Below are 57671 nucleotides of genomic sequence, written 5' to 3'. Positions count from 1 at the left end.
CCGAGGAGAAGTCCGCGATGCGCCGCGTGGAGGCCCTCGCCTCCTGGACCGAGTCGCTGCGCGACACCATCGCGGGCGCGGTAGGCCTGGAGCAGGCCATCCCCGCCTCCGCACGCGCCGCGGCACCGGTCCTGCGTCCGCACCTCGACGCCCTCGTCGACCGCCTCCGCTCCCGTACGCCGCTGCCGGAAGCCCTCCAGCAGCTCGCCGACGAGATCGACGACGCGTCCGCCGACATCATCGTGGCCGCCCTGATCCTCAACGCGCGGCTGCGGGGCCCGGGTCTGCGGCAGGTCCTGGGCGCGCTGGCCAAGTCGGCGCGCGAAGAGGTCGACATGCGGCAGAGGGTCATGGCACAGCGGGCCTCGACCCGTCGCTCCGTACAGATCGTCGTCGCGGTGTCGGTCGCCTTCGTCCTCGGCCTGTCGATCTTCAACCGCGAATTCGTCGAGCCGTACGGCACGGCGGTCGGCCAGCTCGTACTCGCCTGTGTCTGCGGCCTGTTCGCGATGGGCTTCCTGTGGCTGCGCAAGCTGTCGACCATCGAGACGCCCGAACGCTTCCTGGTACGGGACGAGTCGGCGGTCCAGTTCGTACGCCCCCGTACGCCGCAGCCGTCGTCGCCGTCCCAGACACAGGCCCCGTCGCAGACGCTGCCGGAGGAGGGGGTACGCCGATGAACTCGACCCTGACCATGCCCGTCGTGGTCGGTGCCGTGCTGGGCCTGGGCATCTACGCCCTCGTACGCGCCCTGATGCCGTCCAAGCGCAGCGCGGTCTCGCAGGTCGCGCGCATCGACGCGATGCGCGCGCGGGGAGCGGCGTACGAGTCCTCGCACCGCACCAGTTCCGACACCGGGCGGCTCGGCAGCGTACGGACCGGAGTCGGCGCCCGTGTCTCCGAGTTCTATATGCAGCAGGGCTGGGAGCTGCGGTCGCTGCGGGCCGATCTGGCGGTGCTGGACCGGAGTTGGGAGAACTTCCTCGCGACGAAGGTGCTGCTGGGGGCGGCCGGGCTGTTCTTCGGCCCGTTCATGTTCGCCGTGGTCTGGACGCTCGGGGTCGGCCGCAGCCCGGTCATCCCGATCTGGCTCGCGCTGATGTTCGCGACCCTCTTCTTCTTCCTGCCGGACCTGGAAGTACGCAGGGACGCGGCGGAGAAGCGGCGTGACCTGCGGCGCGTGATCGGCGCGTATCTGGACCTCGTGTCCATGAGCCTCGCGGGCGGCCGGGGTCTCCCGGAGGCCCTGATGGCCGCCGCCGAGGTCTCCGACGGCTGGGCCACGCAGCGCATCCGTAATGCGCTCGCGGACGCCCGGATCACCGGCATCAGCCAGTGGCAGGCGCTCGGTTCGCTGGGCGAGGACCTGGGGGTGGAGGAGCTGAAGGACCTGTCGGCCTCGCTGGCGCTGGTCGCGGACGACGGCGCGAAGGTGCGCGAGTCGCTCGCCTCCCGGGCCGAGACGATGCGGCACCGCGAACTCGCCGAGATCGAGGGCAGCGCGGGCGAGAAGTCGCAGTCGATGCTCGTCGCGCAGCTGCTGCTCTGCGCGGGCTTCCTCGTCTTCCTGATCTTCCCGGCGGCGATGCGTGTGTTCCAGGTCTGACTCCGGCACCGACAACCGGCACCGACAACTGCATCCCCGAACTGCTCTGAAATGACTCGAGAACTGTCTTGAGAGGACAACTCACCATGAACGGACGGAACTTCAGCACCGGGATCCCGGGGGTGGACTTCCTGATCACCTTCCTCCAGGGCCGGGTGCAGCGCGCCCGCTCCGGCGAGCTCGACCGTGGTGCGTCCGCGGTGGAGTGGGTGATCATCTCGGCGGTCGTCGTGGCGATCGTCGGCGTGGTCGCCGCGATCATCAACGCCGCGCTGAGCGACGGCGCCAACAAGGTCGGCGACTGCATCAAGGGCGCGGACGCGGGCAGCACCTGCTGATTCCGCACTCCGACTCTCGTCCCTTCTCCGACTCCCTTCTCTCTCTTCCCTCTCATATCTCTCATACGGGGTAACTGGTGAGCGTACGACGCTGGGTACGCCGCCGGGTGGAGGCCGCCTCCACCCGCGGCGACTCCGGCATGACCGCGATCGAGTTCGTGCTCCTCACGCCCGTGCTCTTCTTCATGATCTTCGCCACCGTGCAGTTCGCGCTGTACTTCTTCGCCGACCACGTCGCCCAGGCGGCCGCCCAGGCCGGCGCCCGCAAGGCCCGCGCGACGGCCGACGAACAGCCGGGCGCGTGGCGGGGCGAGGCACGGGACGTCGTCGACAGCTATATCGCGCAGCTGGGGCCGCAGTTGGTGCTCTCCCCGCAGGTGGAGATGCTCCAGCCGGAGCAGAACACGGTGGGCGTGGAGATCACGGCGAAGGTGCCGTCGGTGTTTCCGGGTCTGGACATGACGGTGCACGCGCAGTCCTCGGGACCGGTGGAGCGGTTCGTGCAGGAGGAGGGCAACTGATGGGGGCGCTTCCTGCCGGGCGTGGGCCGCGTTCGGCGGTACGGGACCTGGTACGGGACTCCGTACGCGGCTTTGTACGGCGGCGGGCTCGTGCCGTCGCCGCCGCGGGTGCCCGCGACCGGGGGCTGTCCACCATCGAAGTGGTCATCCTGGCCCCGGTGATGATCCTCTTCATCCTTGTCCTCGTGGCCTTCGGGCAGCTCGTGGACGGGCGCGGGGCGATCGACGGCGCCGCGCGGGACGCGGCCCGGGCCGGCTCGATCCAGAAGAACCACGCCATCGCCATGGCCGAGGCCCGCAAGGCGGCCGCCGCGGACCTCGACGACGTCTGCTCGGGTCCCGTGACCGTCAACCAGACGAGCGCGGGCTTCGAGCCCGACAGCATCTTCACGGTCGAGGTGAGCTGTGAGGTGCGGGGCCTGGCGATGCTCGGCCTCGACGTCCCCACGACGCTCACCGCGAGCTTCAGTTCGCCGATCGACCCCCTGCGGAGGGCCGCGTGAACATCCCGCCCGCCGTACGCGACTGGGTCCACGCCCGCCGCACGCGGCTCGACGACCGGGGCTCGGGCGCCGGAGCGGTCATCATCTTCGCCCTGGTGTTCCTGTCCCTCTCGGCCTTCGTCATCGACGGCGGCCTGTCGATCTCCAAGCGGGAACGCGCCGCCGACATCGCCGAACAGGCCGCCCGGTACGCGGCCCAGGACATCGACCGCGAGGCCCTGTACGAGAACGAGGGCGGCCCCGCCCCCATCCTCTTCGAGAACTGCGGCGCCCGGGTCAAGGCATTCGCCCAGGAGATGGGCATGACCGGCGCGGACATCGCCGCCACCCACTGCGTCGCCGCGAACGCCGACGAGGTCGAGGTGGAGGTCCAGCTCACGTACTCGCCGGTCTTCACGGGGATGTTCTACGGCGGCGATGTGACGGTCCGGGGGCGGGCGGTGGCGGAGAACGAGGTCGGCTGACAACGAGGTCGGCTGACAACGCCCCGGCGGGGCGGCCTACTTGCCGCCCTCGCCGCCTTTTCCGCCCTTGCCGTCGGACTTCACGCCCTCGGAGACCTGCTTGGCCAGGTCGTCGTCCAGCTTCTTGAACTCCCGGACGACCGCCTCGGACATCTGCGCCAGCGCGTCGAGCTGCTGGTTGATGTCCTCGCGCCCGTCCTCCCAGTTGGACTCGAAGTCCTCCAGCTTGTCGTAGACGCCACCGTCGCCGATGTCGTCCCTGTAGGACTCGAAGAGCTTCTTGGTGTGGTTCATCCGCGACTTGATGTCACGCAGCCGGGTGCCGTAGTCCTCCAGCTCACTGAGCGGCAGCGCGAGGTCGGGCTTGCCCATGTGCGTTCCCCCTGTGATGTCCGTGCCTCGTGATGTCTACCGGAACGACGGTACCCGTACCCGCGTCGAAGATGCCGTACGAGATCGGCGATGCCGTACGAGATCGGCTTCGGCGGCGGTGCGGGACGGCCGCCGCCGGTCCCTTCGACTACTTCGACTACTACGACTACTTCGAGTCCGTCATCCGGTATTCGTACGCGATCACCGAGGGCTTGCCCGACTTCGGCAGGGTGGCGAGTGTCATGCCCTGGAAGGTGTCGGTGACGAGGGCGCGTTTGGCCGGGTTGTAGACGGACTCCTCCTTGTTCGGGGTGATCTCGAAGCTGCCCATGTACTGCTGCTTGAGGAGCGTCTCCTGGGTGTGGGCGGTCGGGACGACCGCGAGAACGCCGCCGTCGGCCAGCCGCAGCGCGTAAGTCGTCCCGTACGCCGGGTCCTTGGCGAAGAACTTCTTGGTCGCCCACTTGGCCAGGTCGCCCTTGTCGCGCTCGTCGTAGAGCTTGAGGGCGCCCTTGGCCGGGTCCGTGGTGCGGGAGATCGCGGCGCCGGCCTTCTTCCCGCCGGTCTCGTAGAGGTCCTCGAACGCCGCGCTCACGTCGTCCGGGGCGAGGGCTCCGACACGGGTGGAGGGCGCCACGGCGGTGGCGAGACCGTGGTTGCTGGTATCGATCGCCGGGATCGGTGCCTCGCTGTAGACGGCTGACATCAACTTCCAGGTGCCGCCGTCCTTGTCGAAGACCAGGAGGGCGGGGATCTTCGATCCGCTGGCGGTGGCCTTCACGGCGAACCAGTCCTCACCGGCGGGGAGGTAGTACGTACGGTCCTGGTAGGAGAAGGGCTTCTCGTAGTCGCTCCGGTCGGCCTTCGTCCAGGTGCTGAAGGTCTTGTAGTCCGCCTTGCTCTGCTCGTGGACCTGGCCGCCTTCGACCGTCGCCAGCAGCTCGGCGTTCCGCGTGCTGTTCGCCTTGCCGTTGACAGTCGCGTAGTTGTCGACGATCTTCGCCGCCTGCTCGCGGGTCACGGCGCCCTTGGGGGCGGCGGAGGCGGACTCTTTCGTGCCGGCCTTTCCGTCGCCCTCATCCGTGGTGCCGCCGCACCCGGTGAGAGCGACGGTGGACGTCAGCCCGAGCATCAGCAGAGCGATACCGGTCGTGCGTGCGGCGCGTGCCGGGTGGGGGGATGCCATGGTGTGCGCGTCTCTTCTTCTGTTGTGGGGTGTCGGAGGCGTTGCGGGGGTTCGGAGAGGGGAACGACTGCCGCGAAGGCTGCTGCGAAGGAGTGGTCGCGCGTCAGCGGTTGATCGACTGGATCTCCTGGACATTCATGTCCTGCGTGGTCTCGAAGGTGCCGTCGGGCAGGTCACCGCCCGCACCGCCGGTGCCTTCCCAGGAGATCTGCCAGGTGACGGAGGCGCTGAGCTCGTACGGCTTGCCGCTGGAGGAACGCAGATACGTGATGCCGCACGGCGGGGTCTTGTCGGCCTCCCCCTTCACGTACGGGGTCCCGATCGAACCGTCCTCGTTGATCTCGCAGTCACCGCCCGCGGGGTAGGTCTCCGCGTCCTCCGTGCCCGGTTCCAGATGCAGAGCGACCGGCTTGGCCGTCGTCTCCGCCCAGAGGTTGGTGCCGGGCAACTCCGCGCGGACCTTGACCTCCTGGAAAGTCCCCTTGTCGAGCCACACCCAAGTGGGCAGGTTGACGGTGGACTTGACCGCGGGCTTCAACTCGATCTCGGTCTCGGGGACCTTGACCTTGTCGTACGCGTAGTCGGCGAGGGTCTCCGGAGTGGGGGCGTCCGGCACGTCGGGGATCTCGCCGGCGTTCTGCCAGAACATGAGTTGGCCGCACTTCGACGTGTCGTCGACGCTGTTGACGTCCGGCGCGACTCCGCGCCAGAAGTAGCCGTCCTTGCCGAGGTTGTAGTTCTTGTAGCCCTTTGCGGTCGCCGGCGTGCTGAAGTAGTTGCGGGCGTCCTTCTCGTCCTTGAAGTGCTCGGTCCACAGGCTCGGTCCGATCCAGCCCTGGCGAAGGCTGACATCACCCTTGCCGTCGTTCTCCGCGAAGTTCTTCAGCTGGGCGGGCGTGAAGACGGGCTCGTACCAGCAGGGCGGTGGCTTCCAGTTCACGTTCGTCGACGAGAGAGCGCCCTGCTTTCCGCCGCTGGGGCCGCTTATCTGGGTGATCTGGATCCGCGACTGGTTGGCCGCGGCGGAGATGTTCCGGTCCTTGTCGGCCGCCCCGTTGACTCCGCCGTCCCCGACGGCGTGTGCTGACGTTGATGCGAGAAGCACCGAAGTGAGTGACGCAGCTGCCAGGGACGACCATCCGCGAAGAGACGTCATCGCGAGCAAGCACCCCTCTCCGAGCGGGTCGACAGGTTCTGCCAGACGCCCTGCGCGTTCTTGGCGAGGCTGACGTTGTAGGAAATGCGGGGATCCGTGCCGGCCGGATTTCCCGCGACCTCACCGGTCTTGCGGTTCTTCGAGTACGCCTTGCTCTCATCGGTGCAGTAGGAGAGAGACGCTGCCTTTTTGCTGGCGGCGAAGGAGACCTTGGGGTCGAACGCGGGCAGCTTGCCGAACACCGTGAGGTTCTTGCCCGTGTAGGTCTTGATCCACTGCTGGTCCTGGGACAGACCAGGTTTGGTGTCGTAGAAGGCGAGGGCCTCGCCGCCGTCGGGCTCGTTCGCGATGATCGCTGCGTACCCCGCGCGGAGCTGTTCCTTGGCGTCGGTGAGGAGAGCCTGGGTCTCCGGGTCGCTGCTCGTCCAGTCCTCGAAGGTCAACTGGAAGTTCTTCGGGAGCGTGATCTTCGGGCGGTCCACATCGGCCGACACGGACGCGGACGCCGAAGCCGACGGACTGCTCGACCCCTTGTCCGCCCCCTTGATGTCGTCGGACGACTTGTCGTCGCTCCCGCCGCAGGCGGTGAGTACAAGGGCTGCTGTCGCGGCGAAAGCGACGGCGGTGGGCAGGGTGCGGCGGGCCACGGGTGTTCTCCCCCAGAATGCGGCGACTGTGTGCAACAGGAAACGAAGCTATCAGGAGCGGGTAGAGAGGAGCTGGGCGTCAATGGGGGATTGTGTGGTGGTCGTGAGATTTGTGACATGACGGTTGTGAACGTCGCCCTGCTTCGCAACCGGGATGAGCGACACCGTCAGGGATGATCGCGTGATGCTGCCGTTGCCCTCAATAGGATCTAATTGACGATGCTCTTCGGCTGGCGCCGGAGATTCCCGTCGGCGTGTATCAGGTCGCCGATCGGGTTTCACGCATCCGCCTTCGACTCGGGGCCGAGACTCGCACCTTTCCGGTGCTGCGCGTGCTGTTGATGACCGAGCCACCCGCCCGGCGGGCTCGGGCCTCGATCTCGACCGAGGCGTTGTGGTCGGCGTCGTCCTCGTGTCGGCAGTGGACGCAGACGAACAGTCGGCCGCACCCTCTGCGGGACGCGGGGTCGGCCTTGCCGCATGCGGCGCAGGTCTGGGACGTGTGGAACGCAGGAACGGCAATCAACTCAGAACCGTACAAGCGGCATTTGTACTCCAGTTGACGACGGCGTTCCGTAGGGCAGTTGTCCAGAATGGCACGGTTCAGCCCGGCCTTCTGGGAGACGCTGCGGCCGGGTCGGTCCGGCGTGCCTCTGGCGCTGGAGGTCATCCGGGTCACGCGAAGGTCCTCAATGCCGATGAAGCCGTGGTTTTGGGCGAGATCGGTGGTGAGTTTGTGCGTGAAGTCCCTGCGGCGGTTCGTTTCGCGTGCCTTCAGCCGGCCAATGGACGCGATCGTGGCGCGCAGCCGTCGGCTGTATCTGCCTCCTTGATGTTTCCTGGCGTAGGCGATCTGGCGGGCCTTGCGCTGCTCCAGGGCTTTCAGGCGCCGCCGTTCGTGTGCGGTCAGGCCTTCTGGTTTGATGCGGGGCGAGCTCTCGGTGGATACGTAGGCCGATGCCACCACCCCGAAGTCCACGCCGCATCCGGGCTTTTCGTTGGGCGCTTGCGGCCTGATGCCTGTTGCCACGCCGAAGGAGACGTGCCAGCCCCTTCTGTCCCGGCTCACGGTCGCGTTGCGGATGGTGCCGCCCAGCGCTCGCGACAGCCGGAAGCGCACCCAGCCCAGTTTGGGCAGACGTACTTCCGCCCAATGCCGGTTGAGTTTGCGTACCTCCACCGTCTGCCCAGGGAGGGAGACCGATACGCGGTGCGTACGCCTCTTGCGCTGGGGGAATCGTGCCGGATGGTCCGGATTGAAGAAGTTTTCGTACGCTCGGTCGAGATGTCGCAGAACCTGTTGAGCGGCCTGAGCGGGTAGTTCGGCCAGCCACGGCAGCTCCGCCCGAGCAAGGGTCAGTTGTTTGCACTGCTCGTTGGCTCGCAGGGTGAGCCGTCGTTGAGTCCACAAGTACGCCCGCTGCTCGAGCGCCATGTTCCAGAGGGCGCGGCATGTGTGGCCCCAACTGGTCAGGACTCTCTCCTGGTCCACGGTGGGGTACAGCCGGTAGCGGCGTCCCATGTCGGCCTTCACTCCACACACTTTACGGATTGTGATGAAGGTGTTGCAGGGTGTTTGTGTAGGTCGGGGTCTCCCGTTGTCGGTTCGGCCACGCTGAGGGTGCCGGGTGATCCACTTCATTGCCGCCCTGGTGAAGGGGGGCAGCGCGTCCTTTGGGAACCCCGGTAGGCTCGCCCCACCCCACAACTCTCCCTCCCTCCACACACGACACCAGGACACCCGCCATGGCGCGACGTACCACTTCCAACTCGACGGGAAGCTCGCCGGGTCCGAGGAATCGGACGCCGCAGCCCTTGCCTCGGCGGCGCCGTACGGTCGGGGACATATTGAAGGCGTTTCTCGCCTTCGTGGCCCTGCTCGTGCTCCTGATCGGGGTGCCCGGGGCGCTGGCCTCGCAGATCGGGTGGCCGCTGCCGAGCGGTTCGCCGAGTCTGGACTGGCTCCAGAAAGAGATCAGCGTCGATACGTTCGTCAATACGCTGACCGTCGTCGTCTGGTTCGCCTGGGCCCAGTTCACCGCGTGCGTGCTCGTCGAGGTGAAGGCCGCCCTGTCGGGTGTCGGGCTGCCGAACCGCGTGCCCGGCGCCGGCCCGAGCCAGCTGCTCGCGCGGCAGCTCGTCGCGGCCCTGCTGCTCGTCGGCGCGACCGCGGCGAGCTTCACGCCGGGGCTGTCGCAGCTCGGGCAGCAGCTGGACGGCAACCAGCGGCCGGCCGCCGCGGCCGCGCAGCAGACGCCGGGCGGGCTCCTCGGCCACCAGCAGGAGCAGGCCGCCTCGACGGCCGCCGCCCTCGCCGAGCAGGCCGCCAGTGCCGCCGCCCATGCCGAGAGCGGGACCGGCGCCCACGCCTCCGACGACGACACGAAGTTCTACCGGATCCAGCCCCCCGAGGGCCGTCACCACGACTCCCTCTGGGAGGTAGCCGAGCGCCACCTCGGCGACGGGCGGCGGTACAAGGAGATCTACCAGCTCAACAAGGACCGTACGCAGCCCGACGGTTCGAAGCTCTCCGAGGCCAGCCTCATCCGGCCCGGCTGGATCATGGAGATGCCCGGCGACGCCCGCGGCGGCGAGCTGGTGGAGATGCCCGACGAGGCCCCGAAGGTCTCCGAAGAGGTCCAGCAGCAGATTTCCGACTATGCCCGGACCGGCGGTGCCGAGGGTGCCGGCGGACAGCAGGGGAGTGGGCAGCAGGGCGGCGGGTCCGGGTCCCTCGACCGCGACACCGCCCACATCAGTCTTCCCGAGCAGCGGCCCGCCCCCGACCAGGGCCACCAGCAGGGTGGGGACGAGCGGCCGGGGCAGGAGCACGCCGCCCCCGCCGCCGGGGAAGACGGCGGGTTCGGGCTGCCGCAGGCGCTGCTCGGCGCGCCCCTCCTCGCCGCCGGTCTCCTGGGCGCCCTCGGCCGGCGCCGCCGTCAGGCGCTGTGGCAGTCCGCCCTCGGTGCCGTCGGCGGGCGGCGCGGTATGGAACCGCCGACGCCCACCGGCGCCGCCGCCGACGCGCAGGACGCGCTGCTGGTGGGGGCCGACCCCGAGGGCGTACGCCTTCTCGACCTCTCCCTGCGCGGGCTCGCCGCCTCGCTCGCGGGCGAGTCCCGGCCGCTGCCGACCGTCTACGCGGCCTGGATGAGCGGCAACGGCGACCTGCACCTCCAGCTCGCCCAGCCCGCCGGGAAGCCGCCGGCCCCCTGGCAGCTCGGGCAGGACCAGACGTTCTGGATGCTCGCGCGGGCCGACGCCGAGCGGTACGAGGACGTCGACACGGCAGCCCCCTACCCCGGCCTCGTCAGCCTCGGCACGATGGACGACTCGCGGTTGCTGCTCAACCTGGAGGCCGTGCCCGGCATCGTCTCGCTGAGCGGCCGTGAGCAGGACCGGGCGGGCGTGTTCGCCTCCGTGGCCGCCGAGTTGGCCACCAACGGCTGGTCCGACCGCATGACGATCACCCTCGTCGGCTTCGGGGAAGATCTCACGCCCCTTGCACCCAACCGGCTCCGCCACCTCGACGACATCGAGGCGCTCGTGGAGACCATGGAGGCGGAGACGCGGCAGCGGCGCGGTGCGCTGGGTGCGGCAGGGCACGACTCGGTGCTCACCGGGCGTACGGGCCCTGCCCAGCACACCCGTTGGGCCCCGCACCTCGTGCTGCTCGCCGCCGAGCCGTCCGCCGAGGACGCCGTCACGCTCGCCGAACTCGCCGCCGACGCGAGCCGGTTGGGCATCGGGTACCTCGTCGGTACGCAGTCGGGCGATCTGCCCGGTGCCGCCTGGGAGATGGAGATCACCAGCGAGGGCAAGCTCCTCGCGCCGCTCCTCGGCCTCGAACTCGACGCGCAGCTCCTGCCGGTCTCCCAGCAGCGGGCCGTCGTCGAGCTGTTCACCGACGCCGACCCCGAGCGCGACGACGACCGCCCCACCACCACGCCGCCGTTCCTCGTCGACATCAGCGAGCAGGGGCGTCCCGCGGTGTACGCGCGGCTCGTCGGCCCGTACGAGATCATCGGCCTCGAAACGCCGGACGGTGAGCGCAGCCCGCTGCTGCACGAGGCGTTGGCGCTGCTGCTTCTGCACCGCGAGGGTGTGCATCCGCGGGTGCTGTCCTCCGCCCTGTGGCCGCGCGGGGTCACCGACGACGTGCGGGACGCGCTCGTCGAGCGGCTGCGTGCCTGGCTCGGCAACGATCCGGACGGTACGCCGCGGCTCGGCACCGACTCGACCGGGCGGCTCAAGCTCGCCAAGTCCGTCGTGTCCGACCTGGATGTGCTGCGGTCGCTGTACCACGAGGCCACGCAGGGGCGCGGCGCCAACAGCCGTGCCGTGCGCGGGCGGCTGCTGACCGACGCGCTGGTGCTGGTGCGGGGGCCGTTGCTGGCCGAGCGGCCCGCGGGGCGGTACGGGTGGCTGACCCACGAGATCATCGACGCCCAACTGCCCCTGCTCGTCGCGGACATCGGGCTCGCCCTGTCCGCGTTCCATCTGGAGAAGGACCGGGCGGAGAAGGCGATCGAGGCGCTGAACGCGGCGCTCGGCTCCGCGCCGGGCGATGAGCGGTTGTGGAACGAGTTGCTTCGGGCCACTCATGCCACGGGTGACAGCGAGCGCCTCAAGAGGCTCGCCTCGGATCTGGTGTCTCGCTCCGGGGCACGCGGCCTGCCGCCCCGGACCGAGGCCCTGCTGGACGAGCTGCTTCCTGCTTGGCGGAGTGGTGTTGCTGCCGTCGGATGAGTGGGAGTGGCCTTACCGGGCACCCGGAACCGGTGGCTGTGCCCACCCGTTCCGCCCTGCGGAACGCCTGCCCACAGTGGTGGCGGTGGCGGTAGTGGCGGGGGGCCTGTCGTGGATCTCCTGCTGATTCTCGGCGCCGCCCTTTGGGGCGGCGCCATCGGCGTGTTCATCCCCCGCCCTGCCTACCGCTTCTCCGTCGCCCCCGACGAGCCGTGGCAGGTGCGGTGTCCCGAGGGGCATGTCATCGGTGGCTGGGTCGGACCGGCCCGTTGCCGGGAGTGCGGGGGGCGGACGTACGGGCCCAGTACTCCCCTTGTCGCCCTTGCCACCGCCCTCGTCTGCGGGTTGCTGGCCGTGGCGACCGGTACCCGGCCCGAGCTGGGCGTCTGGCTGTTGCTCGCACCGCTCGGCGTACTGCTCGCCGTCGTGGACTTCACCGTGCAGCGGCTGCCGGACGTGCTGACGCTGTCGCTCGCGGGAGCCGCGCTGGTCCTGCTCGCGGGGGCGGCGGCCGCGCCCGAGCACGACGGGAACTGGCTCACCGCGCTGTACGGAGCCCTCGCCCTCGGCGGCGGCTACTTCGTGCTCTTCCTCATCAACCCCAACGGCATGGGCTTCGGCGATGTGAAGCTGGCGCTGGGGCTCGGGGCCGTCCTCGGCTGGTACGGCTGGGGAGTCCTGATGCTCGGCACCTTCGCCGGGTTCCTGTTCGGCGGGCTGTACGGGCTGGGCCTCGTCGTCGTCCGCAGGGCCGGGCGCAAGACCTCCATGCCGTTCGGTCCCTTCCTGATCGCGGGCGCCTTCGTGGGCCTGCTCATCGGGGCGTACGCCGCCTGACGTCGGGTGATCACATCGCCTGGCGTACGCTGGATCAGTCCGCCCACCCGTCTCCCACCACCACCCTTGTTTCGAAGCGCTCCGCGCCCTTCCTGATTCCCCTATGAAAGGGACCGCTCCGGTGACCGAGAAGGCCGACCTTCAGTCCGTCCTCGACCGTGCCGCCGAGGGTGGGCGGATCACCCCGGAAGAGGCGCTCGACCTCTACCGCGACGCCCCGCTGCACGCGCTCGGCGCGGCCGCCGACGCCGTACGCCGCCGTCGGTACGCCGGTACGGAGCACATCGCGACGTACATCATCGAGCGCAACATCAACTACACGAACGTCTGCGTCACGGCGTGCAAGTTCTGCGCCTTCTACGCGCCGCCCAAGGACACTGCCAAGGGCTGGACGCGCGATCTCGAAGACATCCTGCGCCGGTGCGCGGAGACCGTCGAGCTCGGCGGGACGCAGATCATGTTCCAGGGCGGGCACCACCCGGACTTCGGCGTCGAGTACTACGAGAAGCACTTCGCCGCGATCAAGGCCGCCTACCCGCAGCTCGTCATCCACAGCCTGGGGGCGAGCGAGGTCGAGCACATGGCCCGTATCTCCAAGGTGAGCGCCGAGGAGGCGATCCAGCGTATTCACGCCGCCGGGCTCGACTCCTTCGCCGGCGCCGGTGCCGAGCTGCTGCCCGCCCGGCCCCGCAAGGCCATCGCCCCGCTGAAGGAGAGCGGCGAGCGCTGGCTGGAGATCATGGAGGCCGCGCACAACCTGGGCGTGGAGTCCACGTCCACCATGCTCATGGGCACCGGCGAGACCAACGCCGAGCGCATCGAGCACCTGCGGATGATCCGTGACGTACAGGACCGGACGGGTGGCTTCCGGGCCTTCATCCCGTACACGTACCAGCCTGAGAACAACCACCTCAAGGGCCGCACGCAGGCCACGCTCTTCGAGTACCTGCGGATGATCGCCATCGCGCGGCTCTTCATGGACAACATCGCCCACATCCAGGGCAGTTGGCTGACGACCGGCAAGGAGGTCGGTCAGCTGTCGCTTCACTACGGCGCGGACGACCTCGGCTCGATCATGCTGGAGGAGAACGTCGTCTCCTCCGCCGGCGCCAAGCACCGCTCCAACCGCATGGAGATCATCGACCTGATCCGCAAGGCCGGCCGCGTCCCGGCCCAGCGGGCCACGACGTACGAGCACCTCGTCGTCCACGACGACCCGGCGAACGACCCGGTCGACGAGCGGGTCCAGTCCCACATCTCCTCGACGGCGATCGAGGGCGGCACGGCCCACCCGGAGCTGAAGCTCCTCGCCTCCAACTGAGCCCTTACGAGGACCAGTTGGAGGACCAGTTGGAGACGATCCACGCTGCCGACGAGGTACGCGTCGTCTGGGACGGCGGAGAGCCGATCAAGGACGGCGCGGTCGTCGTGGGACGGGACCGGGTGGGGGCCGTAGGGACGTTCGCGGAGATCCGCGAGCGGTTTCCCGACGCACGGGTGCGGCGGTGGCCCGGAGTGCTCGGGCCCGCCCTGGTCCACGAGGGCCCGCTCCCGGACGCCCCGACCCCGCGCGAGCGGGTGCACTCCGTGTTGAAGCGGGGGGCGGTGGCGGTTCTGGAGGAGTACGCCGACACGGCCGAGTTGAGGGCGGCGGCCGGGCGCAACGACGTGGTCGTGCTGTCCCGGGTCCGTCCCGCGGGGATCGTGGCCGGGGAGCGGGCCGACCTCGCGGTCTTCGACGAGGACGGGGCGTGCGTGGCGACCGTTTGCGCGGGGCGCCTTGTGCATCGGCGTCGTTGAGCTTTTCTGTTGGTTGAGCTTTCTGTTGTTTTGAGGGTGCGGGTTCGTTGTGGCTGGTCGCGCAGTTCCCCGCGCCCCTAAAGAACCAGGCGTGCCGCTTTTAGGGGCGCGGGGAACTGCGCGAGCAACCCCCACCCACCCGCAGTCGAAATGTGACCGCAATCACCCGGTGAACGCCTCGGCGAAATCCCCGGCCTCCTGGTCAACGCCACTGCAATTCGTCGCCGCGTCATCCGAAGACGCATCGTCGCCTTCACACGGCTGGTCCCGGAACGTAGACCACATCGACACCCACGCCACCCCCTTCTCCTCCGCGAACGAGCGAACCTGCGCCGCGTCGGACAGGGAGAACGTCTCGTTGTCCACGTCGTTGACGCCGATCATCGAGGTGAGGGCGAGCCCCTTCCAGGCCCCTTCGTCCGACAGCCCGAAGACGTCCTCCAGCTGATCGTGGGCGGCCTGGGCCGACGTCTCGGCGTAGTCGCCCATGTCCTCGTCGTACGAACTGCCGTAGTTCATGGTCATGATGTTGACCGTGGAGACCTGGACGCCGTTGTCGTTGGCGGACTCCAGCAGCGCCAGGCTGTCGTTGTCGAGCCCGGACGGCATCACGGGCAGGGTGAAGGTGACCGCGAGGTCGGTGCGCTCCTTCTGGAGCAGGGCGATCGCCTCGGAGCGCAGCGCGACCGAGTCGGAGTCGGTCAACTGCTTGCCCTCGATGTCGAAGTCGGCCTCCGTCGCCCCGGCGGCGTCGAGCGCGGCCGCGTACGCCTCGGCCAGTTCGGAGGCGCTGTCGCAGGTCGAGGCGAGCTCCTTGCCGGAGGCGCCGCCGAAGGAGACGCGCACGGCGCCGCCGGACTCCGTGAGCGCCGATATACGGGACTTGACCGCCGAGTCGCCGATGGCCGTCGTGCCGTTCCACTTCGGCGTGCAGCTGCTGCCGCCCGCGATGACGAAGGCCAGGTTGTACGTGGCCGGGGAACCGGCCGAGTCGTTGCCGGAGGCGGTGGTGGCGCTGACGTACGGGGCGTACGTGGTGGCGGCCGCCCCCGCCGAGGCCGAGGCCGACGGCGACTGCGAGGCCGCCCCCGCCCCTGCCGCCGACGGCTGTGAGGACGACGATGACGACGACTCCGAGTCCGGTTCCGAGGAGCACCCGGCGCAGGCCAGGGCCGCCAGACAGACGAACCCGGCAGTCGGCTTGAGGAAACTCCGCATTGCGTATGCACCGCTCTCTGGTTCACGTCGTGGACTGAAAACGTCTCACAGGCGGCCGCGGTGCACGAAGCCGAGCCGAACTCTCTCAGGGAAACGACAGGATCAGGCATTTCTCATGGCGCACTCACAAGGAAACCAGAGTTTCGGACACATAAAGGCTGCCTAATATCCGGGGAATGCATTCCGAGCCTGCCATCGAATCCCGCGCCGCTGGGCGCGGCCGCCGCCGCAAACGCGGCAACGGGTCCAACGGGTCCGAAGACGGTCCCGTGTTCGTTGACAACTCCGGGCGCAGAGCCAAGCTGCTGCGCCGGATCGGTCTCCTCCTGGGCGTCGTCTGCATCGGGTACGCGGTCGTGCTCGGCATGGCGTTCATGGGCTGGGGCCCCTCACTCTCCCCGTCCTCGCTGCTGCCCTTCGGGGGCGGCGGCCCGGGCAACCAGAACTCCCGGCCCGGCGGCGGCGGTGCCCAGCCGCAGGGCGGCACCGGCGCCCCGCCCGCACAGCCCACCGGCGTCCCGCCCACGGGCGTGGCCACCGGCGCCCCGCCGGCCGGAGCCGCGCCCACCGCCGCCCCGTCGGCGTCCGCGGTCCCCGCCTCCGTCTCCGCTCCGTCCGCGTCCGCCTCGGCGGCCGCGGACGCCAACTGACCGGAACGCACTCACACTCATGGCTACCACGACGCCCTCGCGCGGCCGCCGGCGCGCCCCGTCCCGGATGACCCGGGCCGCGGGCAAGGCCGCGGCGCTGCAGAAACCGCGTGTCATCCTCGCCCTGCTGCTCCTTCTCGCACTCACCAGCGTGATGCTGCTCGACGGCTATCTGCGCGCCGAGGTCGGCGGCGACGAGCGCGTACGCAGCAACGCCAGCTCCAGCAAGGTCCCCGACAAGGTCCTCGACGGCGGGCCGATCCTGTCCTTCCGGGGCGGAGAGGCCCAGAGCCAGTCCGTCCCCGAGAAGACCATCGCGCTGACCTTCGACGACGGCCCCAACCCCACCTGGACTCCGCAGATCCTGAAGATCCTGGAGGCGAACGACGTCCCGGGCACCTTCTTCGTGGTCGGCTCGATGGTGTCGCGCTATCCGAGCATCGTGAAGGACCTGGTGGACCAGGGCAACGAGATCGGCATCCACACCTTCACGCACGTCGACCTCTCGTACCAGAGCGACGACCGGATCGCCCGCGAGATGGACCAGACGCAGCTCGCGCTGGCGGGCGCGGCCGGCATCACGACCACGCTGTTCCGTGCCCCGTACTCCTCCGAGGCGGACGCCATCGACAACTACAGCTGGCCCGTCTACAAGAAGCTCGGCGAGGAGGGATACACCAGCGTCTTCGTCGACACCGACAGCGACGACTGGAAGCGCCCGGGCGTCTCGAAGATCATCAAGTGGGCCACGCCGTCGAAGAACAAGGGCGCCTCGGTCCTCTTCCACGACGCGGGCGGCGAGCGTTCGCAGACGGTCAAGGCGCTCGGGACGTACATCAAGAAGATGAAGGCGAAGGGCTACACCTTCACCACCATCAGCGGCGCCATCCGGCAGGGGAACGGCCAGAACGCCGAGAGCGGCCAGGCCGCCGAGAACGGTCAGAGCGGCCAGGCCGCCCAGAACGGTCAGCAGCCCGGCAGCGAGCAGGGCGAGCAGAGTGAGCAGGCGGGCGGGGTGGCCCCCGGCGGCCAACAGGGCCAGCAAGGCCAGCAGCCCGGCCAGTCGGGGCAAGCGGGTCAGTCGGGGCAGGCAGGCCAGTCGGGCCAGGCGGGCCAGGCCGGGGGAGTGAACAGTCTCCAGGCCGCCCACCGCACCGCGACCGGCACCACCCTCTACGAAGGCAAGGCCCTCGTCGCGGCCGTCGCCGTCGCCGAGTGGACCGTACCGGGGCTGGCGACCGGGCTCGCCGTGGTCGGCGTCGCCGTCATGGGCCGCTTCGGGATGATGCTGATCCTCGCCCGCCGCCACTACCGGCAACGCAACCGGAAACGCGGCAAGGGTGGGAAGTTCAGCTGGGGACCGACGGTCACCCGGCCGGTGACGGTGATCGTGCCCGCGTACAACGAGAAGGAGTGCATCGCCAACACCCTTGAGTCGCTGGCGAAGAGCACCCATCCGATCGAGATCATCGTTGTCGACGACGGCTCGGACGACAACACGTCCCAGATCGCCCGGGACGCGGCCGTCTCCTTCGGCATGACGAACGTCCGGGTCATCCGCCAGGAGAACGCGGGCAAGCCGGCCGCCCTCAACAACGGTGTCCGCAGCGCCAGTTACGACATCGTCGTGATGATGGACGGCGACACCGTCTTCGAGCCGGACGCCGTGCACCAGCTCGTCCAGCCCTTCGCGGACCCGGACGTCGGCGCGGTCGCGGGCAACGCCAAGGTCGGCAACCGCAACACGATCATCGGCGCCTGGCAGCACATCGAGTACGTGATGGGCTTCAACCTCGACCGCCGCATGTACGACCTGCTGCGCTGCATGCCCACCATCCCGGGCGCGATCGGCGCGTTCCGCCGGGATGCCGTCCTGGAGGTCGGCGGCATGAGCGAGGACACGCTCGCCGAGGACACCGACATCACCATCGCGATGCACCGCGGCGGCTGGCGGGTCGTCTACCAGGAGCACGCCAGGGCCTGGACGGAGGCGCCCGCCTCGCTCAAGCAGCTCTGGTCGCAGCGCTACCGCTGGTCGTACGGGACAATGCAGGCGCTCTGGAAGCACCGCAAGTCCCTTACGGACAAGGGGCCTTCGGGCCGCTTCGGCCGGGTCGGCATGCCGCTGGTCGTCATCTTCCAGATCGTCACGCCGGTCTTCGCCCCGCTCATCGACGTGTTCACCCTCTACTCGATGATCTTCATCGACTTCAAGGCGGCCCTGCTCGCCTGGCTGGCCGTCCTCTGCGTCCAACTCGTCTGCGCGGGCTACGCGTTCCGGCTGGACCGGGAGAAGTACCGCTACCTGCTGATGCTGCCGCTGCAGCAGCTCGCGTACCGGCAGATGATGTACCTCGTCCTCATCCACTCCTGCATCACCGCCCTCACCGGCGGCCGCCTGCGCTGGCAGAAGCTGAAGCGCACGGGCGAGGTCGGCACACCGGCGGGGGTCGGCTGATGAGCTGGGGGACGGATCAGCCGGGCTACCCGCAGGAGCAGCCACAGGGCTACGGCTATGGCTACGGGTACGGGTCCGGCCAGCAGCAACAGCCGTACGGGCAGCCGCAGTACGACAGCAGCCCGTACCCCCAGCAGTACGTCGACCACGGTCAGCAGGGGTACGCGCCGCAGTACACGGCGTACCCCGTGCCGGAGCAGGCCCCGGAACAGGTGTCGGGCGACACGGCACAGCTGCCGCTGGTGGAACCGCCGCCGGTGGAAGGGGAGTTCGGAGCCGCCACCGAGGCCGGGGCCAAGCCCCGCGACCGGGATCCGGAGCCCGACGCGCCGCCGAAGCCCGCCGGCCGCGACCGCTACTTCGACACCCTGCGCGCGGTCGCCCTGGTCCGAGTCGTCACGTACCACACCTTCGGCTGGGCCTGGGCGGGCATGGTCTTCCCCTCCATGGGGATCATGTTCGCGCTGGCCGGCACCCTGATGGCGAAGTCGCTGGAGCGGCCCGCCCTCAAGGTGATCAGGAGCCGGATCCGCCGGCTCCTGCCGCCCTTCTGGTTCTGGGGCTTCTTCGTCGTGGCCGCGATGCTGATCCACGGCTGGATGCCCGGCTGGCAGATCGTCTACTGGATCGTGCCGCTCGGCGACCCGCCGGGCAACGCGTGGGGCGAGCAGGCCTGGGAGATCCTCTGGTACCTGCGGACGTACCTGTGGTTCGTGCTGCTCTCGCCCCTGCTCCTGAGAGTGTTCCGGCTGGCCCCGGTCGTGGTCCTCGTTCTCTCCCTCGCCCCGATCCTGGTCGTCCACTTCCTGTGGGAGCCGCCGGACAACCGCTTCGGGAGCGCGCTCACGGACCTGGCCACGTTCCTCTTCTGCTGGATCCTCGGCTTCGCGCACCGCGACGGCGTCCTGCAGCGGCTGAAGCCGTTCGCCGTCGTCGTCCTCTCGCTCGCCGCGATCGGCTACGCCGGCTGGTACGCCTTCACACACCAGGCCGAGACGGGCTCGTACGACCTCGACGACATCCCGCTGGCGCAGGCCTTCTGGTCGGCGGGGTTCGTGACGCTCCTGATGTACGCGAAGGCGCACTTCCGGATCGACTTCGCCGGGCTGGCCCGCTTCCGGCGCCTCGACCGGATCGTGACGATCTTCAACGCGCGTGCCGTGACCCTCTATCTCTGGCACGAGATCGCGCTGATCCTGGCCGTCCCGCTGATCGACCGGTTCTGGAACGTGCCGGCCTTCGAGACGTATCTGCCGCTGGAGAGCCAGTGGTTCATGTTCGGCATCGGCTGGCTCCTCATCGCCGTGTTCATCCTGCTGTGCGGCTGGGTGGAGGACGTGGCGGCGAAGAAGAAGCCGAGGCTGCTGCCCTGAGGGATCCGAGGGCCCCTGTGAGAGCCGCCCTCGCGGCGGCGTTCCCGACCGGCGTACGGGCCGGGTGCTGGAGAGTCACCCGGCCCGTACTGCCACAATGGGGGCGTGACCCGCGCATCCCTGAACAAGCAGCCGCACGAAGTCGCCTCGATGTTCGACGACGTGGCGGAACGCTACGACCTGACGAACGATGTCCTGTCGCTCGGCCAGGACCGGGTGTGGCGCAAGGAGGTCGCGAAGGCGGTCGACGCGCGGCCCGCGCAGAAGATCCTGGACCTGGCGGCGGGCACGGCCACGTCCTCGCTGCCGTTCGTACGCACGGGTGCGTACGTCGTCCCCTGCGACTTCTCCCTCGGGATGCTCAGGGTCGGCAAGAAGAACCACCCCTGGCTGCCGCTCACGGCCGGGGACGCCACGAAGCTGCCGTTCAAGGACGACACGTTCGACGCGGTGACGATCTCCTTCGGCCTGCGGAACGTACAGGACACGGACACCGCGCTGCGTGAGCTGTACCGGGTAACCAGGCCCGGCGGACGCGTCGTGATCTGCGAGTTCTCGCACCCGACCTGGGCGCCCTTCCGCACGGTCTACACCGAGTACCTGATGCGCGCCCTCCCGCCGGTGGCCCGCGCGGTCTCCTCCAACCCCGACGCGTACGTCTACCTCGCCGAATCCATCCGCGACTGGCCCAACCAGCCCGCCCTGGCCGACCGCCTCACCAAGGCGGGCTGGTCCAAGGTCGCCTGGCGCAACCTGACGGGCGGAGTAGTGGCCCTGCACAGGGGCTACAAGCAGACTCAGTAAGCCGCTTGGTAGGGGGGCGCGGGGAGTTCTCAGGGGCGCAGGGAGCTTTTAGGGGCGCGGGGAACTGCGCAATCTTTTGCCTTCGAGGGGCACGGGGAGTCTTCAGGGGCGCGGGGAACGGCGCAGTCTTTTGTCTTTTAGGGGCACGGGGAGTTCTCAGGGGCGCGGGGAACGGCGCAGTCTTTTAGGGGCGCGGGGAACTGCGCGACCAGCCCCCACCGGCCCGCACATACCCACAACCTGAAGTCCCCTGCCCTCCCGGCGGAGCCGAACCGCTACCGCAGCACGGCAAACGGATCCCCCGGCTCATCAAGCTCCCGGTACAACCCCCCGGCCGGCGGCCCACCCCGCCGAGGCTCCCGCACACCGGCCCCACCACCACCCTCACCCTCGCCGAAGTCGAACCACACCGTGACGACCGCACCCCGAGGCACCTCGGACCCCGGCAACGGATACTGCCGTACGACGTAATCGACAACGGCCAGATGAAAGTCGGGCCGATCCGGCGCGGCGAGCCGCACCCCTCGCGCCTCGGCCGTCTCGCGCGCGTCCACGGCCATCAGACCGACGAGCCGCGGTACGCGCACTTCGGGTGTCTTGCGTGGTATGCGCACAGACGTCACCCCCAGCGGTACCGGCAGAGTAAGCCCTGCCGAGCCGTGCCGGAAGGTGTCGGAAGCGCGGCCGGAAGCCCCCGTCAGAGAGCCAGCCGGTAGCAGTGCCCCAGCTGGTCCGACGTCTCCGTCGTGAACGTCTCGGCGAGTGACATCCCGAGGCGTCTGGTCACCGCGATCGACCGCTCGTTGCGGGAGTTCACCATGGCCACCACGCTGGGAACGCCCGTCGCACGCACCCGTTCCAGCGTGATCCGCGCGGCCGTGGTGACGTACCCCTTGCCCCAGTGCTTGCGCCCGAGCCGCCAGCCGATCTCGATCTCGCCCTTCGGCCCCCACTCGCGCGGCCACGGCTGGGCGCCGGTGAAACCGATGACCTGGCCCTCCTCGTCGAGCATGGTCCAGAAGCAGAATCCGTACTCGGCGTCGTGCCGCCGCTGCCGGGCGGTCAGTTCCTCGTAGAAGGACAGCTCGGCCGGCTTTCCGCCGTGGAACTCCATCACGTCCGGGTCGGCGAAGACCCGGTGCCAGGCGAACGCGTCCTCGTCGGTCGGGACGCGCAGGTGTACCACGGGGAGAGCTCGGTTCACGGGGCAGCCCTTCAGCCAGGTGATCAGTACCGCTGCATAGACTGCCCATGTCCCGTGCCCCTCAGCACGAGGATTTCGAGCCTTCGCGCTTCGAGGCCTCGACACTTCGAGACCTAGAGCCTTCGAGACTTGGGGAGAACCCGCCGTGACCGAGTCCCAGCCCCTCTCCGAACACACCGCCGATGTGATCGTCGTCGGGGCCGGGCCAGCCGGTTCCACCACCGCGTACTACCTGGCCAAGGCGGGGCTGGACGTCCTGCTTCTCGAAAAGACCGCGTTCCCGCGGGAGAAGGTGTGCGGTGACGGGCTGACGCCGCGCGCCACCAAACAGCTCGTCTCCATGGGGATCGACATCTCGGAGGAGGCGGGCTGGCTCCGGAACAAGGGGCTCCGCATCATCGGCGGCGGCGTCCGCCTCCAGCTGGACTGGCCGGATCTCGCCGCCTACCCCGACTACGGACTCGTACGGAAGCGGGACGACTTCGACGAGCAGCTGGCCCGGCAGGCGCAGAAGGCGGGCGCGCGGCTGCACGAGCGCTGCAACGTCGGCGCCCCGATCGTCGACGACCGCACGGGCCGGATCACCGGTGTGCACGCGAAGCTCGGCGACGCCGACTCCAAGGAGAAGCGCGAGGTCACCTTCCACGCGCCCCTCGTGGTCGCCGCCGACGGCAACTCGACCCGGCTGTCGCTGGCGATGGGCCTGCACCGCCGCGAGGACCGTCCGATGGGCGTCGCGGTGCGTACGTACTTCACGTCCCCGCGCCACGACGACGACTACCTGGAGTCGTGGCTGGAACTGTGGGACAAGCGCGGCCCGGGCGAGGACCGGCTGCTGCCCGGCTACGGCTGGATCTTCGGCATGGGCGACGGCACGTCCAACGTCGGCCTGGGCGTCCTCAACACCACGTCCTCCTTCAAGGAGCTGGACTGGCGCGAGGTCCTGAAGGCCTGGTGTGCCTCGATGCCCGCGGACTGGGGCTACACCCCCGAGAACATGACGATCCCGATCCGGGGTGCCGCCCTCCCGATGGCCTTCAACCGCCAGCCCCACTACACGAAGGGCCTGTTGCTCGTCGGTGACGCGGGCGGCATGGTGAACCCCTTCAACGGCGAGGGCATCGCGTACGCCATGGAGTCCGGGCAGATCGCCGCCGACGTCATCGTCCAGGCGCACGCCCGCGCGACCCCCGCCCAGCGCGAACTCGCCCTCCAGCGCTACCCGAAGGTCCTCAAGGACACCTACGGCGGCTACTACACACTGGGCCGCGCCTTCGTGAAGCTCATCGGCAACCCGAAGGTCATGAAGATCGCCACGCAGCGGGGTCTCACGCACCCCATTCTGATGAAGTTCACGCTGAAGATGCTGGCCAACCTGACCGACCCGACGGGCGGCGACGCGATGGACCGCATCATCAACGGTCTCTCGAAGGTGGCCCCGAGGGCGTGACCCACCGACCGGGTCGTCCTGCCGCGCCCCGAAGGGGCGCGGGGAACGGCGCGATCAGCCACGACGGCGCCGCAGACGACAGCCGGCCTTCTTCGGCTTCCGGCGGGGCCGGCCGTTTCGGCGGGGCCGGCAGTCCGCTGGGGCCGGCCGCCCGCTGGGGCCGACGAGGCCCCTGAGGCGCGCCTGAGGGCTGCTTCCCCTCCTCGGGGAAGCAGCCCTCACGTTGCGCGGCCGAGGGCCGGAGAGGCCCGGCCAGTGGCCGGGAGAGCCCGGCCGGAGGTCAGAGCACGCGTACCGCGCCGCTCGCCGGGTAGCCCGACAGGTCCTGGATGACGACACCCTTCGAGGGGTTCGCGGCGTCCAGGTACTGGCCGTTACCGATGTAGACACCCACGTGGTACGCCGAGCCCGCGCCACCCCAGTACAGGATGTCGCCGACCTGGACGTTGGACAGCGAGACCGGGGTGCCGGCCACGGACTGGTCCTGGGAGACGCGCGGCAGGTCCACGCCGACCTGCTTGTACGCGGCCTGCACCAGGCTGGAGCAGTCCCACGCGTCCGGGCCGCTGGCGCCCATGACGTAGGCGTCGCCGAGCTGCGCCTTGAGGAAGTTGACGACCGTGCCGACGCTGCCGCTCGCGGGGGCGGGGACGTCACTGTCGGCCGACGTCGAGGTGAGCGTGGTCCGCTCGGAGGACCGGGTGGCGCGCTCGGCGGCGGCCTTGCGGGCGTCCTCGGCCTTCTGCTTGGCCTCCGCCTTCTTCTTGGCGTCGGCGAGGTCCGCCTTGGCCTGCTTGGCGGCCTTGGCGGCGGCCGCGTCACGCTCGGCGCGCAGCTGGTAGTCGGCCGCGGCCTGCTGGGTGACCTCCGCGGACTCGGCGACCTGGGCGGTCATGTCGGCCGTGAGGGTGGGCAGCTCGATGGTCTGGGTCACCGGCTCGGCAGCGTTCGCCGATCCGGCCGCACCGGCCACTGCCAGGGTGCTGAGGACGCCACCGGCAACTCCGGCGCGCATCGCGAGCGCCGAGCTGCTGCGAGGCCGGGGTTTCCGGTGGCTGCGTATGTGAGCGGTGTGGGACATAGGGACAACCGGTATCAGGGGCTCCTCCATACCTTCAAGAAACGTGTGGTGCGCCACAGTTGTTCAATGGGCCGCTCGAATCCCGGGCGTGGCGTTCCTTATTGACGCCGTAACGGGCATTGTGGACACGACCCGTGAAGCCTGTGATCACGGCCTTTCCGTGTTACGTCCGAATTGCCCGCGACCTACCACTCATTGGAGCGGTTGGCCAAGCCCGGTTGTTTCCCGGCTGTTACCAATGTGACGCAGGTCACGGAACAGCTGCCCCTGCGGTGGTGTCGCGCGCGTGAGGCGGGGGAGTCGTGGAGGTCGGGCCGACGGCCCCTTCCGCTCGCGAGCGGAGAACCCTGTTCCGCTCGTGAACGGATGCACGCACCCCGGTCGTCCACACCGGGCACCGCAACTCCCCCCGAAGTGTGAACGAGTTCCTCTATCAAGCACGGATGTCCAACACCAATTTGCCTTGGATCTCGCGGCCTTGATAGTGCGCCGAAGCCTGGACCAGCGATGACGGGCGAAAATGTCACCTCTGGTGATCACTCGGACGCTTCTCGTACGAAGATCGGTACTGATCCGACTTCATGATCCTTCGCCGGGTGGTGGAGATCACAAAGACGTTGTCGTACCCCGTGTCGCAGATCACAGACCCGCAGGCATAAGATGCGGGGCAGTTGGGCTTGTGACCTGCTTCACATGTACACGATCTTCGTGGAGCCGCACGGAGCTCGTGGGCCTCATGAGGTTCATGGGGCACGTGGGACAGGGAACAACGCCTGATGCAACCGCCAGCAGTCAATGCCGACTGAGAGGAGCGAGGAGCGGTGAACGCGTATGCGCCCATCCTCGTACTGGGAGCCCTCGGAGCAGGCTTTGCGATCTTCTCCGTGGTCATGGCCACGCTTATCGGTCCAAAGCGATACAACCGGGCCAAGCTCGAAGCCTACGAGTGCGGTATCGAGCCGACCCCCACGCCGGCCGGCGGCGGGCGGTTCCCCATCAAGTACTACCTGACGGCGATGCTCTTCATCATTTTCGATATCGAGATCGTCTTCCTCTATCCCTGGGCCGTCACGTTCGACGCGCTCGGGGTTTTCGGGCTCGTGGAGATGTTGCTCTTCGTGCTCACCGTCTTCGTCGCGTACGCGTACGTGTGGCGGCGAGGCGGCCTGGAATGGGACTGAAACCCGCATGGGACTGAACCCCGCAAGGGACTGAGCCCCGTATAGGGGACAGAGGAGCCACTGAGCATGGGACTCGAAGAAAAGCTGCCGAGCGGCTTCCTGCTGACCACCGTCGAGCAGGCCGCGGGATGGGTGCGCAAGTCGTCCGTCTTCCCCGCCACCTTCGGCCTCGCCTGCTGCGCCATCGAAATGATGACGACGGGCGCGGGCCGCTACGACCTGGCGCGCTTCGGCATGGAGGTCTTCCGCGGCTCGCCGCGCCAGGCCGACCTGATGATCGTCGCCGGACGCGTCAGCCAGAAGATGGCGCCGGTCCTGAGGCAGGTCTACGACCAGATGCCGAACCCCAAGTGGGTGATCTCCATGGGGGTTTGCGCCTCGTCGGGCGGCATGTTCAACAACTACGCGATCGTGCAGGGCGTCGACCACATCGTCCCTGTCGACATCTATCTGCCCGGCTGTCCGCCACGGCCCGAGATGCTGATGGACGCGATTCTCAAGCTCCACCAGAAGATCCAGTCCTCGAAGCTCGGCGTGAACGCCGAGGAGGCGGCCCGCGAGGCGGAGGAAGCGGCGCTCAAGGCGCTCCCCACCATCGAGATGAAGGGCCTGCTGCGGTGAGCGACGCGAACGGCAACGGGGTGAACCCCGAGAAGGACCTCGGAGCCTCCAACCTCCCGGGCCAGCGAGGCGACGGCGGCGAGGAGATCCGCGTCCAGCGCGGCATGTTCGGCGCCGACAACGGCGGGGACACCTCCGGCTACGGCGGCCTGGTCCGCTCGATCCGGCTGCCTGGACCGGCCTCCCGCCCGTACGGCGGCTGGTTCGACGAGGTCGCCGACGAGCTCGAGGGCGCCCTGGAGGAACAGAGTCTCGTCCCCGGGAACGCCATCGAGAAGACGATCGTCGACCGCGACGAGATGACCTTCCACATCGACCGCGAGCACCTGCTCCAGGTCGCCCAGACCCTGCGCGACGACCCGGCCCTGCGCTTCGAGCTCTGCACCGGCGTGAGCGGGGTCCACTACCCGCAGGACAAGGGCCGCGAGCTGCACGCCGTCTACCACCTGCGCTCGATCACCCACAACCGGCTGATCCGCCTGGAGGTCAGCGCCCCGGACAGCGAGCCGCGCATCCCGTCCCTGGTCTCGGTCTATCCGACGAACGACTGGCACGAGCGCGAGACGTACGACTTCTTCGGCATCGTCTTCGAGGGCCACCCGGCCCTCACGCGGATCATGATGCCGGACGACTGGCAGGGCTTTCCGCAGCGCAAGGACTATCCCCTCGGCGGCATCCCCGTCGAGTACAAGGGCGCCCAGATCCCGGCTCCGGACCAGCGGAGGTCGTACTCATGAGCACGTCGCACGCATCTGCCCGCGAGACGACCGAGGGCAAGGTCTACACGGTCACCGGCGGCGACTGGGACGAGGTCGTCCAGACCGCGGCCAGGGCCGACGACGAGCGCATCGTCGTCAACATGGGCCCCCAGCACCCGTCCACACACGGAGTGCTCCGGCTCATCCTGGAGATCGAGGGCGAGACGGTCACCGAGGCCCGCTGCGGCATCGGTTATCTGCACACCGGCATCGAGAAGAACCTCGAGTTCCGTACGTGGACACAGGGCACGACCTTCGTGACGCGCATGGACTACCTGACGTCGTTCTTCAACGAGACCGCGTACTGCCTGGCCGTCGAGAAGCTCCTCGGCATCGAGGACCAGATCCCGGACCGCGCCACGATCATCCGGGTGCTCCTGATGGAGCTGAACCGGCTCTCCTCGCACCTGGTGTGCATCGCCACCGGCGGCATGGAACTCGGCGCCACCACGATCATGATCTACGGCTTCCGTGATCGTGAACTCATTCTCGACATCTACGAGCTGATCACCGGCCTGCGCATGAACCACGCGTACATCCGGCCGGGCGGCCTCGCCCAGGACCTGCCCCCGGGCGCGGTGGACCAGATCCGCGAGTTCGTGAAGAAGATGCAGAAGAACCTTCCCGAGTACGACAAGCTCGCCACCGGGAACCCCATCTTCAAGGCCCGTATGCAGGACATCGGCCATCTCGACCTGGCCGGCTGCATGGCCCTCGGCGCCACGGGCCCGATCCTCCGCTCGGCCGGCCTGCCGCACGACCTGCGCAAGGCGCAGCCGTACTGCGGCTACGAGACGTACGACTTCGACGTCCCGACCACCGACACCTGCGACGCGTACGGGCGCTTCCTGATCCGCCTTGAGGAGATGCGCCAGTCGCTGCGGATCGTCGAGCAGTGCCTGGACCGGCTGCAGCCCGGCCCGGTCATGGTCACCGACAAGAAGATCGCCTGGCCCGCGCAGCTCGCGCTCGGCCCGGACGGACTCGGCAACTCGCTCGACCACATCAAGAAGATCATGGGCACCTCCATGGAGGCCCTGATCCACCACTTCAAGCTGGTGACCGAGGGGTTCCGCGTGCCGCCGGGACAGACGTACGCGGCCGTCGAGTCGCCCAAGGGCGAACTCGGGGTGCACGCCGTGTCCGACGGAGGCACCCGCCCCTACCGGGTCCACTACCGGGACCCGTCCTTCACCAATCTGCAGGCCATGGCGGCGATGTGCGAGGGCGGCCAGGTCGCCGACGTCATCGTCGCCGTCGCGTCCATCGACCCCGTGATGGGAGGCGTCGACCGGTGACCACGACCCCCGAGGGCGTCAGCCTGGGCATGCCCCAACTGCCCGCGCCCGACTACCCGGACGACGTTCGAGCCAGGCTGGAGGCGGACGCGCGCGAGATCATCGCCCGTTACCCGGACTCCCGGTCCGCCCTCCTTCCGTTGCTGCATCTCGTGCAGTCGGAGGAGGGCCATGTCACGCGCACAGGGCAGCGGTTCTGCGCGGAGATGCTGGACCTGACCACGGCCGAGGTCACAGCGGTCGCGACCTTCTACTCGATGTACCGGCGCAAGCCGAGCGGTGACTACCAGGTGGGCGTCTGCACCAACACCCTGTGCGCGGTCATGGGCGGCGACGCGATCTTCGAGTCCCTGCAGGACCACCTCGGTGTCGGCAACGGCGAGACCACCGACGACGGCCTGGTCACCCTGGAGCACATCGAGTGCAACGCGGCCTGCGACTTCGCGCCGGTCGTGATGGTCAACTGGGAGTTCTTCGACAACCAGACCGTGGCGAGCGCGAAGCGCCTCGTCGACGACCTGCGCTCGGGAACACAGGTCGAGCCGACACGCGGTGCCCCCTTGTGCACGTTCAAGGACACGGCCCGCATCCTGGCGGGCTTCCCCGACGAGCGCGAGGGCGCGGTCGAGGCGAGCGGCGGCGCGGGCCCCGCCTCGCTGATCGGCCTCCGGCTGGCCAAGGGGGAGACGGGCCCCGCGCGCGTGGTGCACCCGCGAGGGTCCGGCGCTCCCCAGGACGAGCCGCTGCACGACCCGTCCCCGTCCGAGCACCTCAGTTCGCACGACGCACCGCAGGACACGTCGGCCTCCGACCCGTCCCACCCGGCCGGGCCCACTGCCGAGGAGGGGGAGTGATGACCTTGTCCACTCAATACGGGGGCACCTCCCAGCCCGAGGCTGGGGGAGAGACGAGCCCCGAGAAGCTGCTCTCACCGGTGCTGTCCGCCTTCTGGGACGAGGACAAGTCCTGGTCGCTGGACGTGTACCGGAGGCACGACGGGTACGAGGGCCTGCGCAAGGCGCTCGCTATGTCGCCGGACGACCTCATCGCGTATGTGAAGGACTCCGGTCTGCGCGGCCGTGGCGGCGCGGGATTCCCCACCGGAATGAAGTGGCAGTTCATTCCCCAGGGTGATGGAAAGCCTCACTATCTAGTTGTCAACGCCGACGAATCGGAGCCGGGCACCTGTAAGGACATCCCGCTTCTCTTCGCGAACCCGCACAGCCTCATTGAGGGCATTGTCATCGCCTGTTATGCGATCCGGTCGTCGCATGCGTTCATCTATCTGCGTGGTGAAGTCGTCCCCGTGCTCAGGCGGTTGCACGAGGCCGTACGCGAGGCCTACGCGGCGGGCTACCTGGGCGAGAACGTGCTGGGCAGCGGACTCGATCTGCAGCTCACCGTGCACGCGGGCGCGGGCGCGTACATCTGCGGTGAGGAGACCGCACTGCTCGACTCGCTCGAAGGCCGCCGTGGACAGCCGCGACTTCGTCCCCCTTTCCCTGCCGTCGCGGGCCTCTATGCCTGTCCGACTGTTGTGAATAACGTCGAGTCCATCGCGTCGGTTCCCGCGATTCTCCACAAGGGCAAAGAATGGTTCCGCTCGATGGGAAGCGAGAAGTCCCCGGGCTTCACGCTCTACTCCCTCAGCGGCCATGTCACCAGCCCCGGCCAGTACGAGGCCCCGCTCGGCATCACACTCCGTCAGCTCCTCGACATGAGCGGCGGCATTCGGAAGGGACACCGCCTCAAGTTCTGGACGCCGGGCGGCTCCTCGACCCCGATGTTCACCGACGAGCACCTCGACGTCCCTCTTGACTACGAAGGAGTGGGCGCCGCGGGTTCCATGCTCGGCACAAAAGCACTCCAGTGCTTCGACGAGACGACCTGCGTCGTCCGTGCCGTCACCCGGTGGACCGAGTTCTACGCCCACGAGTCCTGCGGCAAGTGCACGCCCTGCCGCGAAGGGACGTACTGGCTCGTGCAGTTGCTGCGCGACATCGAGGCCGGCAAGGGCGTCATGTCCGACCTCGACAAGCTGAACGACATCGCCGACAACATCAACGGCAAGTCCTTCTGCGCCCTCGGCGACGGCGCGGCCTCGCCGATCTTCTCCTCGCTCAAGTACTTCCGCGCGGAGTACGAGGAGCACATCAACGGCCGGGGCTGCCCCTTCGACCCCGCCAAGTCGACGGCCTGGGCCGACAAGGAAAAGCACACGGAGGTGAACGCATGACGGTAACCACGAGCGCTCCCTCCGGAGGCGGGGAGGCTGCGGTTCCGCCGGAGGATCTCGTCGCGCTGACCATCGACGGCGTCGAGATCAGCGTGCCCAAGGGCACCCTGGTCATCCGCGCGGCCGAACAGCTCGGCATCGAGATCCCCCGCTTCTGCGACCATCCGCTCCTCGACCCGGCCGGCGCCTGCCGTCAGTGCATCGTCGAGGTCGAGGGCCAGCGCAAGCCCATGGCGTCCTGCACGATCACCTGCACGGACGGGATGGTCGTCAAGACCCACCTCACCTCTCCTGTCGCCGAGAAGGCCCAGAAGGGTGTGATGGAGCTCCTGCTCATCAACCACCCGCTGGACTGCCCGGTCTGCGACAAGGGCGGCGAGTGCCCCCTGCAGAACCAGGCCATGTCGCACGGCCACTCCGAGTCCCGCTTCGAGGGCAAGAAGCGCACGTACGAGAAGCCCGTCCCGATCTCCACCCAGGTGCTGCTCGACCGCGAACGCTGTGTGCTGTGCGCCCGCTGCACCCGGTTCTCCAACCAGATCGCGGGCGACCCGATGATCGAGCTGATCGAGCGGGGCGCGCTCCAGCAGGTCGGCACCGGCGAGGGCGACCCCTTCGAGTCGTACTTCTCCGGGAACACCATCCAGATCTGCCCGGTCGGCGCGCTGACCTCGGCGGCGTACCGCTTCCGCTCCCGGCCGTTCGACCTCGTCTCGTCGCACTCGGTGTGCGAGCACTGCTCCGGCGGCTGCGCGACCCGCACCGACCACCGGCGCGGCAAGGTCATGCGGCGCCTCGCCTCCCCGGACCCCCAGGTCAACGAGGAGTGGCTGTGCGACAAGGGGCGGTTCGGCTTCCGGTACGCGCAACAGCGGGACCGGTTGCAGACGCCTCTGGTGCGCGGCGAGTCCGGTGAGCTGGAGCCCGCTTCCTGGCCGGAGGCCCTGGAGGCCGCCGCCCAGGGGCTCCTTGCCGCCCGCTCCCGGGCCGCCGTCCTCACCGGCGGCCGGCTGACCGTCGAGGACGCCTACGCGTACAGCAAGTTCGCGCGCGTGGCCCTCGACACGAACGACATCGACTTCCGCGCGCGCGTGCACAGCGGCGAGGAGGCCGACTTCCTGGCCGCCCGGGTCGCCGGACGCGGACGTGACCTCGACGGTACGGGCGTCACGTACACCGCACTGGAGAAGGCACCCGCCGTCCTGCTCGCCGGATTCGAGTCCGAGGAGGAGGCGCCCGGTGTCTTCCTGAGGCTGCGCAAGGCCTGGCGGGGACACGGGCAGAAGACCTTCTCGCTGGCCACCCACGCGACCCGCGGTCTGGAGAAGGCGGGCGGCACGCTGCTGCCGGCCGCCCCCGGCACCGAGACCGAGTGGCTGGACGCGCTCGCCTCCGGGGCCGGCCTGGAGGGCGACGGAGCGAAGGCCGCCGAGGCGCTGCGCACCGAGGGCGCCGTGATCGTCGTCGGCGAGCGGCTGGCCGCCGTGGCGGGCGGGCTCACCGCCGCCGTACGGGCCTCCACCGCGACCGGCGCCGAACTGGTGTGGATCCCGCGCCGGGCCGGGGAGCGCGGCGCGATCGAGGCGGGGGCGCTGCCCTCGCTGCTGCCCGGCGGACGCCCGGCCACCGACCCGCGCGCGCGGGACGAGGTCACCCTCGCCTGGGGCATCGCGGCGCTGCCGCACCGCCACGGCCGTGACACCGGACAGATCGTCGAGGCCGCCGCCACCGGGGAGCTCTCCGCGCTCGTCGTCGCGGGCGTCGAGGTCGCCGACCTTCCCGATCCGGCACGCGCGCGTGAGGCACTGTCCGGGGTGGGCTTCCTGGTGTCGCTCGAACTGCGTCCCAGCGAGGTCACCGGGCACGCGGACGTCGTCTTCCCCGTGGCCGCGGTCGCCGAGAAGGCGGGCACCTTCCTCAACTGGGAAGGCCGGGCACGCCTCTTCGAGTCCGCGCTCAAGCCCGAGCAGCTGACCCGCCGGGTGTCGCCCACCGACGGGCGGGTCCTGCACATGCTGGCCGACGCCATGGACGTACACCTGGGACTGCCGGACCTGCGCACCGCGCGCGTGGAGCTCGACCGGCTCGGCACCTGGGACGGGGCGCGGGCCACCGAACCCGTGGAGACCGCGGCCGTTCTGCCGCGGCCCGCCTCGGGAGAGGCCGTGCTCGCCGGACACCGGCTGCTGCTCGACCAGGGCCGCCTCCAGGAGGGCGACACGGCGCTCGCCGGGACGCGGCATGCCGCACACGCGCGCGTGTCGGCCGCCACGGCCGCCGAGGCGGGCGTCAAGAACGGCGACCTGCTCGCCGTGACCGGCCCCTCCGGAGTGGTCGAACTCCCGCTGCAGATCACGGAGATGCCCGACCGCGTGGTCTGGCTCCCGCTGAACTCCGCCGGGGGAGGCGTCGCCTCGGACACGGGCGCGCTGCCCGGCGCACTCGTCCGCATCGGCCCGGCGACGCTCGCCGCCGAGACCCCCAAGGAGGTGGAGGCATGACCGGAAACCTCGCCGCGCCCGTGTACCTGGCCGCGGAGGACCTCTCCATGTTCGGCCGCGACCCCTGGTGGCTCGTCGTCATCAAGGCGGTCTTCTGCTTCGCCTTCCTGATGATCACCGTGCTGTTCTCCATCGTGTGGGAGCGCAAGGTCGTCGCCTGGATGCAGCTGCGCATCGGCCCCAACCGGCACGGCCCCTGGGGCATGCTCCAGTCGCTCGCCGACGGCATCAAACTGATGCTCAAGGAAGACCTGATCGTCAAGCGCGCCGACAAGGTCGTCTACATCCTCGCGCCGATCGTGGCCGCGATCCCGGCCTTCATGGCGATCGCCGTGATCCCCTTCGGACCGGCCGGCAACGAGATCTCGATCCTCGGCCACCGCACCACGATGCAGCTCACCGACCTCCCGATCGCGATGCTCTACATCCTCGCGGTCGCCTCGGTGGGCATCTACGGAATCGTGCTCGCGGGCTGGTCCTCCGGGTCGACGTATCCGCTCCTCGGCGGCCTGCGCTCCTGCGCGCAGATGATCTCGTACGAGATCGCCATGGGCGCCGCGTTCGCGTCGGTGTTCCTGTACTCCGGCTCGATGTCGACCTCGGAGATCGTCGCCCAGCAGCAGGACCGCTGGTACATCATCCTGCTGCCGGTGTCGTTCCTGATCTACATCGTGACGATGGTCGGCGAGACCAACCGCGCCCCCTTCGACATGCCGGAGTCCGAGGGCGACCTGGTCGGCGGCTTCAACACCGAGTACTCGTCCATCAAGTTCGCGCTGTTCATGCTCGCCGAGTACGTGAACATGGTGACCGTCTCGGCGGTCTCCGTGACGCTCTTCCTGGGCGGCTGGCGGGCACCCTGGCCGGTCAGCACCTTCTGGGAGGGCGCGAACCACGGCTGGTGGCCGATGCTCTGGTTCGTCATCAAGGTGCAACTGCTGCTGTTCTTCTTCATCTGGCTGCGCGGCACGCTGCCCCGCGTCCGCTACGACCAACTGATGAAGCTCGGCTGGAAGGTCCTCATCCCGGTCTCCGTGGTCTGGCTGATGTGCGTCGCGACCGTACGGACCCTGCGAAACGAGAACTACGACTTCGCCGACATCGCCCTGTACGTGGCGGGCGCGGTCCTTGTCCTGCTGTTGCTGTCCTTCATCGCCGACATGTACCGCGACCGGAAGGACGCCCAGGAGACGCCGGAGGAACCCGTCGCCTTCGACCCGATGGCGGGCGGATTCCCCGTACCGCCGCTGCCCGGACAGGAGCTGCCGCCGGTGCCCCGGCGACGCCCGCGCCGGGAGCGGGAGTTGATTGTCAGTGGTGCCGTGAATACTGACAGTGACGGAACCGATGGACCTCGCGACGGAAAGGAGGCGTCCGATGGCTGATGAGCAGAAGGAGACCAAACCCGGTTTCCAGAACCCCGTCGCAGGCTTCGGCGTGACCTTCAAGGCCATGTTCAAGAAGCGGCTGACCGAGCAGTATCCGGAGCAGCAGAAGACCACCGCCCCGCGGTTCCACGGCCGGCACCAGCTCAACCGCCATCCGGACGGCCTGGAGAAGTGCGTCGGCTGTGAGCTGTGCGCCTGGGCGTGTCCCGCGGACGCCATCTATGTGGAGGGCGCGGACAACACCGAGGAGGAGCGCTACTCCCCGGGCGAGCGGTACGGCCGCGTCTACCAGATCAACTACGCCCGCTGCATCCTGTGCGGCCTGTGCATCGAGGCGTGCCCCACGCGCGCGTTGACGATGACGAACGAGTTCGAGCTGGCCGACTCCAGCCGCGCCAACCTCATCTACACCAAGGAGCAGCTGCTCGCCGGTCTTGAGGAGGGCATGGTCGAGTCACCGCACTCGATCTTCCCGGGCATGGACGAGGGCGACTACTACCGGGGCCTGGTCACGGAGGCCGCGCCCGGCACGGTTCCCCAGGTGGCGGTCTCCAAGGGAGAGAAGCCCGAGGAAGAGGGGGCGGACACATGAGCGCGCAACTCGCCGCCCACGCCAACTCCCTCGCGGCCTACTCCACGTCCACGGGCGAGGCCTTCCAGTTCTGGATCCTCGGCACCGTCGCGGTGATCGGCGCCCTGTGCACCGTCTTCATGAAGAAGGCCGTGCACAGCGCGCTCTGCCTCGCCGGGACCATGATCGTCCTGGCGGTGTTCTACCTCGCCAACGGCGCGTACTTCCTGGGCATCGTCCAGGTCGTCGTCTACACCGGCGCGATCATGATGCTGTTCCTCTTCGTGGTCATGCTCGTCGGTGTCACCGCGGCGGACTCCCTGAAGGAGACCATCAAGGGCCAGCGCTGGCTGGCCCTGCTGTGCGGCCTCGGCTTCGGAATCCTGCTCTGCGCGGGCATCGGCAACGCCTCGCTGTCGGAGTTCAACGGCCTGACCCAGGCCAACTCCGGCGGCAACGTGGAGGGTCTGGCGGCCCTCATCTTCACGAAGTACGTCTTCGCCTTCGAGATCACCGGCGCCCTGCTCATCACCGCCGCCGTCGGCGCCATGGTGCTCACCCACCGCGAGCGCACCGAGCGGGCCAAGACCCAGCGCGAGCTGGCCGGGGAGCGCGTGCGGGCGAACAAGCAGCTCCCGCCGCTGCCCGCCCCCGGCGTCTACGCCCGGCACAACGCGGTGGACATCGCCGGCCTCCTGCCGGACGGCACCCCGTCCGAGCTCACCGTCATCAAGACACTGCGTGACCGCGGCCAGATCCGCGATGTGTCGGACGAGGCGATCAAGGACCTCAAGGCGCTGGAGCAGCGTTCCGAGGAGCGGCTCGGCCGCGAAGAGCGGGAAGAGGAGGCCGCGAAGTGAACCCCGTCAACTACCTCTACCTCGCCGCCCTGTTGTTCACGATCGGCGCCACCGGCGTCCTGATCAGGCGCAACGCGATCGTGGTGTTCATGTGCATCGAGCTGATGCTCAACGCCTGCAACCTCGCGTTCGTCGCCTTCTCCCGGATGCACGGCAATCTCGACGGCCAGATCATCGCCTTCTTCACGATGGTCGTCGCCGCCGCGGAGGTCGTGGTCGGGCTCGCGATCATCGTGTCGCTGTTCCGTTCCCGCCACTCGGCCTCGGTCGACGACGCCAGCCTGATGAAGCTGTAAGGGGTCGCTGAATCGTGGAGAACCTGATTGCGCTGCTTGTGGCGGCGCCTCTGCTCGGAGCGGCCGTACTGCTGTGCGGCGGCCGGCGGCTGGACGCCGTCGGCCACTGGATCGGTACGGCTCTCTCGTCCGTCTCCTTCGTGATCGGCGCGATCCTCTTCGCCGACATGCTGGGCAAGGACGCCGAACACCGGGCCATCGGCCAGCACCTGTTCAGCTGGATCCCCGTAGAGGGCTTCCAGGCGGACGTGGCCTTCCAGCTCGACCAGCTGTCGATGACGTTCGTGCTGCTGATCACGGGCGTCGGCTCGCTGATCCACGTGTACTCCATCGGGTACATGGAGCACGACGAGCGGCGCCGCCGCTTCTTCGGCTATCTGAACCTGTTCCTCGCGGCGATGCTGCTGCTCGTCCTCGCGGACAACTACCTGCTGCTGTATGTCGGCTGGGAGGGCGTCGGCCTCGCCTCGTACCTCCTGATCGGCTTCTGGCAGCACAAGCCCAGCGCCGCCACCGCCGCGAAGAAGGCCTTCCTGGTCAACCGCGTCGGCGACATGGGCCTGTCGATCGCCATCATGCTGATGTTCACCACCTTCGGGACCTTCGCCTTCGGGCCGGTCCTGGAGGCCACCGGTGAGACCGGCGAGGGCAAGCTGACCGCCATCGCCCTGATGCTGCTGCTCGCCGCCTGCGGCAAGTCCGCCCAAGTACCGCTGCAGTCCTGGCTCGGGGACGCGATGGAGGGCCCGACCCCGGTCTCGGCCCTCATCCACGCCGCGACGATGGTGACCGCGGGCGTGTACCTGATCGTCCGCTCCGCCGACATCTTCAACGCCGCGCCGGACGCCCAGCTCGTGACCACCGTGGTCGGAGCGGTCACGCTCCTCTTCGGTGCGATCGTCGGTTGCGCCAAGGACGACATCAAGAAGGCGCTCGCCGGTTCGACCATGTCGCAGATCGGCTACATGATCCTCGCGGCGGGCCTCGGCCCCATCGGCTACGTCTTCGCGATCATGCACCTGGTGACGCACGGCTTCTTCAAGGCCGGGCTCTTCCTCGGCGCCGGTTCGGTCATGCACGGCATGAACGACGAGGTCGACATGCGGAAGTACGGCGGCCTCAGGAAGTACATGCCGGTCACCTTCGTGACGTTCGGTCTCGGTTACCTGGCCATCATCGGCTTCCCGGGCCTGTCCGGCTTCTTCTCCAAGGACAAGATCATCGAGGCGGCCTTCGCCAAGGGCGGCACCGAGGGCTGGATCCTCGGCAGCGTGGCCCTGCTCGGCGCGGCCATCACCGCGTACTACATGACACGCGTGATGCTGATGACCTTCTTCGGAGAGAAGCGCTGGCAGCCCGACGAGAACGGCCACGAGCCGCACCCGCACGAGTCCCCCAGGTCCATGACGATCCCGATGATCGTGCTGGCCTTCGGATCGGTCTTCGCGGGCGGGTTCTTCAGCATCGGCGACCGCTTCATGCACTGGCTGGAGCCCGTCACCGAGCATGCGCACGGAAACCCGCCGGTCAGCGCGACGACGGTCACGCTCGCCACCATGGTCGTGCTCGTCATCGGCGTCGCTCTCGCCTACGTCCAGTACGGGCGCCGTCCCGTCCCGGTGGTCGCCCCGCGCGGCTCCCTGCTCACCCGGGCCGCCCGGCGCGACCTCCTCCAGGACGACTTCAACCACGTCGTCCTCGTACGCGGCGGAGAGCACCTCACGCGCTCCCTGGTGTACGTCGACCACACCCTGGTCGACGGGGTCGTCAACGGCACGGCGGCCTCGATGGGCGGCCTCTCCGGACGGCTCCGCAAGCTGCAGAACGGCTACGCGCGGTCGTACGCGGTCTCCATGTTCGGCGGTGCTGCGATCCTCATCGCCGCGACCCTGCTGATGAGGGCGGTCTGATACCGATGTCCTTTCCTCTGCTGACAGCGACGGCGGTGCTCCCGGCAGTCGGGGCCATCGCCACGGCAGCCGTGCCGGCCGCGCGCCGCACCGCCGCCAAGTGGCTGGCGCTGCTCGTCTCGCTCGCCACCCTGGTACTCGCCCTGGTCGTCCTGATCCGCTTCGACCCGGACGGCGACCGCTACCAGCTCACCGAATCGCACGCCTGGATCGCGGACTTCGGAGTGCGGTACGAACTGGGCGTGGACGGCATCGCGGTGGCGCTCATCGCGCTGACCGCCCTGCTGATCCCGTTCGTGATCCTCGCGGGCTGGCACGACGCCGACCCGCTGGAGACCAGCAGCAGCCGCTGGCGCCCGACCCAGGGCTTCTTCGCCCTGATCCTCGGCGTCGAGGCGATGGTGATCATCTCCTTCGAGGCCACCGACGTCTTCCTCTTCTACATCTTCTTCGAAGCCATGCTCATCCCGATGTACTTCCTCATCGGCGGCTTCGGAGACCGTGCCCACGCGGGCTCGGACGAGCACGCGGCGGCCCAGCGCTCGTACGCCGCGGTGAAGTTCCTCCTCTACAACCTGGTCGGCGGCCTGATCATGCTGGCCGCGGTGATCGGTCTCTACGTGGTGGCGGGAAACTTCTCGCTCCAGGAGATCGCCGAGGCCCGGGCCAACGGCACGCTGGACATGGCGACCAACACCGAGCGATGGCTCTTCCTGGGCTTCTTCTTCGCCTTCGCGGTGAAGGCGCCCCTGTGGCCGCTGCACACCTGGCTGCCCAACGCGATGGGGGAGGCCACCGCCCCGGTCGCCGTCCTCATCACGGCGGTGGTCGACAAGGTCGGCACCTTCGCGATGCTCCGCTTCTGCCTCCAGCTGTTCCCGGAGGCCTCGAAGTGGGCGACGCCGGTCATCCTCGTACTCGCCCTGATCAGCATCATCTACGGGGCGCTGCTCGCGGTCGGCCAGCGCGACATCAAGCGGCTGGTGGCGTACGCGTCGATCTCCCACTTCGGGTTCATCATCATGGGCATCTTCGCCATGACGAGCCAGGGACAGTCGGGCGCGACGCTCTACATGGTCAACCACGGAATCTCGACCGCCGCGCTGATGCTGGTGGCCGGCTTCCTGATCTCGCGGCGCGGCTCGCGTCTGATCGCCGACTACGGAGGGGTGCAGAAAGTCGCGCCGGTGCTCGCCGGCACCTTCCTGATCGGCAGCCTCGCGACGCTGTCCCTGCCGGGGCTCGCGCCGTTCGTGAGTGAGTTCCTGGTCCTGGTCGGCACGTTCACGCGCTACCCGGCCATCGGGATCATCGCCACCTTCGGCATCGTCCTCGCCGCGCTCTACACGCTCGTGCTCTACCAGCGGACGATGACCGGCCCGGTGAAGCCCGAGGTCTCCGCGATGCCCGACCTGCGGGTGCGGGAACTCGTGGTGGTCACCCCGCTGATCGCCCTGCTGATCTTCCTCGGCGTCTACCCGAAGCCGATCACCGACATCGTCAACCCGGCGGTCAAGCAGACCATGTCCGACGTACAGAAGAAGGACCCCCAGCCCGAGGTGGAGGCGGCCCCGTGAGCGCTACAGCCGTCCACAGCCTGTGGACAATGGCGGCCGACCCGATCGACAAGATCGACGCGCCGAAGATCGAATACGGGCAGTTGTCGCCCACCCTGATCGTCATCGGTGCGGCGATCATCGGGATCCTGGTCGAGGCCTTCGTGCCCCGGAAGTCCCGCTACTACGTCCAGTTGTTCGTGTCCGTCGTCGCCCTCGCCGCCGCGTTCGCCGCGGTCGTCGGGCTCGCGGCGAGCGGATACGGCACCACCAAGGCCGGTATCGCCGCGATGGGCGCCATCGCGGTCGACGGGCCCTCGCTGTTCCTGCAGGGCACGATCCTGCTGGCCGGTGTGCTCGGCGTGTTCACGTTCGCCGAGCGGCGTCTGGACCCGGTGGCGCACGGCAACCGCGTCGATTCCTTCGCCGCGCAGGCCGCGTCCGTGCCGGGCAGCGACAGCGAGAAGGCCGCGGTCAAGGCCGGGTTCGCCACCACCGAGGTGTTCCCGCTGCTGCTCTTCGCGATCGGCGGCATGCTCGTCTTCCCGTCGGCGAACGACCTGCTGACGCTGTTCATCGCCCTGGAAGTCTTCTCGCTGCCGCTCTACCTCCTGTGCGCCGTGGCCCGCCGCAAGCGGATCATGTCGCAGGAGGCCGCGGTCAAGTACTTCCTGCTCGGCGCCTTCGCCTCCGCGTTCACCCTCTTCGGCATCGCCCTGCTCTACGGCTACGCCGGTTCGGTGTCGTACGCGACGATCGCGCAGGTCGTCGACGGCACCATCGGGACGGTGAACCCGGCACTCGCCGACACCATGGGCAACGACGCGCTGCTGCTCATCGGCGCCGCGATGGTCGTCATGGGCCTGCTCTTCAAGGTCGGCGCCGTGCCGTTCCACATGTGGACCCCGGACGTCTACCAGGGCGCACCGACCCCGGTCACCGGCTTCATGGCCGCCGCGACCAAGGTGGCCGCCTTCGGCGCGCTGCTGCGGCTGCTGTACGTCGTGCTGCCGGGCCTGCGCTGGGACTGGCGGCCGGTGATGATGGGCGTCGCGGTCGTCACCATGCTGGGCGGCGCGATCGTCGCGATCACCCAGACCGACATCAAGCGGCTCCTCGCGTACTCGTCGATCGCACACGCGGGATTCATCCTCGCGGGTGTCATCGCGACCACGCCGGACGGCGTCTCGTCGGTGCTCTTCTACCTGGGCGCGTACTCGTTCGTGACGATCGGCGCGTTCGCGGTCGTCACCCTCGTACGGGACGCGGGCGGCGAGGCCACGCACCTGTCCAAGTGGGCCGGCCTCGGACGCAGGTCACCGCTGGTGGCCGCCGTGTTCGCGGTCTTCCTGCTGGCCTTCGCGGGCATCCCGCTGACCTCCGGCTTCGCCGGGAAGTTCGCCGTGTTCAAGGCGGCGGCCGAGGGCGGCGCGGGCGCGCTGGTCGTGGTCGGTGTGATCTCGTCGGCCATCGCGGCGTTCTTCTACATCCGCGTGATCGTGCTGATGTTCTTCAGCGAGCCGCGTCCGGAGGGGCCGACGGTCGCCGTGCCGTCGCCGCTCACGATGACGGCGATCGGGGTGGGCGTGGCGGTCACGCTGGTACTGGGTGTGGCGCCGCAGTACTTCCTCGACCTGGCTGGTCAGGCAGGTGTGTTCGTTCGCTGACGCTGTGGTTCTTCGGGCCTCGGCTTCCGTTGGGAGCCGGGGCCCGAAGTGTTTTCCGGGGCGTGGCGGAGGTGTTTTTGGGCGCGTCGGCGGGCGCGTTGCGCAGATACTCCGTCGCAGCCTGTGGATAACTCTGAGGCTGTCGGTGCGGACCCCTATCGTGGAGGCAGTGGTCGAGGCACGACGTACGGGGGACGGGACGATGGGCGGGACGGGTGTGATGACAGAGGTGGCGGAGAGCGAAGCGCTCGGCACGCTCCACCGGGTCTTCGGTTACGAGACCTTCCGAGGCGAGCAGGAAGCCGTCATCGAGCATGTGGTGAGCGGCGGGGACGCGGTCGTCCTCATGCCCACGGGCGGCGGAAAGTCGCTCTGCTACCAGATTCCGGCCCTGGTCAGACCGGGCACGGGCGTGGTGGTCTCACCCCTCATCGCGCTGATGCAGGACCAGGTGGACGCGCTGCGGGCGCTCGGCGTGCGCGCCGGGTTCATGAACTCCACGCAGGACTTCGACGAGCGGCGCACCGTCGAGGCCGAGTTCCTCGCGGGCGAGCTCGACCTGATCTACCTCGCGCCCGAGCGGCTGCGCCTGGAGTCCACGCTCGACCTCCTCAAGCGCGGAAAGATCTCCGTCTTCGCGATCGACGAGGCGCACTGCGTCTCCCAGTGGGGCCACGACTTCCGCCCCGACTACCTCTCGCTCTCCCTGCTGGGCGAGCGCTGGCCCGACGTACCGCGGATCGCGCTGACCGCGACGGCCACGGACGCCACCCACAAGGAGATCACCCAGCGCCTGGGCATGCCGGACGCCCGTCACTTCGTGGCGAGCTTCGACCGGCCCAACATCCAGTACCGGATCGTGCCGAAGGCAGACCCGAAGAAGCAGCTCCTGTCCTTCCTGAAGGAGGAGCACGCGGGCGACGCGGGCATCGTCTACTGCCTGTCGCGCAACTCGGTCGAGAAGACGGCCGAGTTCCTCGCCCGCAACGGCATCGCGGCGGTGCCGTACCACGCGGGGCTGGACTCCGGCACGCGCGCCGCCCACCAGTCGCGGTTCCTGCGCGAGGACGGGCTGGTGGTGTGCGCGACCATCGCCTTCGGCATGGGGATCGACAAGCCGGACGTCCGGTTCGTCGCCCACCTCGACCTGCCGAAGTCGGTCGAGGGCTACTACCAGGAGACGGGCCGCGCCGGCCGCGACGGACTGCCGTCCACGGCATGGATGGCCTACGGCCTGAACGACGTCATACAGCAGCGCAAGATGATCCAGTCGAGCGAGGGCGACGAGGCGTTCCGGCGCCGGGCGGCCGCGCATCTCGAAGCGATGCTCGCGCTGTGCGAGACCGCCCAGTGCCGGCGCGGCCAGCTGCTCGCCTACTTCGGCCAGGACCCGGAGGCCCCGGCTTGCGGGAACTGCGACACGTGCCTGGTCCCGCCCGAGACCTGGGACGGCACGGTCGCGGCCCAGAAGGTGCTGTCCACCGTGGTGCGGCTGCAGCGCGAACGGGGGCAGAAGTTCGGGGCGCTCCAGATCGTCGACATCCTGCTCGGGCGCAGGAGTGCCAAGGTCATCCAGTTCGACCACGACCAGCTGTCCGTGTTCGGCATCGGTGAGGACCTGGCCGAGGGTGAATGGCGCGGTGTCGTCCGGCAGTTGCTGGCCCAGGGGCTCCTCGCGGTCGAGGGCGAGTACGGCACGCTGGTGCTGACCGAGGCGAGCGGGACCGTGCTGCGGCGCGAGCGGGAGGTGCCGCTGCGCAAGGAGCCGCCGAAGCCGGTGGCTTCCCGTTCCTCGTCCTCCTCGTCCGGCTCCGGTCGCAGCGAGCGCAAGGCCAAGGCGGCGGCCGCGGCGGCCGAGCTCTCTCCCGATCTGCTCCCCGCCTTCGAGGCCCTGCGCGCCTGGCGTGCCGGTCAGGCCAAGGAGCAGGGCGTCCCGGCGTACGTCATCTTCCACGACGCCACGCTGCGGGAGATCGCCACGATCTGGCCCGGCTCCGTGGCGGAGCTGGGCGGGATCAGCGGGATCGGCGAGAAGAAGCTCGTGACGTACGGGGAGGGTGTGATCGGGGTGCTTGCCTCCTTGGAGCGGCCTTCCGGTTCGGGCTCCGGTTCTAGTTCCGGCTCGGGCTCGGGCTCCGGTTCCGCTTCGGGCTCCGGTTCAGGCTCCGGCTCTGGGCGAGCGGAGGGTTCGGGGAGCGGTGAGGGGGCTGTCCCGGCGCCTCGGAGTGACGGTGACCCCGGGTTGTACTGGCCCGAGATGGAAGCTGAGCCGGAGCCGGAGGACTGGATATAGGTGCGGGTCGGTGGGGGCTGGTCGCGCAGTTCCCCGCGCCCCTGAAGAGCGGGGCTGCGCCCCAGCTCTTCGGCCTGGGCACCGTGTGCGTGTCACAGAGCGCGTGACGCGTACGCCCTGACGTCGGCGTCGGAGTCGGTCGCGGCCGTGGAGAGGGCCTCGCGCGCTGCGGCGACGGCCGTCGCGGTGGAGGTGAGCGAAGCGTCCCCGGCTGTCCCGGCGTCCCGGCCTGACCCGCCTTCCGGGAGTGCGTAGTGCTCGCCGAACGCCGTTGGCTGCGTATGGCGGACGAGTGCCAGGACGGCGGCCTTGCGGACGTCCGCGTTCGGGTCGGCCAGGGCCTTGGCGAGAGCCGGTACGGCCACCTCGGTGTCAGCCGCGGACAGCGCGGTGGCTGCGCCGGCCCGGACCTGCCACGCGGGATCGGCCTGAGCACGGACGGCGCGTTCGGCCAGCGACGCCGGGCATCCCGTGCCGGCCAGCGACGCGAAGGCGGCGCCGCGGACCAGGGCGTCGGTGTCCTCGGTGAGGCGGTCGAGGGCGGCGAGCACGGCGTGGGTGTCGGGGTCGGTGGCCGTGGCGTCCGGCGCCGGAGCGGAGCCCGCGACCGCCTCACCGCCCGCCGGGTCCCTCGCGCCCGCCGCGACAGCCGCGTTTCGGCGGTCCGCGTCCGCGCCGACCGTGGCCAAAGCCTTCGCCACGGTCACCCGCACCTCGCGGGAGGTGTCGTCCGCCGCCCGGACCAGTTCGTCGGCCGCGTCGACGGAGACCAGTGCACGGACCGCTTCGATACGGACGGAGATATCAGGGTCGCCCAGTGAGCGGGCGAAGAGGCCGGCGTCGCCCAGCCGCAGGGCACGCAGGACATCGAGAGCGGCGGCGCGGACGACGGGGTCGGGCTGCGCGAGGGCGCCTGCGAGCGGGTCGCGCAGGGCCGGTTCCGGGGTGAACGTCTCGACGAGTTCACGCAACGAGGCCGCCGCGGTGGCGCGTACGGCGGAGTCGGTGTCGGCGAGTGCGGCGGCCAGTGCCGGACCGGTTCCGGTGGGCGTGGTCTCGGTGAGCACGCTGACCGCCGCTCGCCGGACGGAGGGCTCGGGGTCGGTCAAGTAGGGCTGGACGGTGGTGAGTTCGGGCTCCTCCTCGGCGAGGGCGAGGAGTTCGAGCAGCCGGGGTGAGGCGTTCTCGCGGGCGCTTTCGCTGCTGGTGCCCTCGCCGCCGGTGTTGTCGCTGTGGTCGTTGGGACCGGTACTCACGGCCGCGGCGGTGGACGGCCGCGCGGCCACGGGGGCCGCGTCCCGTGCGCCCGCCGTGGCCACGCCCTCCGGGTGGACCTCGCCGAGGTGTCGGGAGGGGCCGCCGGTCGGGTCGAAGCCGTCGACGGGGACGGCGTAGGGAGCCACGGGACGAGCCGTGAACTCCATCGAACCAGAGGGGGACTTGTGCAGGTCGAGGTGGTGGAACCAGGAGGCGTCGTCGCGCGCGGGATGGTCCGTGCGGTCGTGGTAGAGACCCCAGCGGGACTCCGTGCGGGCCAGCGAGGCACGGGCCGCCATCTCCGCGCAGTCGCGGATGAAGGTGACCTCGGCGCACCGCATCAGCTCGTGCGGAGTGCGCCCGCCCATCTCGGAGATGTCGGCGCGCATCCGCTCGAAGGACTCGACGGCGAGCGACAGCCGGGCACCGGACTTGGGGGGCGCCACGTAGTCGTTCACGAAGCGCCGGAGTTTGTACTCGACCTGGGGCTGGGGCGGCCCCTCCGGGTTGCGCAGCGGGCGGTAGACCAACTCGTGCGCCTCGCGCAGCTGATCGTCCGGCAACTCGCCCTTGTGGGCGCGGTACTGGGATGCGTCCGCCCCCGCGAGGTCACCGAAGACGAACGCGCCGATCATGTAGTTGTGCGGGACGCAGGCCAGGTCCCCGGCGGCGTACAGCCGCGGCACGGTCGTACGGGCGTGGTCGTCGACCCGTACGCCGGAGGCCGAGTGGCCGCCGCAGAGGCCGATCTCGGAGATGTGCATCTCGACGTCGTGGGTGCGGTAGTCGTGACCGCGGCCGGCGTGGAAGGTGCCGCGGGTGGGCCGCTCGGTGGAGTGCAGGATCGACTCCAGGGCGGAGATCGACTCCTCGGGCAGGTGGCTCAGCTTGAGGTACACAGGCCCCCGGTCGCTCGCCACCTCCGCGGCGAACTCCGCCATCATCTGGCCCGACCAGTAGTCGGAGTCGACGAAGCGTTCGCCGTGCCGGTTGACCTGGTAGCCGCCGAAGGGGTTGGCGACATAGGCGCAGGCGGGGCCGTTGTAGTCCTTGATCAGCGGGTTGATCTGGAAGCACTCGATACCGGTGAGCTCGGCACCCGCGTGGTAGGCCATGGCGTAGCCGTCACCGGCGTTGGTGGGGTTCTCGTAGGTCCCGTAGAGGTAGCCGGAGGCAGGCAGACCGAGGCGGCCGCAGGCGCCGGTCGCGAGGATCACGCCGCCCGCGCGGACCGTCACGAACCGGCCCGTGCGGGTGTTGAAGCCGGCCGCCCCGATGGCGCGCCCGTCCTCGGGGGACGTCAGCACGCGTACCGGCATCACCCGGTTCTCGATGCGGATCCGCTCGCGCATCTCGCGCCGCCGCAGCTGCCGGTAGAGGACCTTCTTGACGTCCTTGCCCTCGGGCATCGGCAGCACGTACGAGCCGGACCGGTGGACCTGGCGGACCGCGTACTCGCCGTGCTCGTCCTTCTCGAACTTCACGCCGTACGACTCCAGGCGCTGCACCATGGCGAAGCCGCGGGTGGCGGTCTGGCGGACGGTGGACTGGTCGACGATGCCGTCGTTGGCGCGGGTGATCTCGGCGACGTAGTCGTCGGGTTCGGCGCGGCCGGGGATGACCGCGTTGTTGACGCCGTCCATGCCCATGGCGAGGGCGCCGGAGTGCCGGACGTGCGCCTTCTCCAGCAGCAGCACGTCGGCCCCGTGCTCGGCGGCGGTCAGCGCCGCCATGGTGCCGGCCGTACCGCCGCCGATGACGAGGACGTCGCAGGAGAGCTCTTCGGCGTCGCCGAGGGCGGGGATCTCCAAGAGGGAGCCACGGGTGTCGTGGGTGTCCGGGGTGTCCACCAGGGTGCCTTTCACGTGCTCAGAGAGGTGAGGACTTCGCGGCGCAGAGCCACGCGTGCGGGGTCGTCGTGCGCCGCACGGTCGCGCGGCCGAGGTACCTCGCGTACGGCTGTCACGCGGCCGGAGCCGAGGAGCGCCACGCGGTCGCCGAGGAACAGGGCCTCGTCCACGTCGTGGGTGACGAAGACGACGGTCGCTCCCGTGCCGTGCAGCACCTCCACCAGCAGGTCCTGCATGCCGGCCCGGGTCTGGGCGTCGAGGGCGCCGAAGGGTTCGTCCATCAGGGCGGCGCGTGGGCGTGGGGCGAGCGCGCGGGCCAACTGCGCGCGCTGGCGCTGGCCCCCGGAGACGCGATGCGGCAACTGCGTCGACCGGTCGGCGAGTCCGACCCGGTCGAGCCAGGACTCGGCCTGCCTCCTGCGTTCGCCGCGCGGCAGTCCCTGGATGGCCAGGGGCAGTTCGACGTTGGCGCGCAGGGTGCGCCACGGGAGCAGGGCATCCTCCTGGAAGACCAGGGCGCGATCCGCCGCCGGTCCTTCGATCCGTCGGCCGTCCTGCTCCACCGTCCCGGCCAGGGCGGGCAGCAGCCCGGAAAGCGTGCGCAGCAGCGTCGACTTGCCGCAGCCCGAGGGGCCGACGACGGTGAGGATCTCGCCCGGGGCGACATCCAGGTCGACGTCGGCCAGCGCGGAGGCGTCCGGACGGCCGAGCGTGGCGGCGCGGAGGACGAGCCGGGTGCCGTGCACGGGCGCGGGTGCCCGCACGACCTCCTTCGTCTCGGCGGACGTTCGGGTCTCAGACGAAGTGCTCATCGCGCGCCTCCTCGGTGCGGACGGCGGTGGGGGCGTGACCGGCGTGCGGAGGGCGCTTCGGTGTTCTGGCGCGCGCCGCTGGGACGTACGACGTGCGCGGGAGCCAGCGGGTCAGCCGGCGGCCGAGGAGTTCCACGGCCGTGGAGGTGAGCCAGCCCAGCACACCGATCGTGACCATGCCGACGAAGACGCCGGGGTAGTCGACGACCGTGTAGTCCTGCCAGGTGCGGTAACCGACGCCGTACTGGCCGGAGATCATCTCGGCGGAGATGACACAGATCCACGAGACGCCGATGCCGACCGACAGGCCGCCGAAGATGCCTGGCAGCGCGCCCGGCAGGACCACCGAGGCCAGGATCCGCCACCGGCCGCCGCCCATGGTGCGTACGGCCTCCTCCCAGGCGGGGGTCAGCGCGCGAACCGCGTGCCGGGTGGAGACCAGGACCGGGAAGTAGGCGGCCGTGAAGGTGATGAAGACGATGCCCTGTTCGTTGGAGGGGAAGAGGAGGATCGCGACGGGGACCAGGGCGATCGCCGGGATCGGGCGGACGACCTCCAGCAGCGGGCCCAGCAGGTCCTCGGCGAGGCGGGAGCGGGCCACGAGCACACCCGTGGCCACGCCCAGGACGGCCGCGAGCAGGAAGCCGGACAGGATCCGGGTGAGGCTGTCGGTGAGATCGGTCCAGTAGTCGGGGCCGCTCACCCGGTCGGCGAAGGCGTGGGCCACGTCGGCGACCGTCGGGAACTGCGAGAAACGCAGCCACAGGTCGACGTTCAGGCTGGTCAGCAGCTGCCACAGACCGAGGGCGGCCGCCAGTGAGGCCGCCCTCAGTACGTACCGGGTCACGACGCCCGCTCCAGTGCGTCGGCGTACGTGATGACGCGGGCGCCCGCGTGTTCGGCGATGTACGCCTTCGCGGTCGCCGGGGCGACGAAGGGCAGCAGCTCGTCACCGTCGGCCACCCAGACCGCCTTGTCGGCGAACCACGGGGTGCCGGTGGTGGCGTCGGGGACGTAGGCCGCGCGGATCCCGTCCTTGTGCTTCGCGACGTAACCCAGCAGTTCGGCGGGCGACTTGAAAGTGCGGGTCTCGGCGGCGCCCTTGGGCCATACCTCGCTCGCGGCCGGTGCGGGCGCCGAGGCCAGGCGCTCGGCGTAGTCCGGGCCGAGGGCCTTCCTGACGTACTGGTCGTCGACGAAGGAGTCCACGTCCACGTCCCCGGTCAGCTTCGCCGCCTTGAGGATCGAGACGTCCTCCTTGAGGGCGGAGACGAGCTTCGGCTTGATCGCCGGGTCGAAGGTGGCGATGCCGTGTGCGCCGTTGTAGAGGTACACGACCTCGGCGGGCAGCCCGGTCGCCTTCGCGACCTTCTCCGCCGCGGCCACCGGGTGGTCGTGGAGGTAGTCCGTCGCCTCCGCCTGGGCCTTGAGGAACGCCTCCAGTACGGCGGGGCGTTTCTTCGCGAAGTCCTCGCGGGCGGTGACCCCGTGGAAGGTCGGCAGGTCCAGTTCGGCGCCGTCGTACAGGGCCTTCGCCTTGCCCTGGAAGGCGAGCAGGCCCGGCCACGCGACGAACTGCGAGAGTGCGTCGGTGCTGCCCGCCGAGAGTGCCGAAGCACCCACCGCGGGCTGCTGGTTGAGCTTCTCGATGCCCTTGTCCGGGTCGATTCCGGCGCGCTGCAGGGCCCGTACGAGGGTGCCGTCGGCCGCCGAGCCGATGCTCGTCGAGACCTTCTTGCCGCGCAGGTCATCGAGGGAGTCGAGCTTCGAGTCCGGCGCGGTGACGACGGTGTTGAGGCCGCCGCGCAGGTTGTAGCCGGTGACGGAGACGAGGTGGGTGGGGCGGCCCAGCTGCTTGCCGCGGGCCGCGTTGATCAGCAGCGGGAAGTCGCCCATCGAGCCGATGTCGATCTTCCCGGCGGTCATCTGCGCGGTGATGGGGGCGCCGGTCGCGTAGTCCTGCCAGTTCACCTTGTAGGTGTGGCCGTCGTGGAGGGCGCTCAGCTGCTGCTCGAAGGAGCCGAGGGAGCGGAGCAGGGTGCCCGCGGTGACGGTGTTGATGGTCTTGGACTGGTAGCCGACCGTGACGGTGACCGTGGAGCCGGACCCGGCCTCGGCGTCACCGCCGCAGCCGGTCAGGGGGAGCAGGAGGACGCCTCCGAGCGTGGCAGCCGCGGTGCGTTTCAGGGCCGTGCGTTTCAGGGCCGTATGGTTCGGGGCCGTGTGTTTCATGGGAGTCCGCGCCTCTCACCGGAGCAGATAGGGCATGTTGACCGTCACGGCTCCGGTGGGGCAGCGGGCCGCGCACGGGCCGCAGTACCAGCACTCGTCGACGTGCATGTAGGCCTTGCCGTTGCTCTCGTCGATGGCGAGGGAGTCCAGCGGGCACATGTCCACACAGAGCGTGCAGCCGTCGATGCACTTCGACTCGTCGATGGTCACGGGCACGTCGGCCCGCTGGGGCGCCAAGGGCATGGCTGTCTCCAGGGAGGTCCCGCAGATACGGGAAAGAGGGCGGAGGAGTCAGAGCGAGCGGCGCAGCGGACCGCTCATCGTGATGCGGTCGCCGCGGAAGCGGATGAACTCCAGGTCGACGGGCCGGCCGTCGGCGAGGTGGGTGAGGCGCTCCAACATCAGGACGGCCGAGCCGCGCGGGGCCTGCAGAACTGTCGCGGAGTGCGCGTCGGCGTTGACGGCCTCCAGGGTGATCTCGGCGTGCCCGAGCGGCTGCCCGGTGATGCCTTCCAGGAGGCGGAAGACGTCGGTGTTCTCCAGGTCGGCGCCGAGCAGGGCGGTGCCGAGGTCGAGTGGGATGTAGGTGAGGTCGAGGGAGAGCGGGAGGCCGTTCAGCCGTCGCAGCCGCTCGATGTAGAGGACGTCGGCGCCGACGGGCACCCGCAGCCGTTCGGCGACCGGGGCCGGTGCGGCGACCGGACCCGCGGTGCGGACCTCGTTGCTGACCCGGCCGTGTTCGCGCAGGGTCTCCGCGAGTCCCATCAGCCGGTCGAGCCCGTGCGGATACTTCTCGGCGACGACGACCGTGCCGACACCGGGCTGCCGTTCCACCAGACCCTCGGCCCGCAGCAGGTCGAGGGCCTGGCGCACGGTGTTGCGCGAGGCCCGGTAGTCGGCGCCGATGGCCGCCTCGTGCGGCAGCGTGCCGTGCGGGAAGCCGCCCGCCAGCACCTGGTGGCGCAGCAGGTCGGCGAGTTGCCTGGCCCGGTCCGCGCGCAGCCGCCGCCGGCGGGCGGCGACGGTGGTCGCGCCCTGGCCGGCGTGGTCACGGATGCGTTCGGTGGGCATGCGACGGACCATACCGACGGGGTAAGGGATGTGGTGTTGCCACAGTGTTGCGCCACCAGCGGCTCCACCGGCCGAGCGGATGACCTGCGGTTTCTCCGTGGACCCGACAAGATCTGCCACTGCGGGCGCCACCGGGAAGGGCACATCCCCGGAGCACGCCGCCCCGTAAAGAACCGCCTCGGCAGGCGCCCCTTAAGGGGCGCGGGGAACTGCGCGACAAGCCCCCACCGACCCGCAGGTCAAAACAACCCCGCGTCAGCGAACACCGACGCGGCTGGCCGCACCCGCGGCCGGACAGCTACGCCCCCGCCGCCACCCGCCCGCTCACCTCGCCAAGACCCACCCGCGTGCCATGCGGCCCCGGAGCCCACGCGGTCAGCGTCACCGTGTCCCCGTCCTCCAGGAACGTCCGCTTGCCGTCCGGCAGTTCGAGGGTGTCCCGCCCGTTCCAGGTCAGCTCCAGGAGCGAGCCCCGCTCGTCGTCCGAGGCCCCGCTCACCGTGCCCGACCCGTACAGATCGCCCGTACGCAGCGACGCGCCGTTCACCGTCATGTGGGCCAGCTGCTGGGCGGCCGTCCAGTACATGGTCGAGAAGGGCGGCTCGGAGACGACATGACCGTTGACGGCGACGGAGATGCGCAGGTCGTAGCCGCCGGGGTCCTCGGAGGCGCCGTCGGTGTCGTCCAGATACGGCAGCAGCGGATGCGTACGTGCCGGGGGCGCGACCCTGGCGTCGTCCAGGGCGTCGAGCGGGGTGATCCAGGCCGACACCGAGGTGGCGAAGGACTTGCCGAGGAACGGGCCGAGGGGGACGTACTCCCAGGCCTGGAGGTCGCGTGCGGACCAGTCGTTGAGGAGGCAGAGCCCGAAGACGTGATCGCGGAAGTCGCTCAGCGGGACGGCCGTGCCCATCGGCGAGGGCGTGCCGACCACGAAGCCGACCTCCGCCTCGATGTCCAGCCTGACGGACGGCCCGAAGACCGGCGCCGGGTCGGCCGGGCCCTTGCGCTGGCCCGAGGGGCGTACGACCTCGGTCCCGGAGACGACCACGGTGCCCGACCTGCCGTGGTAACCGATCGGCAGATGCTTCCAGTTGGGGGTGAGGGAGTCCTCGGCGTCGGGGCGGAAGATCTGGCCGACGTTACGGGCGTGGTTCTCGGAAGCGTAGAAGTCGACGTAGTCGGCGACCTCGAAGGGGAGGTGGAGCGTCACCTCGGAGAGCGGGTGCAGCAGGGGCGCGATCGTCTCGCGGTGCGCCGGCACCGTCACCCACGCCGTGATCGCGCGCCGCACGTCCGACCAAGCCGTGCGGCCCGCCGCGAGCAGTGGGTTCAGCGAGGGACGGGCGAGCAGCGCGGCGTACGGGGAGCCGAGTTCCACGGCCGCGGCCCCCGCGTCCAGCACGTGGTCGCCCAGCCGAACGCCCACGCTCCGCCGGCCGGAGTCGCTGTTGGACCCGCCGTTGGACGCGCCGTCGGACCCGCTGTCGGGCCCGCCAAGGGAGAACACGCCGTACGGAAGATTGTGCGGGCCGAAGGGATCGCCCTCGGGGACATCGAAGGGGGGCATGGGGTGCTGCCTCGCTTTCCGTGTGGGTGGGGCACACGTTACGGGGGAGTTGCCCTTCTTGGGCAGTGTCTAAAGGGTTCGCAATGTCCGTTCTAAAGGGTTCGCAAGAGTTCGCAATGTCCGATTCGGGCCCGGGTCGGAGTGGTTGATTCCGGCTTAGCGTCCATTCGGGGGACACGGGCGAGTTGGATCCGCGTCCGTAGGGGGACACGTGGGGGGACCCGTGGCCAGAAGCTCCGCAGGCATGCCATTCGACGTGCCTTTCGACCTGGACCGGGAAGTGCCGGGCCTGATCGTGAAGTTCGGCGACTACCCGCTGCACCACGGCGGAGTGGGCGCGATCCGCAGCCTCGGACGCCTGGGCGTACCGATGTACGCGATCACGGAGGACCGATACACACCCGCCGCGGCCTCGCGGCACCTGCGGCAGGCGTTCGTCTGGCCGACCACGGGGACGGAGCGGACGGAGCGGCTCGTCGAGGGACTGCTGCGCGTCGGGCGCCGGATCGGCCGGCCCACCGTGCTGATCCCGACCGACGAGGAGGCCGCGGTGCTGATCGCCGAGCACCAGGCGGAGCTCGCGGACCGCTTCCTGTTTCCTGGAGTGGACGCCGGCCTTCCGCGCCGCCTCGCCAGCAAGCAGGGCCTGCACGAACTCTGCCTGGAGCACGGCATACCCAGCCCGGAGTCCGCCTGCCCGGAGTCGTACGAGGAGATCGAGGACTTCGCCGCGAAGGCGGTCTTCCCGCTCGTGGCCAAGAACCGCGAGGCCTTCGTGCGCCGCGCGCGACCGGCCGTGAACGGGACGACCCGTATCGAGACCCGAGAGGGTCTGCTCGCGCTCGCGCGTGGCTGGGGCGAGCACCCCGGGGTGATCCTCCAGGAGTATCTGCCCAGGGAGGACGCCGAGGACTGGATCGTGCACGCGTACTTCGACGCGGACTCGACGCCGCTCGCGATGTTCACCGGCGTCAAGGTCCGCTCCTGGCCGCCGCACGCGGGGATGACGGCGAACGCGTACGTGGTCGACAATCCGGAACTAGCGGACATCGCCGCACGTTTCATCAAACAGATCGGCTTCAGCGGCGTCATCGACCTCGACCTGCGCTTCGACCGGCGCGACGGCCGGTACAAACTGCTCGACTTCAACCCGCGGATGGGCGCGCAGTTCCGGCTGTTCGAGAACGAGTCGGGGATCGATGTCGTCCGCGCCATGCATCTGGACCTGACCGGCCGCACCGTTCCGGAGGGGGAACAGCTCGCGGGCCGGCGCTACATCGTGGAGAACATCGACCTGCCCGCCCTGCTCGCGTACCGCCGCAGCGGCTACACGACACCGCACGCCCCCGCCCACGCGAGCGGCACGGAGCTGGCGTGGCTGGCGGCGGACGACCTGCGGCCGTTCTTCACCATGCTCGCGCGCTTCGTACGGCCCGGAGTGAAGCACATGTACCAGCTGTGGCGGACCAACCGCCGCAGTGCCCGCGCGACCGCGGGCTGAGTGCCCGTCCGACCACGAACGAGCAGTACGTATGACGAAGCAGCGTCCTGGGGAGGGGACTTCGTGATGGAGCCGGTGGCAGTGATCGGTGCCGGGCCCTTCGGCCTGTCCACCGCCGCGCATCTGCGAGCGCGCGGCATTCCGGTACGGGTGTTCGGTGAGCCCATGGTGAGCTGGCGCGCTCACATGCCTGAGGGGATGCTTCTGAAGTCGACCCCGGCCGCCTCGAACATCGACGCCCCGCAGCGCGGGCACGACCTCGTCGACTACTGCGACGCGGCCGGCATCCGCCGACTCGTCACGGACGAGGACATCGTCCCGGTCGAGACGTTCGTCGCCTACGGGGAGTGGTTCCGGCAGAAGCTCGTGCCGGACCTGGAGCGGGTGCGGGTCGTCTCGGTCGACCGGCGCGGCGGTCAGGGGGACGCCGGGCGGAGCGGTCAACGGAGTGGCCCAGGGGACGGTCGGCGCGACTCGGGGGGCTTTGAACTCAAGCTGGACTCCGGGGAGTTGTTCACCGCGCGGGCGGTCGTCGTCGCGACCGGGCTGTCCGGGCTGGCGCATCTGCCGCCCGAGCTGGCCGCGGCCGCACCCGACGGACCGAGCCCCACGGGGCCCGTCTCGCACAGCTCGCAGCTCCACGACCTGTCCCGGTTCTCCGGCAAGGAGCTGATCGTCGTGGGCGCGGGCCAGTCCGCCCTGGAGACGGCGGCGCTCGCGGCGGAGGCCGGCGCGCAGGTGCGCGTGGTGGCGCGCGGCAAGGGATCGGTCGCCTTCGGAGCGCCCCCCTGGGCGCAGCCGCGGCTGCGCCCCGAGTCGCCCTTCGGCCGGGCCTGGTCGCTGTGGGCACTCAGCTACTACCCCCACCCGTACCGCCATCTGCCGCCGCAGGCCCGGCACTTCCTCGTCCGCCGTGTGCTGGGCCCTCTCGGCGCCTGGTGGCTGCGGGAGCGGTTCGAGGGGAAGGTGCGGGTGAGCGAGGTGTCGCGGATCGTCCGCTCCGGATCGGCGGGCGGCCACCCGTCCCTCACCGTCCAGAACCTCGACGGGCGCGTCGAGGAACTCTCCGCGGACCACGTCGTTGCCGCGACCGGATACCGCGTCGACCTCGCCGCGATGGACTTCCTCGGGCACGAACTGCGTACGGAGCTGGCGGTGAGCCGGGGGACACCGAAGCTGGGCGCCGGGTTCCGGTCCTCCGTACCCGGGCTGTACTTCACGGGGCTGCCGGCGGCGGCTTCGTACGGGCCCGTGATGCGGTTCGTGTGCGGGACGGAGTTCGCCTCACCGCGGCTGGTCCGGCATCTGGTGGGGGCGCGCGGCTGAACGGAACCTCCGCTTCGTGCGCGTACGCATCAATGCGCCGCCGAAGCCGTGGGGCGGCGTGAAGTTCGGGCGCGAGCCGCGACTACGGGACGGGGTCGGGTACAGGGATGCGGGACCCGGGGACGAGCGTCGGGCCTGTTGACCGGGGGCGGGGGAGCAGGCGGGGCATGGGCAACTGCTCTTCCTCGACTGCGAATTGCCTTCCGGCGGCCGACGGATGGTGTCCCCGAGGACCCCTGTGCCTGACGAGATACCGGACGACGTCCGGTTCCCGTCGAGTCGTTGGGGCGTTCGATCCGTATTCTCTGATCATGGCCGCACCGATCGCATATTCACTCATCGCCACTGACCTGGACGGGACGTTGTTGCGAGGCGACGACACCCTTTCGGACCGGTCACGCGCCGCGCTGGCGATGGCAATCGGGAGAGGTGCCAGGCACCTCGTGGTGACGGGGCGCCCGGCACCACGCGTACGCCCCCTGCTGGACGAACTGGGCAGCCAGGGACTGGCGGTGTGCGGTCAGGGGGCGCAGCTGTACGACGCCGGCGCCGAGCGCATGGTGTGGTCGGTCACCCTCGACCGCGAGCTGGCCGAGACGGCGCTCGGCAAGATCGAGGCGGAGGTCGGGGACGTGTACGCCGCGGTCGACCAGGACGGGGTCGACGGACTCACGCTCATCGAGCCGGGGTACGAGATGCCGCACCCGACGCTCCCCGCGGTACGTGTCCTGCGCCGCGACGACCTCTGGACGGAACCCATCAGCAAGGTGCTGCTGCGCCATCCCCTGCTGTCCGACGACGAGTTGGCGTCCGCGGCCCGCGGAGCGGTCGGTTCCCTCGCCACGGTCACGATGTCGGGCCCCGGCACAGTCGAACTCCAGCCATGTGGCGTGACCAAGGCGACGGGGCTCGCCCTGGCGGCCGAACACCTCGGCCTCACCCCCGCCACAACGATCGCCTTCGGTGACATGCCCAACGACATCCCGATGTTCGACTGGGCGGCCCACGGCGTCGCGATGGCCAACGCCCACCCCGAACTCCAGGCGGTGGCCGACGAGGTGACCCTGTCGAACGAGGACGACGGGATCGCGGTGGTGCTGGAGCGGCTCTTCGGGCCGCGGCCCTAGTTCCGCGTCGCCGAGAAGGCGCGGCACCGGGCGGGCCCGCGGAGAGGTCGGTTCCCCTCGTCGCGGGCCCGCCCGGTACAGGTTCGCCCGGTACGGGTTCGCGGTACCGGTCCGCCCGGTACCGGTCCGCCCGGTACCAGTCCGCCCGGTACCGGCGGCCTGTTCGCTGCCGGCCCGCTCAGTAGGCCCCGAAGACGTTGTCGATCGAGCCGTACCTCGCGGCGGCGTAGTTGCACGCCGCCGTGATGTTGGCGACCGGGTCGAAGGGGTCCATCGAGGTGCCGGCCACGTGGTAGGCGTTGAAGGTCGGGTCGATGGTCTGGAGGAGCCCCTTCGACGGCGTACCGGCCGCGGCGTTGGAGTCCCAGTTGTTCATGGCCTGCGGGTTGCCCGACGACTCGCGCATGACATTGCGGTAGATGCCGTCGTACGACCCCGGGATTCCCTGCTGGGCCATGATGTCCAGCGACTCCTTGATCCAGCCGTCGAGGTCGTTCGTGTACGTCTTCGCGGCGGCGGGAGTGGCAGCGGACGCGGTGGTCGCCTTGGAGGCAGTTGCCGTCTTTGCTGCGGTTTGGGTGTTTTTCGTGCCGACCGTCAGCTTGAGGCCCGGGCGGATGACCGCCGGGTCGTTGCCGATGACCGCGCGGTTGGCCTTGTACAGCTTCTGCCAGCCGCCACTCGTGGAGTGCTTCTTGGCGATCTTGGTCAGGGTGTCGCCCGCGGCCACCTTGTACGTGACGAGCGAGACTTGCGGGACCGCGGCCGGTGCGACCTTGGGGGCCTGCACGGCCTGCGTCGGCTGTGCGGCGTGGGCGCCGGTCGCCCCCACGATGGGGAGCGCGAGCGCGGCTCCGCCGGTTCCCGCGGCGACGATGCCACGGGCGAGGGTGGTCATTCTGGGACGGCGGTGCTTGCCTCGTGCGGCCATGGCGCGTTTCCTCTCCGGCGCCTGCGAGGTGAGCTGTCGGGTTCGGGCGGGAGCTGCCCGGCCGCATGCTGCACGCGGCTTCACCCCGAGCCGTTCCGGAATCCGGACCGGCGGCCTACCTGGGTCCCCCGCTCCTGCCGTACGCGAGTGAATGGGTGGTTGGGATCTCCGGGCGGCGGCAGGATTAGGCGGTCCATCCGGAGTGACGTGAACGTATGCGAGAGCACATGCCGTGAACAAGCCCAGAATTCACATCGCGAGGCCATTTGCCTGTTCGGGACGGATGGGAATTCTTGATCCATTCGGAAGGTGAAGTTCAACTTGCTTTGAGCAAAGGTGAATCGACTGGCTCGGCAAATTGGCGGCCCCGGGCGGACGTGACCCAATTCACTGGCGCAGGTGGGGAATTAAGTGCGTCCCGTGCGTAATATGGGCAAGTCG

Annotated in this window: 50 protein-coding genes and 1 riboswitch (1 of these 51 only partly in view); of the genes, 33 read left to right on the top strand and 17 right to left on the bottom strand. The window is 69.5% G+C overall.

Annotated features, from left to right (window positions below):
* The 6 genes from ACFWXQ_RS35815 to ACFWXQ_RS35790 form a co-directional block, all read left to right on the top strand.
* Positions 1-680, top strand: partial view of a type II secretion system F family protein gene (locus tag ACFWXQ_RS35815; RefSeq protein WP_383935970.1) — the 3' portion only. The gene continues 289 nt to the left of window position 1, outside the view; 680 of the gene's 969 nt are visible here — the last part of the coding sequence; the start codon falls outside the window, past its left edge; its stop codon occupies positions 678-680.
* Positions 677-1606 carry a type II secretion system F family protein gene (locus tag ACFWXQ_RS35810; protein ID WP_383935895.1) on the top strand — a complete coding sequence of 310 codons (930 nt, stop codon included), beginning with the start codon at positions 677-679 and terminating at the stop codon, positions 1604-1606. The genes ACFWXQ_RS35815 and ACFWXQ_RS35810 overlap by 4 nt, the downstream gene beginning before the upstream one ends.
* 86 nt (positions 1607-1692) lie before the next feature.
* On the top strand, positions 1693-1944 hold the full coding sequence (locus ACFWXQ_RS35805; RefSeq protein ID WP_055610899.1) for a hypothetical protein: 252 nt from the start codon (positions 1693-1695) through the stop codon (positions 1942-1944).
* A 140-nt stretch (positions 1945-2084) separates the two neighbouring features.
* Positions 2085-2465, top strand: a complete 381-nt coding sequence (locus tag ACFWXQ_RS35800; RefSeq protein WP_234048783.1) for a TadE family protein — start codon at positions 2085-2087, stop codon at positions 2463-2465.
* Entirely contained in the window at positions 2465-2968 is a 504-nt protein-coding gene (locus ACFWXQ_RS35795; RefSeq protein WP_383935892.1) for a TadE/TadG family type IV pilus assembly protein, read from the top strand. The genes ACFWXQ_RS35800 and ACFWXQ_RS35795 overlap by 1 nt, the downstream gene beginning before the upstream one ends.
* The gene (locus tag ACFWXQ_RS35790; protein ID WP_383935890.1) at positions 2965-3432 is read left to right on the top strand and encodes a TadE/TadG family type IV pilus assembly protein; all 468 of its coding nucleotides are present in this window, start codon (positions 2965-2967) and stop codon (positions 3430-3432) included. The genes ACFWXQ_RS35795 and ACFWXQ_RS35790 overlap by 4 nt, the downstream gene beginning before the upstream one ends.
* Before the next feature lie 36 nt (positions 3433-3468).
* Here ACFWXQ_RS35790 and ACFWXQ_RS35785 read toward each other — a convergent pair whose 3' ends face one another.
* The 5 genes from ACFWXQ_RS35785 to ACFWXQ_RS35765 form a co-directional block, all read right to left on the bottom strand.
* Complete coding sequence (locus tag ACFWXQ_RS35785) at positions 3469-3804, bottom strand: hypothetical protein (RefSeq protein ID WP_383935888.1); 336 nt, start codon at positions 3802-3804, stop codon at positions 3469-3471.
* 166 nt (positions 3805-3970) lie between these two features.
* Complete coding sequence (locus tag ACFWXQ_RS35780; protein WP_383935886.1) at positions 3971-4990, bottom strand: hypothetical protein; 1020 nt, start codon at positions 4988-4990, stop codon at positions 3971-3973.
* Between the two features lie 103 nt (positions 4991-5093).
* Positions 5094-6146: a hypothetical protein gene (locus ACFWXQ_RS35775; RefSeq protein ID WP_383935884.1), complete on the bottom strand. Its 1053-nt coding sequence runs from the start codon at positions 6144-6146 to the stop codon at positions 5094-5096.
* Positions 6143-6793 carry a hypothetical protein gene (locus tag ACFWXQ_RS35770; protein ID WP_383935882.1) on the bottom strand — a complete coding sequence of 217 codons (651 nt, stop codon included), beginning with the start codon at positions 6791-6793 and terminating at the stop codon, positions 6143-6145. The genes ACFWXQ_RS35775 and ACFWXQ_RS35770 overlap by 4 nt, the downstream gene beginning before the upstream one ends.
* A gap of 259 nt (positions 6794-7052) precedes the next feature.
* On the bottom strand, positions 7053-8327 hold the full coding sequence (locus ACFWXQ_RS35765) for an RNA-guided endonuclease InsQ/TnpB family protein (protein WP_383935880.1): 1275 nt from the start codon (positions 8325-8327) through the stop codon (positions 7053-7055).
* A gap of 212 nt (positions 8328-8539) precedes the next feature.
* On the opposite strand from ACFWXQ_RS35765, the gene ACFWXQ_RS35760 reads away from it, so the two are divergent.
* The 4 genes from ACFWXQ_RS35760 (at position 8540) to ACFWXQ_RS35745 (ending at position 14179) form a co-directional block, all read left to right on the top strand.
* The gene (locus tag ACFWXQ_RS35760) at positions 8540-11542 is read left to right on the top strand and encodes a BTAD domain-containing putative transcriptional regulator (protein ID WP_383935878.1); all 3003 of its coding nucleotides are present in this window, start codon (positions 8540-8542) and stop codon (positions 11540-11542) included.
* Positions 11543-11653: 111 nt separating this feature from the next.
* Complete coding sequence (locus ACFWXQ_RS35755; RefSeq protein ID WP_383935877.1) at positions 11654-12379, top strand: prepilin peptidase; 726 nt, start codon at positions 11654-11656, stop codon at positions 12377-12379.
* A 121-nt stretch (positions 12380-12500) separates the two neighbouring features.
* Positions 12501-13700 (top strand): cyclic dehypoxanthinyl futalosine synthase, encoded by a 1200-nt coding sequence (mqnC, locus tag ACFWXQ_RS35750; protein ID WP_383381146.1) that lies wholly within the window; start codon positions 12501-12503, stop codon positions 13698-13700.
* Positions 13701-13729: 29 nt separating this feature from the next.
* Positions 13730-14179 (top strand): hypothetical protein, encoded by a 450-nt coding sequence (locus ACFWXQ_RS35745; RefSeq protein ID WP_383935875.1) that lies wholly within the window; start codon positions 13730-13732, stop codon positions 14177-14179.
* A gap of 162 nt (positions 14180-14341) precedes the next feature.
* On the opposite strand, the gene ACFWXQ_RS35740 is transcribed toward ACFWXQ_RS35745, so the two are convergent.
* Positions 14342-15397 carry a chitinase gene (locus ACFWXQ_RS35740; RefSeq protein ID WP_383935873.1) on the bottom strand — a complete coding sequence of 352 codons (1056 nt, stop codon included), beginning with the start codon at positions 15395-15397 and terminating at the stop codon, positions 14342-14344.
* A 176-nt stretch (positions 15398-15573) separates the two neighbouring features.
* On the opposite strand from ACFWXQ_RS35740, the gene ACFWXQ_RS35735 reads away from it, so the two are divergent.
* The 4 genes from ACFWXQ_RS35735 to ACFWXQ_RS35720 all read left to right on the top strand — a co-directional run bounded on the left by ACFWXQ_RS35735 (position 15574) and on the right by ACFWXQ_RS35720 (position 20682).
* Positions 15574-16047 (top strand): hypothetical protein, encoded by a 474-nt coding sequence (locus tag ACFWXQ_RS35735; RefSeq protein ID WP_383935871.1) that lies wholly within the window; start codon positions 15574-15576, stop codon positions 16045-16047.
* 19 nt (positions 16048-16066) lie between these two features.
* Positions 16067-18505 carry a bifunctional polysaccharide deacetylase/glycosyltransferase family 2 protein gene (locus tag ACFWXQ_RS35730; RefSeq protein ID WP_383935869.1) on the top strand — a complete coding sequence of 813 codons (2439 nt, stop codon included), beginning with the start codon at positions 16067-16069 and terminating at the stop codon, positions 18503-18505.
* Entirely contained in the window at positions 18505-19878 is a 1374-nt protein-coding gene (locus ACFWXQ_RS35725; protein WP_383935867.1) for an acyltransferase, read from the top strand. The genes ACFWXQ_RS35730 and ACFWXQ_RS35725 overlap by 1 nt, the downstream gene beginning before the upstream one ends.
* 105 nt (positions 19879-19983) lie before the next feature.
* Positions 19984-20682 (top strand): demethylmenaquinone methyltransferase, encoded by a 699-nt coding sequence (locus ACFWXQ_RS35720; protein WP_383935865.1) that lies wholly within the window; start codon positions 19984-19986, stop codon positions 20680-20682.
* Between the two features lie 275 nt (positions 20683-20957).
* Here ACFWXQ_RS35720 and ACFWXQ_RS35715 read toward each other — a convergent pair whose 3' ends face one another.
* Together ACFWXQ_RS35715 and ACFWXQ_RS35710 are read right to left on the bottom strand one after the other, a co-directional pair.
* Entirely contained in the window at positions 20958-21305 is a 348-nt protein-coding gene (locus tag ACFWXQ_RS35715; protein ID WP_383935863.1) for a PASTA domain-containing protein, read from the bottom strand.
* Positions 21306-21379: 74 nt separating this feature from the next.
* Positions 21380-21886 carry a GNAT family N-acetyltransferase gene (locus ACFWXQ_RS35710; protein WP_383935860.1) on the bottom strand — a complete coding sequence of 169 codons (507 nt, stop codon included), beginning with the start codon at positions 21884-21886 and terminating at the stop codon, positions 21380-21382.
* A 145-nt stretch (positions 21887-22031) separates the two neighbouring features.
* On the opposite strand from ACFWXQ_RS35710, the gene ACFWXQ_RS35705 reads away from it, so the two are divergent.
* Positions 22032-23336, top strand: a complete 1305-nt coding sequence (locus ACFWXQ_RS35705; protein WP_383935858.1) for a geranylgeranyl reductase family protein — start codon at positions 22032-22034, stop codon at positions 23334-23336.
* A 280-nt stretch (positions 23337-23616) separates the two neighbouring features.
* On the opposite strand, the gene ACFWXQ_RS35700 is transcribed toward ACFWXQ_RS35705, so the two are convergent.
* Positions 23617-24447, bottom strand: coding sequence for a C40 family peptidase (locus tag ACFWXQ_RS35700; protein WP_362073726.1), 831 nt, complete (start codon positions 24445-24447; stop codon positions 23617-23619).
* Between the two features lie 791 nt (positions 24448-25238).
* Here ACFWXQ_RS35700 and ACFWXQ_RS35695 point away from each other — a divergent pair.
* From ACFWXQ_RS35695 to recQ, 15 genes are all read left to right on the top strand, one after another.
* Positions 25239-25598, top strand: a complete 360-nt coding sequence (locus tag ACFWXQ_RS35695) for an NADH-quinone oxidoreductase subunit A (RefSeq protein WP_033319564.1) — start codon at positions 25239-25241, stop codon at positions 25596-25598.
* A gap of 66 nt (positions 25599-25664) precedes the next feature.
* Positions 25665-26219 carry an NADH-quinone oxidoreductase subunit B family protein gene (locus ACFWXQ_RS35690; protein WP_018528252.1) on the top strand — a complete coding sequence of 185 codons (555 nt, stop codon included), beginning with the start codon at positions 25665-25667 and terminating at the stop codon, positions 26217-26219.
* Positions 26216-26956: an NADH-quinone oxidoreductase subunit C gene (locus ACFWXQ_RS35685; protein ID WP_383935856.1), complete on the top strand. Its 741-nt coding sequence runs from the start codon at positions 26216-26218 to the stop codon at positions 26954-26956. Before ACFWXQ_RS35690 ends, ACFWXQ_RS35685 begins: the two co-directional genes overlap by 4 nt.
* The gene (locus ACFWXQ_RS35680) at positions 26953-28275 is read left to right on the top strand and encodes an NADH-quinone oxidoreductase subunit D (protein ID WP_383935854.1); all 1323 of its coding nucleotides are present in this window, start codon (positions 26953-26955) and stop codon (positions 28273-28275) included. Before ACFWXQ_RS35685 ends, ACFWXQ_RS35680 begins: the two co-directional genes overlap by 4 nt.
* 29 nt (positions 28276-28304) lie before the next feature.
* Positions 28305-29129 carry an NADH-quinone oxidoreductase subunit NuoE gene (nuoE, locus tag ACFWXQ_RS35675; protein ID WP_383935968.1) on the top strand — a complete coding sequence of 275 codons (825 nt, stop codon included), beginning with the start codon at positions 28305-28307 and terminating at the stop codon, positions 29127-29129.
* Positions 29129-30511, top strand: a complete 1383-nt coding sequence (nuoF, locus tag ACFWXQ_RS35670; protein ID WP_383935852.1) for an NADH-quinone oxidoreductase subunit NuoF — start codon at positions 29129-29131, stop codon at positions 30509-30511. Before nuoE ends, nuoF begins: the two co-directional genes overlap by 1 nt.
* The gene (locus ACFWXQ_RS35665; protein WP_383935850.1) at positions 30508-33012 is read left to right on the top strand and encodes an NADH-quinone oxidoreductase subunit G; all 2505 of its coding nucleotides are present in this window, start codon (positions 30508-30510) and stop codon (positions 33010-33012) included. Before nuoF ends, ACFWXQ_RS35665 begins: the two co-directional genes overlap by 4 nt.
* Positions 33009-34397, top strand: coding sequence for an NADH-quinone oxidoreductase subunit NuoH (gene nuoH / locus ACFWXQ_RS35660; RefSeq protein WP_383935848.1), 1389 nt, complete (start codon positions 33009-33011; stop codon positions 34395-34397). Before ACFWXQ_RS35665 ends, nuoH begins: the two co-directional genes overlap by 4 nt.
* On the top strand, positions 34390-34992 hold the full coding sequence (nuoI, locus tag ACFWXQ_RS35655; protein WP_383935846.1) for an NADH-quinone oxidoreductase subunit NuoI: 603 nt from the start codon (positions 34390-34392) through the stop codon (positions 34990-34992). Before nuoH ends, nuoI begins: the two co-directional genes overlap by 8 nt.
* Positions 34989-35831, top strand: coding sequence for an NADH-quinone oxidoreductase subunit J (locus ACFWXQ_RS35650; protein ID WP_200397661.1), 843 nt, complete (start codon positions 34989-34991; stop codon positions 35829-35831). The genes nuoI and ACFWXQ_RS35650 overlap by 4 nt, the downstream gene beginning before the upstream one ends.
* The gene (nuoK, locus tag ACFWXQ_RS35645; RefSeq protein ID WP_003974374.1) at positions 35828-36127 is read left to right on the top strand and encodes an NADH-quinone oxidoreductase subunit NuoK; all 300 of its coding nucleotides are present in this window, start codon (positions 35828-35830) and stop codon (positions 36125-36127) included. Before ACFWXQ_RS35650 ends, nuoK begins: the two co-directional genes overlap by 4 nt.
* Positions 36128-36141: 14 nt before the next feature.
* Positions 36142-38037: an NADH-quinone oxidoreductase subunit L gene (nuoL, locus tag ACFWXQ_RS35640; RefSeq protein ID WP_383935843.1), complete on the top strand. Its 1896-nt coding sequence runs from the start codon at positions 36142-36144 to the stop codon at positions 38035-38037.
* A gap of 5 nt (positions 38038-38042) precedes the next feature.
* Positions 38043-39614, top strand: a complete 1572-nt coding sequence (locus ACFWXQ_RS35635) for an NADH-quinone oxidoreductase subunit M (protein ID WP_383935841.1) — start codon at positions 38043-38045, stop codon at positions 39612-39614.
* The gene (gene nuoN, locus ACFWXQ_RS35630) at positions 39611-41260 is read left to right on the top strand and encodes an NADH-quinone oxidoreductase subunit NuoN (RefSeq protein ID WP_383381101.1); all 1650 of its coding nucleotides are present in this window, start codon (positions 39611-39613) and stop codon (positions 41258-41260) included. Before ACFWXQ_RS35635 ends, nuoN begins: the two co-directional genes overlap by 4 nt.
* 202 nt (positions 41261-41462) lie before the next feature.
* Positions 41463-43553 carry a DNA helicase RecQ gene (gene recQ, locus ACFWXQ_RS35625; protein ID WP_383935966.1) on the top strand — a complete coding sequence of 697 codons (2091 nt, stop codon included), beginning with the start codon at positions 41463-41465 and terminating at the stop codon, positions 43551-43553.
* Positions 43554-43645: 92 nt separating this feature from the next.
* Here the strand turns inward: recQ and ACFWXQ_RS35620 are convergent, their stop codons facing one another.
* The 7 genes from ACFWXQ_RS35620 to fahA all read right to left on the bottom strand — a co-directional run bounded on the left by ACFWXQ_RS35620 (position 43646) and on the right by fahA (position 52345).
* Complete coding sequence (locus ACFWXQ_RS35620; protein WP_383935839.1) at positions 43646-46675, bottom strand: fumarate reductase/succinate dehydrogenase flavoprotein subunit; 3030 nt, start codon at positions 46673-46675, stop codon at positions 43646-43648.
* Positions 46672-47472, bottom strand: a complete 801-nt coding sequence (locus ACFWXQ_RS35615) for an ABC transporter ATP-binding protein (protein ID WP_383935837.1) — start codon at positions 47470-47472, stop codon at positions 46672-46674. The genes ACFWXQ_RS35620 and ACFWXQ_RS35615 overlap by 4 nt, the downstream gene beginning before the upstream one ends.
* Entirely contained in the window at positions 47456-48319 is an 864-nt protein-coding gene (locus ACFWXQ_RS35610; protein ID WP_383935835.1) for an ABC transporter permease, read from the bottom strand. Before ACFWXQ_RS35610 ends, ACFWXQ_RS35615 begins: the two co-directional genes overlap by 17 nt.
* On the bottom strand, positions 48316-49704 hold the full coding sequence (locus ACFWXQ_RS35605) for an ABC transporter substrate-binding protein (protein ID WP_383935834.1): 1389 nt from the start codon (positions 49702-49704) through the stop codon (positions 48316-48318). Before ACFWXQ_RS35605 ends, ACFWXQ_RS35610 begins: the two co-directional genes overlap by 4 nt.
* A gap of 15 nt (positions 49705-49719) precedes the next feature.
* A complete protein-coding gene (locus ACFWXQ_RS35600) occupies positions 49720-49947 on the bottom strand; it encodes a ferredoxin family protein (protein WP_010986276.1) in 228 nt (75 codons plus the stop codon).
* A 48-nt stretch (positions 49948-49995) separates the two neighbouring features.
* Positions 49996-50775 (bottom strand): GntR family transcriptional regulator, encoded by a 780-nt coding sequence (locus ACFWXQ_RS35595; RefSeq protein WP_383935832.1) that lies wholly within the window; start codon positions 50773-50775, stop codon positions 49996-49998.
* 298 nt (positions 50776-51073) lie between these two features.
* Complete coding sequence (fahA, locus tag ACFWXQ_RS35590) at positions 51074-52345, bottom strand: fumarylacetoacetase (RefSeq protein WP_383935830.1); 1272 nt, start codon at positions 52343-52345, stop codon at positions 51074-51076.
* Positions 52346-52589: 244 nt separating this feature from the next.
* Between fahA and ACFWXQ_RS35585 the strand changes: the two genes are divergently transcribed.
* The 3 genes from ACFWXQ_RS35585 (at position 52590) to ACFWXQ_RS35575 (ending at position 56299) form a co-directional block, all read left to right on the top strand.
* Positions 52590-53846 carry an ATP-grasp domain-containing protein gene (locus ACFWXQ_RS35585; protein WP_383935828.1) on the top strand — a complete coding sequence of 419 codons (1257 nt, stop codon included), beginning with the start codon at positions 52590-52592 and terminating at the stop codon, positions 53844-53846.
* A 63-nt stretch (positions 53847-53909) separates the two neighbouring features.
* The gene (locus ACFWXQ_RS35580) at positions 53910-55172 is read left to right on the top strand and encodes an FAD-dependent oxidoreductase (protein ID WP_383935826.1); all 1263 of its coding nucleotides are present in this window, start codon (positions 53910-53912) and stop codon (positions 55170-55172) included.
* Between the two features lie 311 nt (positions 55173-55483).
* Positions 55484-56299 (top strand): HAD family hydrolase, encoded by an 816-nt coding sequence (locus ACFWXQ_RS35575; RefSeq protein ID WP_383935825.1) that lies wholly within the window; start codon positions 55484-55486, stop codon positions 56297-56299.
* Between the two features lie 178 nt (positions 56300-56477).
* Here the strand turns inward: ACFWXQ_RS35575 and ACFWXQ_RS35570 are convergent, their stop codons facing one another.
* Entirely contained in the window at positions 56478-57230 is a 753-nt protein-coding gene (locus ACFWXQ_RS35570; protein ID WP_383935823.1) for a transglycosylase SLT domain-containing protein, read from the bottom strand.
* Positions 57231-57235: 5 nt separating this feature from the next.
* Positions 57236-57398: riboswitch (cyclic di-AMP (ydaO/yuaA leader) on the bottom strand.
* Positions 57399-57671: the final 273 nt, after the last annotated feature.

The organism is Streptomyces sp. NPDC058697, from assembly GCF_042715345.1.
In the GTDB taxonomy this organism is placed as follows: domain Bacteria; phylum Actinomycetota; class Actinomycetes; order Streptomycetales; family Streptomycetaceae; genus Streptomyces; species Streptomyces liliifuscus.
This window is presented reverse-complemented; position numbering and strand designations above follow the sequence as displayed.

Coding starts and splice junctions, on each gene's coding strand:
- ACFWXQ_RS35810 (WP_383935895.1), top strand. CDS start 677: ATGAACTCGACCCTGACCATGCCCGTCGTGGTCGGTGCCGTGCTGGGC.
- ACFWXQ_RS35805 (WP_055610899.1), top strand. CDS start 1,693: ATGAACGGACGGAACTTCAGCACCGGGATCCCGGGGGTGGACTTCCTG.
- ACFWXQ_RS35800 (WP_234048783.1), top strand. CDS start 2,085: ATGACCGCGATCGAGTTCGTGCTCCTCACGCCCGTGCTCTTCTTCATG.
- ACFWXQ_RS35795 (WP_383935892.1), top strand. CDS start 2,465: ATGGGGGCGCTTCCTGCCGGGCGTGGGCCGCGTTCGGCGGTACGGGAC.
- ACFWXQ_RS35785 (WP_383935888.1), bottom strand. CDS start 3,804: ATGGGCAAGCCCGACCTCGCGCTGCCGCTCAGTGAGCTGGAGGACTAC.
- ACFWXQ_RS35780 (WP_383935886.1), bottom strand. CDS start 4,990: ATGGCATCCCCCCACCCGGCACGCGCCGCACGCACGACCGGTATCGCT.
- ACFWXQ_RS35775 (WP_383935884.1), bottom strand. CDS start 6,146: ATGACGTCTCTTCGCGGATGGTCGTCCCTGGCAGCTGCGTCACTCACT.
- ACFWXQ_RS35760 (WP_383935878.1), top strand. CDS start 8,540: ATGGCGCGACGTACCACTTCCAACTCGACGGGAAGCTCGCCGGGTCCG.
- ACFWXQ_RS35740 (WP_383935873.1), bottom strand. CDS start 15,397: ATGCGGAGTTTCCTCAAGCCGACTGCCGGGTTCGTCTGTCTGGCGGCC.
- ACFWXQ_RS35735 (WP_383935871.1), top strand. CDS start 15,574: ATGCATTCCGAGCCTGCCATCGAATCCCGCGCCGCTGGGCGCGGCCGC.
- ACFWXQ_RS35730 (WP_383935869.1), top strand. CDS start 16,067: ATGGCTACCACGACGCCCTCGCGCGGCCGCCGGCGCGCCCCGTCCCGG.
- ACFWXQ_RS35725 (WP_383935867.1), top strand. CDS start 18,505: ATGAGCTGGGGGACGGATCAGCCGGGCTACCCGCAGGAGCAGCCACAG.
- ACFWXQ_RS35700 (WP_362073726.1), bottom strand. CDS start 24,447: ATGGAGGAGCCCCTGATACCGGTTGTCCCTATGTCCCACACCGCTCAC.
- ACFWXQ_RS35690 (WP_018528252.1), top strand. CDS start 25,665: ATGGGACTCGAAGAAAAGCTGCCGAGCGGCTTCCTGCTGACCACCGTC.
- ACFWXQ_RS35680 (WP_383935854.1), top strand. CDS start 26,953: ATGAGCACGTCGCACGCATCTGCCCGCGAGACGACCGAGGGCAAGGTC.
- nuoE (WP_383935968.1), top strand. CDS start 28,305: ATGCCCCAACTGCCCGCGCCCGACTACCCGGACGACGTTCGAGCCAGG.
- nuoF (WP_383935852.1), top strand. CDS start 29,129: ATGACCTTGTCCACTCAATACGGGGGCACCTCCCAGCCCGAGGCTGGG.
- ACFWXQ_RS35665 (WP_383935850.1), top strand. CDS start 30,508: ATGACGGTAACCACGAGCGCTCCCTCCGGAGGCGGGGAGGCTGCGGTT.
- nuoH (WP_383935848.1), top strand. CDS start 33,009: ATGACCGGAAACCTCGCCGCGCCCGTGTACCTGGCCGCGGAGGACCTC.
- nuoI (WP_383935846.1), top strand. CDS start 34,390: ATGGCTGATGAGCAGAAGGAGACCAAACCCGGTTTCCAGAACCCCGTC.
- ACFWXQ_RS35650 (WP_200397661.1), top strand. CDS start 34,989: ATGAGCGCGCAACTCGCCGCCCACGCCAACTCCCTCGCGGCCTACTCC.
- ACFWXQ_RS35635 (WP_383935841.1), top strand. CDS start 38,043: ATGTCCTTTCCTCTGCTGACAGCGACGGCGGTGCTCCCGGCAGTCGGG.
- recQ (WP_383935966.1), top strand. CDS start 41,463: ATGGGCGGGACGGGTGTGATGACAGAGGTGGCGGAGAGCGAAGCGCTC.
- ACFWXQ_RS35615 (WP_383935837.1), bottom strand. CDS start 47,472: ATGAGCACTTCGTCTGAGACCCGAACGTCCGCCGAGACGAAGGAGGTC.
- ACFWXQ_RS35605 (WP_383935834.1), bottom strand. CDS start 49,704: ATGAAACACACGGCCCCGAACCATACGGCCCTGAAACGCACGGCCCTG.
- ACFWXQ_RS35600 (WP_010986276.1), bottom strand. CDS start 49,947: ATGCCCTTGGCGCCCCAGCGGGCCGACGTGCCCGTGACCATCGACGAG.
- ACFWXQ_RS35595 (WP_383935832.1), bottom strand. CDS start 50,775: ATGCCCACCGAACGCATCCGTGACCACGCCGGCCAGGGCGCGACCACC.
- fahA (WP_383935830.1), bottom strand. CDS start 52,345: ATGCCCCCCTTCGATGTCCCCGAGGGCGATCCCTTCGGCCCGCACAAT.
- ACFWXQ_RS35585 (WP_383935828.1), top strand. CDS start 52,590: ATGCCATTCGACGTGCCTTTCGACCTGGACCGGGAAGTGCCGGGCCTG.
- ACFWXQ_RS35575 (WP_383935825.1), top strand. CDS start 55,484: ATGGCCGCACCGATCGCATATTCACTCATCGCCACTGACCTGGACGGG.
- ACFWXQ_RS35570 (WP_383935823.1), bottom strand. CDS start 57,230: ATGGCCGCACGAGGCAAGCACCGCCGTCCCAGAATGACCACCCTCGCC.